Genomic DNA, 54,956 nt, shown 5'->3' on the forward strand with positions numbered 1-54,956 from the left:
GCAGCTGGCGCACCAGGCGGATCCACGCCTCGGCCACCGCCGGCGCCTTGCGATCCCCCGCGCGCAGGGTGCCCGCCGCCACCGCCTCGCGCACCCCCACCCACGCCGGGCCCATGTCCTCGAACCCCGCCGCTCCCGAGCGCGGGTGCTGCAGGTAGCGGATCAGCTCGCCCAGCAGCCACGCCTGCAAAGCGTCGCCCACCCCGCGGTGGCTCAGCGTCATCTGCGCCTCGTGCACCACCTCGGCCCAGGACAGGTGGTGCAGGGCCACCTTGCCGCGCAGCTTGCGCCGGTCCACCTCCACGGGGTGCTCGCCCGCACCGGGGGAGATCTCGTTGGAGATCGTCACCACCGCCTCGAAGCCCTGCTCGCGCGCGACGTCGAGGTAGTTCTCCACCTGCGCCCGGCGCAACACCGCATCGCCGGTCTTGACCTCCACCAGAGCGGTCCAGACCCTTCCGGCGCGGGCGATGCGGATCACCCCGTCGGGGACCACGGTGGCCTCGGCGAGCTTGAAGGGGGTCTCCAGGTAGGTCTCCACCACCCCGGCGGGAGCGTCGAAGTGCGCGGTCAAGGACCTGGCGAAGGCCCGCACCCCCATGACCGTGGCCAGCAGCGCAGAGGTGGCGCGCTTCTCCTGCTCCTCCCCGCTGCCCACCCCCGAGATGGAGAACACCCGCGCGGGCTGCCAGGACTCCTCCAGGCGCAAGCGCAGCGCCGGCGCGGCCGGCACTACCGTCCGCGCCGGCGCTCGCGTGATGCTCGCCTTGCGGGTGCGCACCCCCGCGGCCCTGCCCGCGGGAGCCCCAGCGGTGGTGGCCGTGCCCGCGGGAGCCCCAGCGGTGGTGGCCGTGCCCGCGGGAGCCCCAGCAGTGGTGGCCGTGCCCGCGGGGGCAGTAGCAGCCGTGCCCGTGGGGGCCGCAGCAGCCGTGGTCGAGGTCCCGGCCGTCGCGGCCGTAGCCGCGTTCGCAGCCGTCGTGGCAGTCGTGGTGGCTGCGTCCCCGGTGGTGGCAGCGGTGCTGGCCCCCGCGTCCCCGGGCGAGGAGGCGAGCGCCGCAGCACCGGGCTCGACAGCAGGCTCGGTGCCGGGCTCGACACCGGGGTCGTCGCTGGAGCCGACATCGGAGGCGACACCACCGTCCGCGCCCTCGAGCACACCCGCGACACCGGGCACGCTCGCACCGGGCGTCGCTGCCGCCGGTGCGCTCGACGGCTCGGTGTCCGCTGCAGCGCCTGCCCCGATCTCCTGCTGGATGTCCTGCTGGATGTCCTGCTGGATGTCCTGCTCGGTGTCGACGACCTCGACGAGGTCCTCACCACCGTCCGCGGCATCCGCAGCATCCGCGGCCGCGACGCCGGCCCCTGACGACTCGGGGAGGACACCGGCCTGATCCACCGGTTCCTGCTCTATAGGTGCCTGCTCACGGGGTGCTCTCGCGGTGGCTGCGTGGCTGCTGTCCTCGGCGGACAGGGCCGCGGCCGCGGAACTGGCATCGAGGGCACCCTGAGCGGCGAGACTCTCGCTACCGGCAGCCTCACCGGTCACCTCCTTGGCAGCCTCGTCGTCGGCCCCGTCGTCGGCACCGTCGTCGGCACCCTCATCGGCACCCTCATCGGCGACGTCGACGCCGAAGTCGCGCGCCAGCCCGGCCAGGCCGTCCTCCCAGCCCTGCCCGACGCACCGCACCTTCCACTCACCTGCGCGCCGGTACAGCTCCCCCAGCACGAACACCGTCTGCGCCCCGGCCTCACCCGCCTCCAAGCGCGCCAGCACCTCACCACCGGCGCTGAGCACCAGGCGCAGCCCCGGCACCTGCCCGATGCCGCCGCGGCCCACGCTGGCGGCCAGCACCACGAAGCACGCCCGCTCGCCCAGCTCCTCCAGGTCCACCGCCAGGCGCTCTTCAGCACCGGTGGCGGTGGCTGTGCGCCCCAGGTGGCGCACCGCCCCCTCCGGGGAGGTTCTCTGGTTGTAAAAGACGAAGTGCTCATCGCTGAGCACCCGCCGCTGCTCGTCCAGCACCAGCGCGCACGCATCGACGTCCGCCAGAGCCGCGCCATCCGCCAGGCCGTCGTGGCCCTGCCCGCCCTCGTCCCAGCTGAGCACCACGCGCACCCGCCCGGCCGCCGGCGGCAACGCCCGGTTCGCGCCCCGAGACAACGTCATCTCCCCCACCGTTGCAGTCTCACCCACCGTGACCGTTTGTGCAGCGAACCAGCACAAGAGGCCCCGGCGACCCCTCACCCGGTCCCGCGAGCGCCGGGCGGGCGCCCGGGCCCGTGAGCGCTCCGCGCACCGAGCCCAGGCACCGGCACGCCCTGGGCACCCGGCCCCTGAGCGCTGGGCCCATGAGCGCCGGGCCGGCCAGCGCCCGGGTGGGGCTACGCCCCAGGCTGCGGGGACGTCCAGCGCCCAGGGCGCCGCTGGCGGGGCCGTCGGTGGCGGGGCCGTCGGTGGCGGGGCCGTCGGTGGCGGGGCCGTCGGTGGCGGGGCCGTCGGTGGCGGGCGGCAGGATGCCGACCGTGCCCGCACGCGACCTCACCCCCGCCGGCCCTGGTGACCTGCCCGCCGGCTACGCCGAGCTGCTCGAGGCGCTGAAGGAGCGCGTGCGCACCTCGCGGGTGCGCGCGGCGCGCGCGGCCAACACCGAGCTGCTGCGCCTGTACCACTCCATCGGCCGCGACATCCTCGTGCGTCAGCAGCGCGACGGGTGGGGCGGCAAGGTCATCGACCGGCTCGCCCAGGACCTGCGCGCCGCCTTCCCCGACCAGCGCGGCTTCTCCCGGCGCAACCTGCACTACATGCGCGCGGTGGCCACCGCCTGGCCCGACGAGGCCGACTTTGTGCAGCAGCCTGCTGCACAAATGCCCTGGACCCACCTGACCGTGCTGCTGGACCGCCTCGAGGAGCCCGCCACCCGGCAGTGGTACGCCGCCAGGGCCCTTCAGCACGGCTGGTCGCGCAACGTCCTGGAGCATCACATCGCCACCCGCCTGCACCAGCGCACCGGCGCCGCCCCGTCGAACTTCGCCGCCCACCTGCCCCCGATCGACTCAGACCTGGCCCAGCAGCTGACCCGCGACCCGTACGTCTTCGACCACCTCGACGCCACCGACCGCGCCAGCGAGAAGCGCCTGGAGCAGGCCCTGATGGACCGCCTGCAAGCCACCCTGAGCGCCTTCGGGCACGGCATGGCCTTCGTCGGCCGGCAGGTGCACTTCACCGTCGGCGGCGATGAGCTGATCGTCGACCTGCTCTTCTTCCACGTCGAGCAGCTGCGCTACGTCGTCGTGGAGCTCAAGATCGGCCGCTTCCAGCCCGGCTACCTGGGCCAGCTGAGCACCTACGTGGCCATGGTCGACGACAAGCTGCGCCGCCCCCAGCACTTGCCCACCGTGGGCATCCTGCTGGTCGCCGGGCGCAACGAGGCCATCGTGCGCTACGCCCTGGCAGGAGCTGCCGCCCCCGTGGCGGTGGCCACCTACGACACCCTGAGCCCCGAGCAGCGCGCGGGCCTGCCCGACCCGGCGCTGCTGAGCGCCGAGCTGACCAGCGAGGTCAGCGCGGTGCTCACCGACACCCTCGACGAGCTGGCTGGGCAGCCGTCCGGGCAGCCCACCGACGCGGACACCGACGCGGACAGCGTCCCGGACACCGACGCGGACAGCGTCCCGGACGACGCCTGAGCCGCCCACCCGGACCGCCATCGCCCTGGCACCACCGCCCCCAGCTCAGCACCGAGCTGAACGATCGACACCGGCGCGGCAAGTAGGGTCGCGAGCAGCCGCTGCTAACGCCGTCGCCCACTCCGGACGGCAAGGTGCCCCAAATCAACGTGAGCGGGACCGTCTCGGAAGGCATCGACCGGCCGCTGATGAGACGCCCATTTCGGGCACGAGTTGTGAGACGGCGTGTCCCAGCCGTCGGGCGTGTCCTGGCTGGCATCTGACAAGCGGCCGCTTCTGCAATGCCCATTCATCGCTACGCAGCGTCACACCAACCTTGATGATCGTCTGATGCGTGTTGACCGCCCGCACTGCTGAGCGAGCGGACATAGCCGTACGGGCCGGTTGGGTCACGATGGTCGGGTGTGGGAGACCTGGCGCGAGGAGATGCGGACCTGGGATGAGCCGCAGTGGCAGCAGTGGTACCACGAGCACGAAGAGCGAAGCCGTGCCATCCACGAGCAGGAACGATGGGAGAGCGAAGATCGAAGGCAGCGGATCACGCAGCTCTGGGGGCCGTCGGGCGACCCGAAGCAGGACTTCGAGCGACTGTCGGAACTGCATCGCCGGGATCGGCTGGAGCACCCCAGTGAGATGCGGCGGGCGCATGAGCAGCGAGAGTCGATCCGCCGGCAGGAGGTGTCCTCCTACCCGACGTTGCCGCTGCGCCACCACGCCGACCTTCGGCACTCCGACAGGCGGTCGCGCGAACAGGAGCCGGTGACGGTCGGCTTCGGTCCGGCTGGCGAGGCCCTGGCGGTGTGGGCGCACGGCGGCGACGGCGCCGTCGAGGTAAGTCACCACGCTCCTGACGGGACTTCAAGGGCGATCACGCCAGTGCCTCCGCAGCCTGACCGGCACAAGGTGCAACCGCTACCCGATGGCCAAGTCCTCCTGGTCTCGGCTCGCTGCCGAGAAGGCGAGGACAACGCCGCCGTCTACGACGACATCGGCCGGCTGGTCTGCACCGCCCACATCGGGGACGCCATCGAGCACCTCCTCAGCACCGCCGACGGTGAGGTGTGGACGGCCTACTTCGACGAAGGCGTCTTCACCGGCTCGGGGCTGAGCACCCACGGCCTGGTCCGCTTCGGCACCGACCTGTCACCGCGGTGGCGATACCCCCACCAGAACGAGACCGATCTCCCGCTCATCGGCGACTGCTACGCCCTCAATGTCTGCGGCGAGAAGGCTTGGGCCTACGCCTACGACGCCTTCCATCTCGTCAGCGCCGAGGGGCAGCACGCCCACGACCACGGTCCGGCCCCGTTCAGCGGCGCACGGGCACTGCTCGTCGACGGGGACCGTGCAGCGCTCATCGGCGGCTACACCGTCGAAAGCGACGTCATCACCCCCCTGTGCATCACCCCCGACGGCCCGCGCCTGACAGGCCCTCCGCAGCGGCTGACGATGCCCGACGGCCAGCCGCCCTCTCGTGCGCGCTACACCGGCCGCGGTTGCGAGCTCCACGTCGCCGTCGGCGCCACCTGGTACCGCCTCGACCTCGACGCCATCACGCCTCCCTGACCGCCCGCACACACCACTCGCGAAGCCCAGTCTCCGCCTGAGGAACAGTCACTTCTGCGGCTGCTCACTCACGGGGCGACTCCTGCGGTCACCACCTGCTCAGGCGGGCAGCAGGGCGGCTCCCCGCTCGGCGGCCAGCTGGCGCAGCCGGTCGACCAGCCAGCGCCCGCTGGGGGTGTCCACCGCGTGGGCCTCGTCGGTCAGGAACCGCACGCTCAAGGCGCGCAGCTTGCCGCGCGCGGTGAACGTCTCGATGAGCACCGCCGACTCGCGCCCGTACCAGGCGTACTGGTGCTCCCCGCGGTCCAGGCGCGGGCTCCCCTCCTGCTGGCTCAGGCACGTGAAACCCCACCCGGTCAGCGCCGCGTGCAGACCCCGCGTGCTCAACGGCGCCCACCGCGCCAGGTCCCCGGCCTCCTCCTCAGCCTCGGCCTCCTGCTGCGAGGGCCACCAGGCACCCTCCGGCCGCGCTTGACCTGGCGAGTCAGCAGGGCTGGGCGTGGTCGGTGGTGCGATACCCAGCACCATCTCGTCCGCGCCCAGCAGCTCGACCCCGATCGGCGGGGCGTCCTGCGCGCCGGCCGGGCGCGCCAGCTCCACCTCCCCCTCCCCCGTTTCCGCCTGCCCCGGATCCCCCGGGGTGAAGGGCGGGTACGGGTGCGCCGGCGTGAGGCGCCCCGGCGCGGGCAGGAAGGAGGGATACGGGCTCACGTCCTGCTCCAGCAGCTGCGCGGGCAGCTGCGGGCGCAGGAAGTCCACCAACCGCTCGTCCTGGCGCCCGCGCCCGGCCCAGTTGCCCGGGTCGATGACCCGCTGCGCTCCTCCGGGCAGTCCCATCCCGATCGGGTCGCCGCTGCTGAGCACCAGCGCGGGGCGGTGGTGGTCCCCGTCACGGCGCCCGCCGCGGCGCTTGAGGACCTGCCAGGACGCCCCGGCGTCCAGGCGCTGCACGACGGCGCTGGCGTAGGCCTCGACCGCCTCGGCGGCGTAGATGACCTGGTGGTCGCTCGGGTCGTGCTCCTTGTGCGGGGCGATCCACTGGTACTCGCGCACCGTGTCCGGGATGCCGGGGCAGCCGGCGTCCAGGAAGCGCACGAACCACGCCCACAACGGCACCAGGCTCGCCCACGTGCCATCCAGCCGCTCGGACGGGCCACCGGTGCTGTGCACCCAGGTGGCCAACTCGCCCAGCAGCGCCGGGTGCCGCCCGGTGCGCCGGTGCAGGTAGCGCTCGGCGTCTGGCGCCGAGAAGTCGCTAGGCTCGACCCAGCCCATCCCCGCCTCCCTCCACCCCTCAACCCTTCGACCCGCAGCACCGGCACCAAGACCGGCACAAGAATCGGCACCGCCGTACGAACACCCGACGCTGCCAGCAGCGCCGGCACCACCGCTACCAGCAGCCGCAGCACACCGGAACCCCCTCGCCGCGGCACTCACCCGCCGGCGGGTGCGGACCACCCGCACAGCCCTACCCGGACACCTCCACGGCACAACCCCGCGACGAGGACCCCACCGCGATGAGGCCCTGCTGCACGATCCAGTCACACCGCGACCTGCCAGTGGATCGCGCCGCAGACCCGGCCCTTCTGCGCACACCGCGCTCCTGCCGGTGCCAGGTCGCGAGGGGCGAGCAGGACCACCCCTCACACTGGCCCGGTGCGCCCCCAGACGCTGCAGCCGGCCCCTGCCCGCTCCACCCGAGACGCCACCTGGCTGAGCAGCGTCGTGCCGCCGGAGCCCTTCCTCCACGGCTGCTGCTTCCCGACCTTCGCCGCCACCGCGCGGCTGCTGCACCCGGCCACCGACACCGACGGCGACCCCGTCACCTGGGCGCAGGTCGCCGCCCGCACCGGCCGCCGGCTGCACCCGCACAGCACGTGGGAGGACGTCTCCGCCACCGTGCACACCCGCCGCACCACCCGCAGCGACTGGCCCGGCGGCGAGCCCGAGCTCGGTGAGCTGGGCGAGGCCGGCTGGGACGCGCTGCTGAGCCACCTGACGCGCTGGTCCGGCTCCAGCGCCTCGTGCACGATCGCCCTGGACGAGGGCCTGCCGTGGGTCAGCGGAGCCGGTCTCGACGTGTACGGCGATCCCCACCACGTCGAGCCGGCGCAGGGCCCCGCCTTCCCCGCCGACGTGGTCAGCACCGCACCCCGGGTGCAGGTGCTGCGCACGTGCCTGCTGCTGGCCGGCCCGCTGGCCGCGGTGCGCGCGCTGGGGCGCACCCGGCGCTACCGAGAGCAGCGCTGGTTCGAGCGCCACGGGCCCACCGCGCTGTGGCCGGCCGACCGCTCCTGGCTGGTGCTGAGCGACCTGGACGCCGACTGCACCGTGGTGGCAGGGCCGCGCACCCTCGTCGACGCCGTGGCGGCCGATGGCCGGCTCGAGACCCGACCCGAGGCGTCATGACCAGCTGCGGGCGACCACTGAGTCATGGCGGTGATCTCCACCGGTGATCGGTCGCGGCTCTCAGGGCACGTAGCTGCCCAAGAGCGAACCGAGAACGATCACCACGGCCCAGAAGGCGGCCACCAGCCTCACCGGCTGCGGCAGGCCCCACACCCGCTGCACCTGTGCGGGCTCACGCGAGCGCGCCGCGCCCCGCGGCTGCTGCGGGTGCTGCGGGTCCTGCGGGTCCTGCGGGTCCTGCGGGTCCTGCGGGTCCTGCCCCTCCTGCCCGTTCTGCAGGTGCTGCTCCTGCAGGACCGAGCGGCCCCGCACCTGCATCCACACCGAGCGCTCAGCGCCGAACACGCGCACCCTGCTGCCATCGGCCAAGCGCAGCACCGGCCACGACCCGCCCTGCTGCACACCCGTGATCAGCTCGCGCGGGACCAGGTGGCAGGAGAGGAAGTTCTGCACCCGCACCGTGCGCACGCCCACGCCCACGTGGGGCACCGCGAAGACCAGCACCCCCAGCACGCTGGCCGCGGCGAAACCGCAGGTGGCCACCAGCCCCTGCCAGCGCGTGGCCCAGGGCGGCTGGCCGGGGTAGACGAAGCCCATCGAGTCGTTCAAGGCCCACACCAGGCTCAGCAGCACCCAGATCAGCCAGCCGCACACCTGGTTGGTGCGGTTGCGCAGCACCTGCTCGCCCGCACCGGTCCGGTGAGCGCCCACACCCACCTCCTCCCCCCGGCACCGGTCCCCGCCCCGGCACCGGTCCCCGCCCTGACACCGGTGCCCATCCTCGCACCGGTGATCATCCCAGCCCTCGATCGACAGGTGCCCCGCCGCAGCTGAGCACCTCCCGCACCTCCGGCACCTCTCGCACCTGCCCGGACTTCCCGGGCCTGCCGCACCGCTCGATCCGCTGCGCTCACGGCGCGGACACCGCGCTCTGGCCGGTGGCCACGCCGGCGCTCTGACCGGAGAAGCCGAGGGCCAACCCGGTGCCAGCGGGTAGGACGAGGCCGTGGACACCGCAGCGCAGACCTCAGCACGCATCCGGGCCGACTCCGCCCGGTGGGCCCAGGACGTGCGCACCACTGTGCTGCACCGGCTCAGCGATCCCGGGCGCCAGCTGCCCGTCACCGGCGGGCGGGTGTACGTGCTGCGCTCCTGGACCGGCCTGCACGAAGGGCACCCGGTGCTGCACGTGGTCCACCGCCACCCCTGGTGGGACTTCACCACCGGTCTGCGCCGCCACCTCGATGAGGTCGAGCACTACCCGTTGAACCTGCCCGACCCCGGTCTCGACCCCGGTCTCGACCCCGGTCTCGACCCCGCCGTCGACCTCGCCGAGCACCTCGTGGCCGGTGACTCGAGGAGTCCCTGGGCGCGGTGCTGCAGTCGATGGCCCCGGACATGGCCCCGGACATGGCCCCCGACCGAGACGGGGTGTGGTGGTGGGGTGATCCACCCCTGCCCGCCGATCAGAGGCGGCCAGGACCGGCACCGCGAGCCGGCCACCGGCGGCGCCGCTGACCCCGCACGCACCCGCGCAGGCCTCCGCTCACGGCATCGACGCCGCACGGGCGCGCCGATCAGCACACGTGAGCCGATCAGCACACGCCAGCCGTCAGCACACGCCAGCCGTCAGCACACGCCAGCCGTCAGCACACGCACCTCGTCAGCCCCTCGCGCGCGGCTGCCCCGCTCGCCGAGGACACCTCGGGCAGGATCAGGCCGTGACAGCTCCGGTGAGCTACGTGCGCTACCAGCTCAGCGCACCCGACGACCGCGGGCGCCACCTCGGCGTCTTCGCCGCCGTCAACGCCCTGCGCAAGCACGGACGCCTCACCCCCGAGCAGGAGGCCTTCGTCGAGCGCGCCAACGCCGCCTACCCCGACCCCACCAGCACCGACCCCACCGTCTACGACCGTGACCGCCACCCGCTGGCCGCGGCCTGGTTCAAGGACAGCGCCACCCACCTGCTCACCGGCATCACCGGCTACCTGGACCTGCTCGACGCCCACGGCCTGCCCTGGCAGCGCCTGCGCACCGCCGAGCCCGGCCGGGTGGTCTACGAGGACGAGCACCAGGTCGTCGTCACACCCCACAGCACCCGCAGCACCCACGGCGCCGGCAGCACCCGCAGCACCGGCGGCACGGGCGGCAGCGTGTGAACCTGCCGGCGCCCCCCGTCGCCCCTGAGGCTGCGGCCGCACGCGGTGCCAACCACACGTTCACCCCTGACCCCCGAACCCCGCTCCCCGCTCCCCGCTCCCCGCTCCCTGACGTCACGGGGTCGCCGGGCAGCGGGCAACAGCGGGCGACCGGGAAAGCCACTGGCCGCCGAAACCTGCGTTCGGTACAAGGAGGACACGACCAGCTGCCCGACCGCGGCCTCGCGGGGCGCCAAGATCAGCGGCAGGCAGTGCCCCATCGAGGTGCGCCATGGACAGGCGGTGCACCATCGCCAGGCGGTTCGCAACCGCGCCGACGACGAGAGGACGACCGCCATGCGACCCGCCACAGCAGTCTTGATGGTCGGCCTGCCCGGCGCCGGCAAGACCACCCGCGCCCGCCACCTCGAGCAGCACCTGCCCGCCCTGCGCCTGAGCCCGGACGAGTGGATGACCCCCCTCTACGGCGACCTGTTCAGCGACCTCGTCGGCGACCCCCAGGCCGCCGGCAAGCGCGACGTGCTCGAAGGCCGGCTGCTGTGGACCGCGCTGCGCGCCGCCGAGCAGGGCCTGAACGTGATCATCGACTTCGGGCTGTGGGCGCGCGAGGAACGCCACGCCCTGCACCAGCTCTTCACCGCCGTCGGGGCCCGGTGCCGCACCGAGTACCTGGCCGTGGACCCGCACACCCAGCTGGCGCGCGTGCGAGCGCGCGCCGCGCGCACCCCCGGGCAGGCCTTCGCCCTCAGCGCCCAGGACCTGGCGCGCTGGCGGGAAGACTTCGAGGAACCCACCGCCGAGGAGCTGGCCGGCGCGCTGCCGCCTGCAGCCCCACCGCCGCACCGGTCGTGGGCGGCGTGGGCCGCGGCCCGCTGGCCCTCCTTGTGCGACACCCACGCCGACTCGATCGGCTGACGAAGACCCGCATTCACGGCCGCGGGATCAGGCGCTCACCCCGACACCCCGACACCCCGGCACCCCGACACCCCGACCAGCGATGACTTCTGCCAGCGCTACGACTTCACGCTCACATCGAATCGGGGGTGATGGCGCTGCTGGCCATGCAGTCGCAGTGCTACCACCCATGCGACGGGACAAGGCCTTGACGCGGTTCATGTCCTGCACGTGTCAGGTGAGTGAGGCCAGCATCGCCAGAGCTTCAGCAGAGGGCGTGTCCGGCTCGGCGTGGTACATCACGACCACCAGGGAAGCAGTACCGATGACGGCGAACTTCTCCCGGTGCAGCACCACCTCCCCGACCACGGGGTGACGCACGACTGCCGTGGGGGACCCGCCGGCCTTGACGTCGTGACGCGCCCACAGCTGGCGGAAGCGCTCGCTCTTCACCGACAGCTCCCCCACGAGGGCCTGGAAGCGCGCATCGTCCTGCTCGGCGCCGATGTCGGCGCGCAACTGCGCCACGACGCTGACGGTGTTCTGCGCCCAGTCCGGGTGGTAGCTGCGCGCCTCGGGGTCGGTGAACAAGGACACCAGCCGGTTGGCACCGACCACCAGAGCCGGCTCCAGCGCGCTCGCCAGTCGGTTGACCGCCAGCACGTCGCGGTAGCGGTCCATGACGAAGGCGGGCACGTTGACGCTCTCGAGCAGCATCCGCACCCCCTCGGGCACCCGCTCGGGGCGGTGCTGGGGGGAGCCGACGCGTCGGCGCGGCCGGGCGCGGGAGAGCTCCAAGGCGTGGGCGGTGGCCTCGACGTCCAGCTGCAGCGCCCGGGCCAGGGCGTCGACGACCTGCTCGGAGGGGTGCTGGTCGCGTCCCTGCTCCAACCGCAGGTAGTACTCGTTGCTGATGCCGGCCAGCAGGGCCACCTCCTCGCGCCGCAGCCCGCGCACCCGCCGCCGGCTGCTGGTCGGCAGCCCGACGTCCTCGGGCCGCACCAGCTGGCGGCGGGCGCGCAGGAAGTCGGCCAGGGGCGTGCGTGGTTCCACGACGTCGACGCTAGCGGGGGCCACCGGCGCCGCACAGGCCCGACGAGGATCCAGCGCGCGCTCAGCCTGTCCCCGCCACTACCGGTGTCCGCAGGGTCTTCTCCGGTTCCAGGCTTGCGCTGAGCATCGTCTGCAGCTTCGCCCGCGCCGTTCTGACGGCCGAGCGGATCGAGCGAACCACACACACCAAGCAGACTCGAGAGGTTGAACGACAATGGCTCAGCGCACCTGGTTCATCACCGGCTCCACCAGCGGCTTCGGCCGGCTGATGACCGAGCAGCTGCTGCAGCGCGGAGACCGGGTGGCCGCCACCGCCCGTGACACCTCCTCCCTGGGCGATCTGGCCACCCGCTACGGCCGGCAGCTGTGGACTGCGACGCTCGACGTCACCGACACCCCCGCCATCCGCACGGTCGTCGCCAAGGCCTTCGCCGAGCTCGGGACGATCGACGTCATCGTCAACAACGCCGGCTACGGCCTCTTCGGCGCCGCCGAGGAGCTCACCGACGAGCAGATCGAGCACCAGATCGCCACCAACCTGCTCGGCCCCGTCCAGATCCTGCGTGCCGCGGTGCCGCACCTGCGCGCCCAGGGCGGGGGGCGCATCATCCAGTTGTCCACCTACGGCGGGCAGGCCACCAACCCCGGCGCCTCGCTCTACCACGCCAGCAAGTGGGGCGTGGAGGGCTTCATGGAGGCCAACGCCAAGGACCTGGCTCCCTTCGGCATCGGCGTGACCATCGTCGAGCCCGGCAGCGCCGCCACCGGCTTCCGAACTGGGGGCTCGCGCCTGCCGCAGCCCTTGGCCGCCTACGACGGCACCCCGGCGGCGATGTCGCGCGGCATCCAGAACCCGAACCTGCCCTCGGTCAGCGATCCCGCCAAGGTCGCCGCAGCCATCATCGCCACCGTCGAGCAGACTCCGGCGCCGTTGCGGCTGGTCACCGGCAGCGACTCCCAGCGCTACCTGCGCGAGGCGCTGCGCGAACGGCTGGCCGACATCGAGGCGCAGCAGGCCAGCGCCGCCGCCACCGACCTGACCGCACCCGCCGCCACCGGGGTGTGAGGTGCAGGAGCCGATCACTCGCCCGGTCATGGATGCGGTCGACGATGCAGTCGACGGCCCGGTCAGCGATCCCACCAGCAGCTTGAGCACCAGCCCGAGCAGCAGTCGGGGGACTCGAGGCGCTGCTGTGGTCACCGGCGGCACTCAAGGCATCGGGCTGGCCATCGCCCAGCGCCTGGCCCGGGACGGCTGGCCGGTGGCGGTCCTGGGACGCAGCGAGCGCACGGGAGCGGCGGCCGCCCAGGCGCTGGGACCCCGGCACCGCTTCGTGCGCTGCGACGTGGCCGACGAGGAACGCATCGCCGCTGCCATGGCCGAGGTGGAGGCGCAACTGGGAGCGGTGGGCGTGCTGGTCAACAACGCCGGCCTCGGGCGGGCGGCCGGGGTGGAGTCGTTGAGCAGCGCCGACTGGGATGCGCTCATGGCGGTCGACCTCAAGGCCGCCTGGTTGTGCACCAGAGCCCTCACGCACGGGATGCGCCGCCTGGGCGGCGGCGCGGTGGTCAACATCGCCTCCCTCCACGCGCACCTGACCCGCCCGGGGCTGTTCCCCTACGCCGCGGCCAAGGCCGGGGTGCTCGGCCTGACCCGCTCGATGGCCCTGGAGCTGGCCGGCGACGCCATCCGTGTCAACGCCGTCTGCCCCGGCTACGTCCGCACCCCGCCGATGGTGGCGCAGTACCAGGCCATGCCCGATCCCGGCGCGGCGTGGGGGCACCTGCAGCGGATCCACCCCCTCGGCAGGATCGGGGAGCCGGAGGAGATCGCCTCCGTGGTCGCCTTCCTCGCCTCCGCCGAGGCCGGCTTCGTCACCGGAGCCAGCTGGGACGTCGATGGAGGTCTCGGTGCCCGATTCGCCTCCTGAAGCACCTGCGCCGCCGCGTCGGAGCGTCTACTTCGTCGTCGAGTACGAGTGGGAGCCGGCGGCGGTGGAGGTGGTCCGCCGGGTCTACCCCCGGCACCGGGCCGACACCGATCGGCTCGGTGCCGCGGGTCAGCTGTGGATGATCGGAACCCTGTCGCACTCGGACGTTGCTGTGGACGTCGACACCGCCGAGAACACCCGCACCGCTGAGGATGCGCATCCGCCCGCTCGAGCGATCGCCGTCTTCCGGGACCGGCTGGCAGCTGAGCGCTTCCGCGTGGAGGACCCGCTGTTCACCCGGCACTGTGCGACCTCGTCACCCGTCCAGCGCTGGTCCGCTCTGGAGCACTGAAGCCTGCAGCGCTGCGACGAGCCGGCCGGGCCGTGCGCGCAGCGGCTCACGGGGCCGGTGCGGACGCGGAAGGCGGCAGGGCCACCTCACGGGTGGGCCACTCCCCCTCCCTGCGTCTGCTCCTGCCCGGCCGCGGTCGCCGACGCCTCACCCCCTGCTCGGCGCGACGACGAGACCTCACCCTCGGGAGGTGGCCGCCCGGTGCTGTTCGGCACGCGAGGGGTCCCGGCGAACCGCGGCCAGGGCGCGGTGGACCTGCGCCAGCTCGCCGGTATCCGCTCCGTCGTGCAGGACCGAAGGCACCAGCGAGTGCAGGAAGCGCAACGACTGCTCCTCCGCGGCCAGCACGTCGGGGCACCGCGCGAAGATGAGCTCGGCAGCGGGTGAGCCGACCAGTCGCGCCGCAGCGACGACTTCCCGCAAGGGAGCGTCCTGGCCCACGGCCGCCACGAGCAGAGCCCGCCGGGTCGCAGCCGGCAGGCGCGCGATCATCGCGGAGTACACCTCCCGCAGCGTCGACTGCTGCGGTGGTGTCCGCACGGGCGACCTCACGAAGCGCTCACCGCACCGGCGGCCATGTGCTCCAGCACCTGTTCGGTGCTGAGGACGGTGTCGGTCAGGAAGCGGTAGTTGACCTGGGCGGCGGCGTTGCCGTCGCCGAACTGCGGGTGCCGCGGGGCGGCGACCGCGTCGTGGGCGACAGCGACCTCGAAGCCGTTCTCGAGCAGTTCACGCAGGTGCGACTCCACGCACAGGTTGGCCAGCATCCCGGCCAGGACCACCGTGGTGACGCCCCGCTTGCGCAGCTGCAGCACGAGGTCGTTGGAGGACGGCCCGAAGATCTTGTGGGGACTGGTGACCACGGTGCGCCCGTCCTCGATCACCGGGGCGAGGGCCTCCAGCCAATCGGCTCCGGAGCCGCTGAAACCGTCGAGGGAGAGCGCGGAGGTGCGGTGGAACATCTTCGCGTCGTGCATCATCGTCTCGATGGGGCCGCCGAAGCGCCAAGCGAAGTCGGTGTCGAAGTTGTAGTGCGGCGAGATGAAGATCCCGTACCCGCCGCCCGAGGCGGCATCCAGCAGCCGCTTCAGGTTGGCGACGGTGTCGTTCTCCCGCAACGCGTCGACCAGCAGGGGCCAGGCGGGGTTGCCCGCGCGCAGGACGTCGTTCTGCGGATCGGTGACGACGACGGCGGTGTCGTGGGCGCGGATTTCCATGGTTGCACTTCCTCGGCGGTGGTCGCGGGCTGATGCGGAGCGCTGCCCATCGTGGCCGTGCCGGCCGGGGTCGGCATCGGTGCAATGACTGCCGAGCACCTGCGACCGATGCGGTGCCGACACCCGAGCGGAGGCCGGGGAGCAGGGGCTTCAGGCCGGTCGGGCCTCGTCGCCGAGCGCGGCGACCAGCTGGGAACGCCGGGCGATCTGCAGCTTGGCGAACACGCGGGACAGGTGGGAGCCGACCGTCCGGTGGGAGACGTACACCTGGTCGGCGATCTCCCTGTTCGACAAGCCCTGCGCGGCCAGGCGGGCGACGAGCAGTTCTTGAGCGGTCAGGGAACGCACCGCCACGTCCTGCTCCGCTGCGACCGGCGTGGGCTCGGCACCGGCTGCCCGCAGCTCCTGACGGACGCGCTCCGCCAGGGGCAGGGCGCCGAGCGAGTCGAAGGCCTCGAGAGCGGGGGTCAGGTGCTCGCGGGCCTCGGTGATCCGTCGCTCGCGGCGCAGCCACTCGCCGTAGTGCAGCCGGGTGCGGGCCAGGTCGAAGGCGGCGCCGCTGCGCACGCCGTGCGCGAGCGCCGCCTCGAAGTGCGCCTGCGCCCGGTCTGCTCGGGCCAGCAGCGCGCGGGAGCGCTCCAGGAGCATCGCCAGGTGCGGGGACCCGTTCGCCTCCACGGCCGCCGCTGCTGTGCGCGACCAGTCGGCCACGAGGTCGGGGCGACCGCTGCGGGCGGCCGGCTCGGCCAGGTCACCGCCGGCCCACAGGGCGACGGCGGCGTTGACCGCGGCGCCCTGCAGGTCCGCGAGCGCGTCCGCGTGACGTCCTTCGGTCAGCGCCAGGACCCCTGCCGCCCACGCCGCGCTGGCGTGCACGCGGGTGAAGGGCGCCGCTGCGGGCAGGGTCCGGGCCTGCTGCAGGGCCTGCGTGGCCCGCTCGCGCTCACCGCGCCAGGCGCGGGCGCGGGCGACGACGGTGGCGGCCATGGCCGCCACCACGGGCAGGTCCAGCTCCAGGCTCAGGTGCAGCGCCTGCTCGGCGTCGGCGAGGCCTCCGGGGAGGTCTCCGCGCCCCAGCCGGGGAGTGGATCGCCCGCACAGGGCGGTGACCTCGTCACTGGTGCGGGTGGAGGCGTGGGCGACCTCGACGGCGGTGCTCCAGCAGCCCTGCGCGGCGGCGAGGTCACCGGCGTCCTCCACCGAGAACGCGAGGCAGTTCAGCAGCACGCCGTCCGTCTGCTGCGCCTGGGCGCGGAAGCGCTCGAACGTCGCCGGGTCGAGGGGGGCGCCGGGGTCGACCAGTGCGAGCGCTACCCGTTGCAGGGGCCTGTCGGTGTCCTGCTCGCGCAGGGCCGCGCGTACCACGGCCCGCACGTCCTCCGGTTCCTGCAGCACGGAGCACTTCGTCGCCGCCCACGCGAGCACCTCGGTGCGCTCGTCGGGCCCGGGCATCGCGGCGGCCAGGTCGACGAGGTCGACGGCTCCGCGCCCCTGGTGGTCGGCGGTCATGCTCAGCAGCCAATCGGTGCGGGCCGCGCGCCGCAGCGTGCGGTGCTGCGTCGGGGCGGTGACGGCGCGGGCCTCGGTGAGCAGCACCGCGGCGTCCGCGGAAGCACCGGCCTGGCGGGCGGCCTCCGCGGCCGAGGCCAGCAGGCCGGCCCGGCGGTCGAGCTCCGCCGTCAAGGCGGCCGCTCGCCGCCACGCCGTCGCGGCCTCGGCCGCGGCTCCCCGGCCGAGCGCCCGCTGCGCGACGCCGTCCAGCTCTTCCGCGGCGTCCTCGTCCCAGCCCATCGCCGCCGCCGCGCGGTGCTGCGCCGCCCGGGCGGGGTCGCGCGTCACCGCGGCCAGTGCACCGTGCACCCGGGCACGAGCGCTCGATCCGGCGGAGTCGTAGAGGGCGGAGCTGATCAGGGGGTGGCGGAAGGTGAACCGGTCGCCGCTGAGCTGCAGCAGTCGGGAACGCTGCGCGGGCAGCAGGTCCGCATCGCTCAGGCCGAGGGAGCGCACGGCCTGCAGGACCTCCTGCTGCGGCGCGCCTTCGGCGGTGGCGGCCACGAGCAGAGCCTGCCGGGTGGCCGTGGGCAGCAGGAGCGCCTCGCCGAGGAAGGCTTCTTCCAGTCGCCGGGGCAGCGCTGCGGGCGCCTCGCCACTGCTCTGCCCGCCCGAGCGGGAGTGCTGCGCGGCCAGCTCGGTGAGCGCGAGGGGGTTTCCGGAGGACTCCTGCAGGATGCGGGTCCGGACCTTCGCGGGCAGGTCGGCGCCGGTGGCGCGCACGAGGGTCTCGGCATCGCGCTCGTGCAACGGCGTCAGGGACAGCACGTGCGGGAAGGAGCGCTCCCAGGAGGAGCGCTCCTCGTCGCCGACCCTGGTGGTGGCCAGGACGAGGACGCGGCTCTCCGCCACCCGGCGCGGCAGGAAGGCCACCGTCTCCGCGCTGGAGGGGTCCAGCCACTGCAGGTCCTCCACGAGCACCAGCACCGGCGTCTGCTGCGCCACCTCCTCCAGCAGCCCGAGGGTCGCCAGGCCCAGCACCAGGCGGTCGGCGGGAACGCCGTCGGCCAGGCCGAAGACCACCTCCAGCGCTGCGCGCTGGCGTGCGGGCAGTACGTCCAGGCGGTCCAGGAGGGGGTGCAGCAGCTCGTGCAGCCCGGCGAACCCGACGTCGCCCTCCCCGCGGAAGCCCCGGCACCGCAGCACGTGGAAGCCGGCCGCCTCCGCCGCGTCGGCGCCCGCGTCGACCAGCGCCGTCTTGCCGATGCCGGCTTCGCCCCGGACCAGGAGCCCACCGCCGTGCCCGGCTCGGGCTGCGGTGGTCAAGGTGCGCAGCTGCGCCAGTTCGACGTCGCGACCCACGAGCGCGACCGGCCCGTCGGGGCGGTGGACGTGCGCCATCCCGAGGACCTCGCTTCCCGTGGTGTGCCGCGGTGCGTCTCGACGACCTGCTCCCGGCAGCCGGGATCCTAGCGAGCATCCCGGCGGGCGGGATCCGCACCGCGGGTGCGGGCACGTCAGCCGAGCAGCCCGGCCGCCTCCAGCGCCCCGTGCAGCCGGGCCCGGCTGGTGATGCCCAGCTTGGGGAACGCGCGGTACAGGTGCGCGCCCACTGTGCGGTGCGACAGGTACAGCTGGTCGGCGATCTCCTTGTTGCTCATCCCGGCGGCCGCCAGCCGGGCGACCTGCAGCTCCTGGGCGGTCAGCGGGCTCGACAGGCCCGTGGGTGCCGTCCCGGCGCGCCCCGTCCCTCCTGCGGCCCGCAGCTCCTGGGCGGCGAGGTCGGCCAGCGCCCGGGCCCCCACCCGCTCGAAGCCGTTGAGCGCGGCGGCCAGCGACGTGCGGGCGTCGACGGGACGCCTGGTGCGGCGCAGCCACTGCCCGTGCAGCAGCTGGGTGCGTGCGAGCTCCAGCGGGGACCCGGCCCTGGCGCCGACCTCCAGGGCGGCCAGGAAGTGCTCCTCGCCGGCCTGCGCCCCGGCCAGCAGCGCCCTGCTGCGGTGCGCCAGCGAGGCCAGGTGATCTGAGCCCAGCAGCACCGCGGCCGCGTCGACCCGCTCCAGCAGGGGCCGGGCCTTGGCCGGGTCCCCGGCCCCGGCAGCCGCCTCGGCGAGGTCGGCCACCGCCCAGGCGGCGAACAGGGGGAAGGCCGCGACCTCGAGCAGGTCGGCGAGCGCGTCGCCGTAGCGGTGCTCCTGCAGCGCGATCAGCCCAGCGGCCCACGAGACGCCGGCGGGCACCTGCGGCACGGCGTCGCCGACGCCGGCCTCTCGCGCGCGGGCCAGCGCCTCGCGCGCATCGTCCACCCGGCCGCTCAGCGCGAGGGCTCTGCAGGCGGCGGCGGCCGCGCCGGCGGCCACCATGGGCAGTCCAAGCGCCAGGCCGGAGCGGTAGGCGGTCTCGGCGTCCGCCAGCCCCTCGCTCAGCTGGCCGAGGACCACCCGTACCGAGGCGAGGGCGTTGAGCGCCTGGCACTCGTCCCCGGCAGAGCCCTGGCGGTGGAACGCCTCGGCGGCGCGCAGCCAGGCGGTGCGAGCGCTGGTCAGCTCCTGCAGCCGTTCGGCGGCCTGCCCGAGGGCCAGCAGCATCTGCGGGGACTCGGCGAAGGTGACCAGCAGCTGCGGCAGCTGAGCGCGCACCTGCGGGTGGGCCAGCGGGTCGATGACCGCGAGGGCGATCTGCTGCACGGGGTGGGGGAAGCCGGCGTCCACCGCCGCGAGCCGGTCGTGCACCGCGCGCCGTTCGCCGGGGGTGCTGACCTGGTTGACGACGTGGAAGGCGGCGCTGGTGAGCAGGCGGATGCGTTGCTCGGGCTCGGCGCTGCCGCTGGGGCCGGCGAGCTGGCCTTCGAGCAGCACCACCTCCTGCAGGTAGTCCCCGGTGCGCACGGAGGCGTCGCCGGTGGCGATGGAGAGCATCGAGCGCAGGTGGGCGATCTGGTAGCGCTCCTGGGGTGCATCGACCAGGCCGGCGGCGGCCTGCAGGGCTGCACCGGCCTGCACGGCCGCGCCGGCTTGGCGTGCGTACTGCGCCGCGGCGATCAGGCGGGCGGCGCGGCGGGAGGTGTCGGGGGTCAGTTCCGCGGCCCGGCGCAGGGCCGCGGCCGCCTCGACGCGCGCGCCGCGCTCGGCCGCCCTCGTGCCGGCGCGCTCGATCTCGGCGGCGACCGCTTCGTCGTGCCCGAGGGTGGCGGCGGCGCGGTGCCAGGCCGCCCGCGCCGGATCGCGGACCGCCGAGGCCAGGGCGCGGTGGGCTGCGAGGCGATCGGCGGACGAGGAGGCTCCGTGGACGGCCGAGCGCAGCAGGGGGTGGCGGAAGCGCACCCGTTCGTCGACGACGGTGAGCAGTCCGGCACGTTCGGCCGGGTCCAGCTGGTGCCGGGGCAGGCCGAGGGAATCGGCCGCGCTCAGCAGTTCGGCGAGCTGCAGGTCCTCACCGGCCGCGGCCAGCTGCAGCATGCGCTGCCCGCTGGCGGGCAGCCGGTCGACGGCGTCGAGGAAGGCGGCCTCCAGCCGCCGGGTCGTGGGCAGCGGAGCGCTGGAGAGCGCCACCTCACCGGCTCCGCCGGCCAGCGCCGCGGTGAACTCGCGCAGCGCCAGGGGGTTGCCGCGCGCTTCGCGAAGCACCCGCTGCCGGGCCTGCTCGCTGAGGGTCCCGCTCCCGGGAGCGCCACCGTCCAGGGAGCAGTCCTCGGGGGAGCGGTCTTCGAGGGAGCGCAGCAGCTGCCGCGCCTCGCCGTCGTCCAGGGGCTGCAGGTGCACCAGCTCGGCTGCTGCGCGCAGGGTGGGTACCCACGGCGCCTCAGCGGTGCTGCCGGTGCGCACCGCGGCGAGCAGCAGCAGGCGGGTGGTGCTCAGGCGACGGGCCAGGAAGGCGATGACCTCGCCCGTGGAGGTGTCCAGCCACTGCACGTCCTCGACGAGCAGCAGGAGGGGGCGGGTGGAAGCGACCTCCTCGAGCAGCCCGAGGACGGCGAGCCTGATGAGCAGCCGGTCCGGAGGGGGGCCGTCGTCGAGGCCGAAGGCCGTCAGCAGTGCCCGGCGCTGGCGGTCGGGCAGTGCCTGCGCCCGGTCCAGCACGGGGTGCAGGAGCTCGTGCAGGGCGGTGAACCCGGCCGCCGCCCCGCCTTCGGTGCCTTCGCAGCGCAGGACGTGGAAGCCGGCCGCGCGGGCGCGCTGGGCGGCGGCTGCGAGGAGGGTCGTCTTGCCGATGCCGGCTTCGCCCTCGACGAGGACGACGCGCCCAGCGCCGTCGCCGTCGCCGACCGCGGTCAGCAGGTGCTGCAGCTGGGCCAGCTCGCGGTCGCGGCCGATCACTGCACGTGCTCCCTTCGCCGAGCCCGCCGGTGGGGCTCCACTGCGGCAGGGTAGTGCGGGGACCGGCGCGAGGAGGGCGCTCCTCGCAGATCGAGGGTCCCGCGGCCACTGCCGCTGCGCAGCCGGTCGAGGACGCCGGCCGCGCCGGCACGCTCGGTGCAGCGACCGACCGGGTCGGCGGCCTGAGGAGCACCGACGCCCGAGGAGGACCCGCTGCCCGTGGTGGCCGCCGGGGCTTCTCCCCCGTGCCGGAACTGCTGGCGGTCTGCCGGTGGCTGAGGTCGTCGTGGTCGGCCCTGCAACCGGCCGTGGACGGCGGGCTGCGGCGCTGCGCCGGCGGGTGGGGTTGGCCGTGGCCGCGGTCGGTGACGCCGAGAGGATCGCCGAGCAGGTGGAGCTCACCGAGCGGGCCGCCGCGGCGCTGGACTCCAGCACCTGCGTCTGGTGGTGCACCGGGCGCGAGCGCTGCCGGCGCGGGCCCCGTCACCGCCGAACGGCACCACCGGGCCGTCCTGGCCGCCGGACGCACCAGCGGAACCCGGCTGGAACTGGCTCGCGCCCACCTCTCACCTCCGCGCAGCGGGTGAGCCGGCGTGGACGGGCGGCGGGGCGGGTGACGGTGGAAGCGTGTGCGCGCCCCGGCGGCAGGACCGCCGCCGCACCGGGCCGCGCACCGTCGACCCCGGGCGCCATCGACGACACCGAGGGTGGAGCGCGACGGCGGCCTGCGCGTCGAGAGCCCTGACGCGAAGTGCAGTGGTCCTGCTGATGGCCGGAACCCTGCGCCCCGGCGAGCATCCGGTCATGACGACCTCCCCGCTGCCCCTCGACGGTTCCTCCCCCGCGGAGGGAGCCCGACTGCTGCGCCCCCTCGGCACCTTGGAGCGCCTCTACCACCTGTGGTCCAGCCGTCATCCGATGCACCACTGCCTCACCGTCCAGCTGGAGGCACCCGCGAGCCGCTCCCGGTGGCAGCACGCGATCACCGCGCTGCGCCGTCGCCACCCGCTGCTCGACGCGCGGGTGGTCGAGGCCGAGGACGGTCCGTGGTTCGCGGCCGCCCCGCACCACGAGGAGCCCGCCGGGGACGCCGGCGGAGTGACGACCGGGGTGCTGGGCACCACGACGGCGCACGAGTGGACCGAGGTCGTCGCCGCCGAACTGGCCGCACCGCTGATCGGTGGACGGCTGTTCCGCGCCACCGTCCTGCCGGGTGGCGACACCGCCGTGCTCGTCTTCGGGCACGAGGCGCTGGACGGGCGGGCCGCGGCGAGCGTGGCCGCTGACCTGCCGGCAGCGCTGGCCGGGCGGGAACTGCCGCCGCTGCGGCTGCCCGCCGCGCGCGAGGAACTCCTCGCCACCGACCCGGGGGTGCGGGCCGTGCTGGAAGCCGGTCCGGCCGCGCCGCCCGCGGTGGATCCGCGGCTGCGGGTGCCGGCGCAGATCCGCCCCTTCGACGGCGCAGCGCCGGTGGTGTCGGCCCTGCGGCTGGAGCAGGACCTGACCGGGCGGCTGCGCACCCGCGCGCGCGCCGAGCGCTGCACCGTGCACGCCGCGCTGGTCACCGCGCTCGCCCGCGTGGTGGCGGCCGAGCGCGGCCTGGAGGCCGTGCGGGTCCTGTCTCCCATCGACGTGCGCGCATCCCTGCCCGCCAGCGCAGCCCAGCAGCCCGCCACCGCAGCCGAGGGTCTGCTCCTGCACGTCGGCCGCACGCTGGCGCAGCCGGGCGGCGAGTTCTGGGCCGCTGCCCGGGAGCAGGTCGCCGCGCTGGCTCCGCACCGCGACGCGCTCGCGGCGGCCCGCGCCGCCGCCGCGCAGGAGGCGTTCGTCGGTGCCCGCGCCGGCGCCGAGGACGCTGAACGGCTGATGGCCGGCGGGGCGCTGGGGTTGGACGTGCTGGTGAGCAACCTCGGCGCGCTGCCCACCATCCCGGGGGTGCGGGGGCTGTGGGGGCCGTCGATGCTCAACCAGGTCCTCGGCGAGCAGGTGGTGGGCGCGCTGACGCTCGCGGGCCGCCTGCACCTGACCTGCGTCAGCCACGCCCCGGTCCCCGGCTTGCTGGAACGCACCGGGCAGGTGCTCGAGGCGGCGCTGGCGTGAGCAGGCTCGCGGTGGGACCGAGGGTGCGGGACCCGCGGTGCGGGACCGACGGACTCGAGGGGGGTCGTCGTGCTGGTGCCCGGGTGGTGCGGCGGTTCCCGGTGTGCGGCGGGCGGTGCACCACCGGCCGGTCCCGCGCGGGAGCGGTGCTGACCGCTGCACCGCTCGAGCCGGGAGGACCCTTGCCGTGACCGGACTCTTGAAGCGCCTCCCGGGCGCCTCCGGGCGCCCATGGTGGCGCCGACGCCTGGCGCCGGACCCGCACGACTTCCGTGCACCACCGCTTCCGTGCGCCAGCTCTGCCGGGCACGTCCTGAGCGCGCCGTGGACACCGGCTCAGCCGGCGTGCTTCACCGGGTACGCGATGTGGGCCTGCCTCACCGAGCCGTGGTCGCTGGCCTTCCCGGGTGTGCGCACCGAGGAGGTCGGCCCGTGGGTCGAGGACGGCGAGACGTGGCAGTCGATTCGAAGCCTGCTCGCGCTGCGCCGAGTGCCGAGGCATCGGCTCCACGCCGCAGCAGCCCTCGGCCCTCGAGCGACCGGTCGAGCCGTGCGACCCGCCGGCCCCGACGACGGACGCGCTGAGCTCCACCTCCTCGCAGCGGCTCCGGGCGGTGGTGGCTCGAACAGTTCCCACAGCTCATCGGTGATCGCTGACGCGGTCGGCGTCGGGGTCCCCGGCTCCTCACCGCGTCATCTGCGCAAGAACCCCTTGGCCTCCGACAGTGCCGCATCGAGTGCCTCTGAGACCCCCTCGAACTCATCTCGTTGAGCGCAGCGGTGGAGCGCCAGTTCCCAGGCGGACAACACGATGGAACACGGCAGTCGTGCAGAGGGGTCAGTGGGCGTCAACCCCTGCCGAAGGGCGAGCGCGTGGGCCAACTGGTCGATCCACTCGTCCATCCTCTGCAGGTGCCTGCGGCGCAGCTCCGGGTTCTCGACGTTGAGCCGCATGACCGTCCGCATCAACGGAACATCCCGCAGGACCGCTTCGACGGCCACGTCCATCGCGGCACGCAGGGCCTGCAGCGGTGTCTCACGAGCCGGTCTGTCGAGCAGCCGGACGGCGGCATCTCGCCCCAGGTTCTCGATCGGCTGCAGGACCGCGTCCTCCTTGGACGCGAAGTACCTGAAGAAGGTCCGCCCAGAAACCCCGACGGAGGCGGCGATCGCCTCCACCGTGGTACCGGAGTACCCCACCTCCTGGAACGAGCGCATGGCGGCCGCCGACAGCTCGCTGCGGATGGCGTCCTTGGTCCTCTCGCGCACGCCCTTCGGCGTGGCCGAACGTCCAGGTGACTGCTCCATGGCCCGAGGGTACCTCCCATGTCATCCACTACCGTTGTGTCATCGCGTGACAGTCGACGGCGAGCAGTCGCAGCGGAGCCGTGTGGCCCGTGCGACCCGGGGAGCCGCAGTCGCCGGCAGCGCGGGTGTGCCGCCGCTCGCTGACGTGCGGTCGTGGGCGAGTCGCTCCCGCTGCCGAGCTGCTCACTCGGGCGCCCGGGTCGGCCCGACTCCTCACGCGATCGAGGTGGCACGGGTGTCGGCGATCACCGTCGACCGAGCGTCTCCGGGATGTGCGGCACCGACCTCGCCAGGACGGTCACGACACGAGCACGCTCACCCCGACGGGGTCGGCCTGCGAAGAACCACGTCTTCCCCGGTCCCCCGCCGACGTGTACAGTCACGCACCGCCCGCCTGTCACAGGCTGACAGCTCGTCAGTCGCTGAAGCTCGGAGGAGCTACTCCCATGACCGACAAGATCACCATCGGCGAGTTCACCGTCACCGTCCTGACGGACGGCGCGTCCCACCTGCCTCCCTCGGCCTACCCGGGTGCCGACTTCTCCCAGTACCCCGACATCCTCGACGTCACAGGCACCCACAGGATCCGACTGGGGGCCCACCTGGTGCAGGGTCCGGGTGGGACGTTCCTCGTGGACGCCGGCGCCGGGGAACTGTCGATGCCCTTCCCCGCCGAGCTCGCCGAAGCCAACGGCCTGACCGACCCGCCGCTCACCATGGCCAGCGCCGGCGCGCTCCCCGCGGCCCTGGCCGCGGAGGGAGTCGAGCCCGAGGAGATCACCAAGATCTTCATCACTCACCTCCACCTGGACCACGTCGGGTGGATCATGAAGGACGGGCGGCCGTTCTTCCCCAACGCCACCGTGTACTACGGGGCCGAGGACTGGGCACTGCTCGTCGACGAGGCGCCCGTGGACGACCCCACCCGAGTCCTGATGGAGGCCGCCGAGAAGGCGGGCATCCTTCAGACCTACCCCGCCGGCGAGAGCCAGCTCCTCCCCGGCGTCCAGGCCGTCCACGCGCCTGGCCACACCCCCGGCCACGTCACCGTGAAACTCAGCTCCCAGGGTAAAACGCTGTGGTTCGTGGGCGACATGATCGAACTGCCCGCCCAGTTGAACGACAAGAACATCCACTTCATGACCGACGTCGATCGGGACCTGGCCGGCAGCGCACGTGATCGGATCCTCGAGCAGGCCAAGGAGGAGGGCATCGTCATCGCAGCGTCACACCTGAGCAACCCCTCCTTCGCCCTCATCACCGACGACGACACGTGGGCGGACGCCACTCACCACTGAGCTCGGATGCCGTCCGGCGGCTCCCTCCCCCACGCTGCCCCCGGGAAGGTGTCTCCCCCCTCGCTCGGAGGTCCTCCTCGCGTCACGGACCTCGCCGGTCCGGGCCTGTCACGAGGTGCGTGGTCAGCACGACCAGTTCTCAGCCGGCGGCTCGGAGTGCGGGGCCGGACGTGGTGACAGGTGAGAGGGGACGCCCCGATCGACCAGCGCCCGGGCGAGGTCGCCCGCGAGCTCGTCGGAGCCGCTGGGCATCAGGACGACCAGTTCGCGCTCCAGCACCGGCTGCACCGGCACCACCGTCCCCGTGAACGTATCGCCCAGCGCGCTCACCGGCACCAGGGCGGTGCCCAGACCGGCGCACGCCAGCTGCGCGGCGGTCGCCGCGCTGCGGGTGCGCACGACGATCTCGAAGCGCACACCCGCGGCCGCCGCGAGGCCGTCCAACCAGGCGGCCAGCCCGTTGCCGGCGCTGAACCCGACGACGGGGTGCGCGGCCACGTCCGCGAGCGTCCGCCCCGCACCCGGTTCGGCGAGCGGGGAGCCGGGAGGCAGCACCAGGACCACCTCCTCACGCCCGACGAGGCGGGTGCTGCCCACCCAGTTCGTCGGCCGGGGCGTCAGCCCCAGGTCGGCGCCGTCGGAGTGCAGGTGCTCGGCGAGGGCGTCCGCGCTGGAGAACTCGGCCAGTTCCAGCTGGACCCGGGGGTGCTCGGCGCGCCAGTCGGCGAGGACGGGAGCGAGCAGCGGGGCTGTCGTGCTCTCCACGCACGCCACCCGCAACCGGCCGGTCGTGCCGGCGGCGACCGCCCGCCCCACCCGGGTGACGGCCGCGGCTGCGGCCAGCGCGGCCCGCGCGTCGCGCTCCACGGCGCGTCCGGCACTGGTGGCGGACACCCCGCGCGGCAGGCGGTGCAGCAGCGGTGTCCGCAGTTCCCGCTCGAGGGAGGCCAGCTGGTGCGAGAGAGCGGGTTGAGAGGTGTGCAAGCGGCGGGCGGCCTCGGTGAGGGAACCGTGCTCGAGGACGGCGACGAAGCACTCCAGGGCGCGCAGGGTCGGCACGGGGACACCATAGGCGAGGGGTGCGGGTCTTCGATGGCAGGACCAGGAAACCCGCATGGCACCCCGGGACGAGCGGGGCGGCGACCTCGGTTGCAGACGGCAGCAGGACACCGACCGCACCACCGATCGCTGGAGGAGAGACCCGTGAGCACCACCGTCGTCGCCGAGATCCGCCCGTTGCCCGGCCGGGAGCCGGAGGTCGAGCGGGCGCTGCGCGCTGCCGTCGCCCGCGTCGTCGCCGAGGACCGTGGCTGCGAGCGCTACGAGCTGAACGTGGATCCCGCCGACCGGTCCTTCGTCATGGTGGAGCGCTGGAGCGACGAGGCCGCTCTGGCCGAGCACGCCGCCGGCCCCGCCTTCGCCGAACTCGGCGCGGCGCTGGAGGGCCTGTTGGCGCAGCCGATCGGCGTGCGTGCGCTGACCCCGCTGGGCTGAGGGCCGGGACGGTCGTCCTGCCGATGCCCGGGCGGCTGGGGGTCCGTAGCGTCCGGGAGGTCGACCGCACAGCGATGGAGGAGAAGATGAGCAGACCGGGCATCCAGCGGCTGCGGCCCACGCTCAGCGACCCCGACGAGACCTTCGTGGTCCTCGACGGCGAGGTGGAACTCGTCGCCGACGGCGAGCAGCACGCCGCGCGGGCCGGGTCGACGGTGTTCCTGCCCAAGTACACCGTCCACGGGTTCGTGGTCGCCAGCTCGACCGCGCGGTTCCTCACGCTCCACAACCCCGGCGGCTTCGACCGGTTCACCCGCCGAGCGGGCTCACCCGCCGTCGCCGGCGCGGTCGTCGGCGACGACCTCGAGGTGCCGACCGGGGTCGTGCCAGCGGCACCGGAGGAGCTCACGCGGATCGCCGCGAGCTACGGCATCGAGGTCCTCGGGCCGCCGCCGGTGCCGCGCGCAGCCTGAGCACGGCGGCGGGGCAGTCATTGTCCTGATGCCTCCGGCGGGCCGGCGGCGGCAAGGTCGGGCGTGCACCCCGGGGCGACCGGGGTGCACCGACCACCGGACGATCCCGAGGAGCACCGATGCCCGAGCAGCCCCCTACCGTCGTGCTGGTGCACGGCGCCTTCGCCGAGTCCGCCAGCTGGGCCCGCGTCGGCGAGCTGCTGCAGGCGCGTTCGCTGCAGGTGCTGGCCGCGGCGAACCCGCTGCGCAGCCTCGCCGGGGACGCGCGCTACGTCCGCGACGTCGTGGCCTCCGTGGGCGGCCCGGTGCTGCTCGTCGGCCACTCCTACGGCGGCGCGGTCATCACCGCGGCGGCGGAGGACGAGGAGGCCGTCGTGGGCCTGGTCTACGTCGCGGGCTTCGCCCCGCAGCCGGGCGAGTCGGCGCTGCAGCTGTCCGGCCGCTTCCCGGGCAGCACCCTCGGCGACACCCTGCAGACCTACCCCGTCGCCTCCGGCGGCGACGAGTTCCGCATCGCGCCGGACGCCTTCCACCAGCAGTTCGCCGCCGACGTCCCCGCCGGGCAGGCCACCGTCATGGCGCTCACCCAGCGGCCGGTGACGCAGGCGGCGCTCGCTGAGCCGCTGGCGGTGCGGAGCGCCCCGTGGAACGCGCTGCCCTCGTGGTTCGTCTTCGGCGACGCGGACCGCAACATCCCCGTGGCGGCGCACCGCTTCATGGCCGAGCGCGCCGGCGCGGCCGTCGTCCGCGAGGTCGCCGGCGCCTCCCACGCGCTGGCCGTCTCCCAGCCGGAGGTGGTCGCGGCGGTGATCGCCGAGGCCGTCGCCACCGCCGGCCAGGTGCCCGTCCCCGCCTGAGACCCGCCAGCCCGGCTCACAACCCCCGAACCGAACTGCCACCCCGACCCAGGAGGACCCCGTGCCCGAGATCGAGATCGTGCTGGAACCCGCCGCGCAAGCGTTCGTCGAGGCGAACTCCACGCCGCCGTTCCTCTTCCAGCTCACCCCCCAGCAGGGCCGTGAGATCGCCACCCAGCTGCAGTCGAACTACCCGGACCTGCTGCCGGTGGACCAGGAGGACCTGGAGGTCCCCGGCGGCCCCACCGGGTCCGTCCCGATCCGCATCACCCGCCCCGCCGGGGCCACCGGGGCACTGCCGGTGATCATCTACACCCACGGCCTGGGCTGGGTCTACGGCGGCAAGGACACCCACGACCGCCTCGTGCGCGAGATCGCCGTCGGCACCGGCGCGGCCGTCGTCTTCACCGACTACTCCCTGGCTCCGGAGGCGAAGTACCCCACTGCCATCGAGCAGGTCTTCACCGTCGCGCAGTGGGTGGCCAAGAACGGCGCCGAGCACGGTCTGGACACCACCCGCATCGCCGCCGCCGGCGACTCCGTCGGCGGCAACATGACCGCCGTGCTCGCCCTCATGGCCAAGGAGCGCGGCGGGGTCCCGCTGCTGGCGCAGGTGATGTTCTACCCCGTCACCGACGCCGACTTCGACACCCCCAGCTCCCACGAGTTCGCCGAGGGGTACTTCCTGTACCGCGAGGGCATGCAGTGGTTCTGGGACCAGTACACCACCGACCCCGCCCAGCGCGCCGAGCCCTACGCCTCCCCGCTCAAGGCCACGATCGAGCAGCTCGCGGGCCTGCCCCCCGCCCTGGTCATCGTCGGGCAGGCCGACGTGCTGCGCGACGAGGGCGAGGCGTACGCGAACAAGCTGCGCCGCGCCGGCGTCCCCGTCACCGCGACGCGCTACCAGGGGATCATCCACGACTTCGTAGGTCTGAACCCGCTGCGGGCCACCAACGCCGCCGAGGGCGCGATCGACCAGGCCGTCGACTTCCTGCGCCGGGCGCTGGGCACCGCCACGCCCCCCGCGGCGCCCCCCGCGGCGCCCCCCGCCGCGTCCTGACGACCGCGGTCCGAGCACCGCTCCACCACCGCACCACCGGGTCGGCGCGCGCCGGAGGGGGGACGCGCCGACCCGGTGGTGACCCACCGCGACGCAAGCCCAGGAAGCCCCAGGAAGGACCGCGAGGATCGTGACCGCCACAGACCCGATCGTGCCCGCACCCGTGCCCGCACCCGCTGCACCCGCCGACCCGGTGGCCGCCACCCGCGTGCGCCTGACCCCCAACCTCTTCGGCACCTCCTTCGGCCTCACGGGCCTGGCGGCGGCGTGGACCGCTGCAGCGGCGGCGACCGACCTGCCGACCTGGCCCGCGACCGCGCTGTGGGTGGCCGCGGCCCTGGCCCACGTCGTGATCGCCGTCGCCTACCTCGCCGACGCGCTCGCGCACCACCGGCTCGCCTCCGACGTCGCCGACCCCGTCCTCGGGCCGTTCACCGCGCTGGGGTTCGTGCCCGTGATGCTTCTGGGGGCGTGGGTGTTCGGCTACCAGCGCACCTTCGGGCAGGTCGTCGTCGCGGTCGGCGTCGTCGGCACCGTGCTGCTCGGCGCGCACCTGACCGGGGGCTGGATCAGCTCCCCCGGGCCGCTGCAGCGCTGGCACCCGGGCTACTTCCTGCCCAGCGTCGCCGGCGGTCTGATCGCCGCGCAGTCGCTGGCGAAGGTCGGCTGGCACGAGGCCGGGCTCGTCGCGTTCGGCTACGGCGCGATCTCCTGGCTGGTGCTCGGCTCGATCCTGCTCGTGCGGCTGATGACGCAGCCGGCGCTGCCTGCGCCGCTGCTGCCGACCATGGCCATCGAGGTGGCCCCACCCGTCGTCGCCAGCAACGCCTGGTTCGCCCTCAACGGCGGCCGCTCCGACCTCGTCGTGGTCCTGCTCGCCGGGTACGGGGTCTTCATGGCGCTGGTGCAGCTGCGGCTGGTGCCGCTGTACCTGCGCTCCAGCTTCGGGCCGGGTTTCTGGTCCTTCAGCTTCTCCTACGCGGCGCTGGCCACCACCGCCGTCACCTGGCTGCACCTGACCGCACCCGCCGGCGCCACCGGCTGGATCGTCGCCGTGCTGGTCGTGCTGACCCTGGGCTACGCGGCGCTGATCGCCCGCACCGCCCTCGCCCTGACCCGGGGCCGGTACTTCGCCCGGGTCCCCCTCCCCAGCTGAGGACCGCGTCGCCCGAACCCACCCTCGCAGCGCCTGCGCGCGCTGGAGCAGCGCTGAGCCCCGACGGCGTCCTCACCCAGGACTTCAACCTCGTGCAGCGACCAGCCGGTGCTGAACCCCCTGCCGGCGTGGTCATCCGAACGATGGGCTCCGGGCCGCCCGTGGCCCAGGCTCGTGGCGCACCCGAAAGCCCACCTAGAACCCTCACCCGGCAACCCGGACCACAGGAGCCCGACGATGACCACCACCTCTGAACGTCCCACCACCGAGGACCACGCCGGGCCCACCGGCGCGGCCGCCGCCCCCAACCGGTTCGTGCAGGTGGGCGGCGACACCTTCGCCCACCGCCGCTTCGGGACACCGTCCGCGACGCTGCCGCCGCTGCTGCTGCTGCAGCACTTCCGCGGCAACCTCGACTTCTGGGACCCGATCCTGCTCGACGTCCTGGCCGCCGACCGCGAGGTCATCACGGTCGACCAGCGCGGGGTGGGCGCCTCCACCGGCGCCACCCGCGACGACGTGACCGCCACCGCCACCGACACCGCCGCCTTCGCGACCGCGCTCGGGCTGGAGCACGTGGACGTCCTGGGGTTCTCCCTGGGCGGGCACGTCGCGCAGGAGCTCGCGCTGCGGCACCCGCGCCTGGTGCGCCGGCTCGTGCTGGGCGGCACCGCTCCGCAGGGCGCGCCGAACCTGCACCCGTGGAGCGACGACGTCCACGCCCTGGCCACCGCGGACGTCACCACCTCGGAGGACTTCATCGCCCTGTTCTTCAGCGGGTCCACCGAGAGCACCCGCGCCGGCTGGGAGCACCTGGCCCGCACCTCCGCCCGCTGGCAGGACCGCGACGAGCCGACCGACCTGGCCACCCGCGACGCCCAGTACACCGCGCTGATGACGTGGGGGATCCCGGAGTCCTCGAAGCTGGAGCGGCTGTCCGCGATCCGCCAGCCCACCCTCGTCGCCAACGGCGACGACGACACGATGATGGACAGCCGCAACAGCCTGCTGCTGGCCGAGCGCATCCCGGGGGCGCAACTGCGCCTGTACCCCGATGCCGGCCACGGCTTCCTCGACCAGTACCCGCGACTGTTCGGCGAGCACGTGCGCGCCTTCCTCGGCCGCTGAAACCTGCACACGCAGGACCCCGACGACCGCGACAACCCCTGGAGGAACGATGAGCCACCTGCTCGAGAAGGTGCTGAAGGCCTACGGCGGCGTGGACCGCTGGCGGGAGGTGGAGACCATCTCGGCCCACCGCGTGTTCGGCGGCGGCCTGTGGGACCTCAAGCAGGTGCCGGGCATCGTCGACGAGGGCGAGATCACCGTGCGGGTGCAGCGCGAGGAGGCCGTCCTGAGCCCCTTCACCGCCCCCGACCGGCACGTCACGTTCACCGGTTCGCGGGTGGCCGTGGAGACCGACGCCGGGGAGGTCGTGGAGGCCCTCGAGAACCCCGTGGCCTCCTTCGCCGGGCACGGCGTCGAGACGCCCTGGACGCACTTGCAGCTGGGGTTCTTCTGCGGGCACGCCATGTGGACGTACCTGACCGAGCCGTACGTCTTCACCCGCCCCGGCGTCGAGGTGGAGGAGATCGGCCCCTGGTCCGAGCGGGGGCAGACCTGGCAGCGCCTGCAGGTGCGCTTCCCCGAGGAGATCGTCACCATGAGCCGCGAGCAGGTCGTGCACGTCGACGACGACGGCCTGGTGCGGCGCCGGGACTACCAGGTGGACGTCATGGGCGGCTCCCCCGCCGCGCACTACCTCTCGGGGCACCGGGAGGTCGGTGGCATCGTCGTGCCCACCTCCCGGCGCATCTTCGTGCGCGGTGAGGACGGCCACGCCCTGCCCGAACCGCTGCTGGTCTCCATCGAGCTGACGGACGTCACCGTCGCCTGAGGTCGGCGCTGCCGAGGAGCCACCCGGAGCACGGCACCTGCCCGCGGCCTCGCCGCGGGCAGGTGCCGTCGTGCGCTCAGGCGGGCGCGCCCGCGGGGACGGCGGCACCCAGCCGGGCGGCCAGCACGGTCACGTCGTCGTCGCTGGTCTCGCCGGCGACGCGCTCCAGCAACCTGTCCACCAGCGCCTGCGGCGGCAGGTGCGCCTGGCCGGCCAGGTCGGCGCGCAGCCGCTCCAGCCCGCCGCCGACGTCCTGCGAGCGCGTCTCCAGCAGCCCGTCGGTGACCAGCAGCAGCGTCGAACCGGCCGGCACCTCCTGCTCGTGGTCGCGGCGCGCGGCCCGCGGGTCCACGCCCACCGGCAGTTCCGGAGCGCTCACCAGCGGCAGCACCCGCCCGTCGGGCAGCAGCACCAGCGGCGCGGGGTGGCCGGCGTTGGACCAGCGCAGCCGGTAGCCGCCGGAGGGCGCCGGCGCCAGCCGCAGCACCACCCCGGTGGCGCCGGCGGGCAGGTCGAGGCGCTCCACCGCGCGGTCCAGCCGGGTCAGCGCCTGCGCCGGGAGGTCCTCGAGGGCGTGGCTGGCCAGCACGCCCCGCAGCAGCGCGGCCGCGGCGGCGACCGCCGGGCCGTGGCCGGTGACGTCACCGACGACGAGCACCGTGGAGCCGTCGTCGGCGGCGAACGCGTCGTACCAGTCGCCGCCGACGTCCCCGCCGGCCCCGCCCTGCGGGCCCGGGCCGGCGGCCTGGCGCCGGCCGGCCAGCTGCACGTGCGGCGTCGAGGTCAGCTCCCCGGGCACGACCGCCTGCAGGGAGCGCAGCAGCGAGCGCCCCCGGGCGGCGGACAGGCAGCGCTCCAGCGTCTGCGCGCACCCGGCCGCGAACTCCTCCAGCGTCCGGCGCAGCTGCGCCGGCAGTTCCCGCTCGGCGTCCCAGCCGATCAGGAGGAAACCGGTGACCTGCCCGGAGACCGTCAGCGGCACGTCCGCCAGGGCGCGCAGCCCCGCCGCGCGGACCACGCCCTGCACGATCGCGCACCCGGTGCTGAAGGTGCCGAGGTCCTCGTGGAAGTCGCCGCGCCCGCGCCGGGCCGGGTCCAGCGAGGGCGACTCCTGCGCGAGCGAGGCCGTGCGCCAGCCGTGGGCGTCGACGTCGAGGCCGCCGCCGCGCACCGACCAGTGCCGCACCACCCGCGGGCGCGGACCGCGCAGCACGACGCTGACGAGCGCGGGTTCCAGCTCGTCGACGAGCTGCCGCGCGGCCGCGGCGGCCACCTCGTCGACGCTGACGGCGGTCACGACCGCCTCGGCGAAGCGGGCGAGCAGCGGCGGGCGGAAGACTGCCGGGGCGGCCGGGGCGGCCGGAGCAGCCGGGACGGCGACGACCCCGGTGCCGGGGACGGCGCTGCCAGGGACGGCGCTGCCAGGGACGACGCTGCCAGGGACGACGCTGCCAGGGACCGCGCCGCCGGGGACCGCGGGCGCTCCCGACGGTTCGGGCGCGGGTGCGGGTGCGGGTGCGCCGGGGCGCTCCACCGCCACGGCCGGGGCCTCGATGGCGTCGCGCAGCTGCGTGCGGTGGGTGATGCCCAGCTTGGGGAACACCTTGTACAGGTGCGCGGCGACGGTGCGGTGGGAGAGGTAGATCTTGTCGGCGATCTCCTTGTTGGTCATGCCGCTGGCGGCCAGCCGGGCGATCTGCAGCTCCTGCGGGGTCAGCAGCAGGGCGGGGTCCTCGCGGCCGGTGCGCGCCGCGCCGGCGGGCACGACCCCGGCGGCGCGCAGCTCCGCGCCCGCGCGCTCGGCCAGGATGCGCGCACCGGCCGACTCGAACGCCGCCAGCGCGGCGGCCAGCGGCTCGCGGGCGTCGACGATGCGCCGCTGCCGGCGCAGCCACTCCCCGTGCAGCAGCTGCGTGCGGGCCAGCTCCAGGCGCGAGGGGCCCGACGCGCCGACCCTGGCGGCCGCCTCGAAGGCCGTCTGCACTCCGTCGACGTCACCGGCCTCGGCGCTCAGCAGCGCGCGGGAGCGGTGCACCAGCGCCTGCAGGTGCGGGGCGTGCAGCAGCTGCGCGCTGCGCTCCACCGCGGCCACCGCGGCGGTGACCTCCTCGGCCCGCCCGGCGCGCACCGCGGCCTCCACGAGGTCGCCCAGGGCCAGGGCGGCGGTGGGCGGGTGCACGTCCACGCCCCGCAGCTGCGCCCAGGCGTCGACGGGGCGCTGCTCGGCGAGGGCGACGAGGCCGGCCGCCCAGCGGCGCGAGGCGACGGTGATGGCGAACGGCTCGGGACCGGTGGCCTCCGCGGAGCGCGCGCAGGCGGCCAGGGCCTGCCCGTGCTCCCCGCGCCAGGCGTGGGCGCGGGCCAGCGCGGCCTCGCCGTAGCCGGCCATCAGCATCTGGTCGCTCTCCACGGCGATCCGCAGGCTCAGCTGCAGGTCCGCGACGGCCTCCTCGAGGTGGCCGGTGACCACGCGCAGGCACCCGCGCCCCAGCAGGGCGTGCGCCTCGTCGGAGAGGGCACCGGCCTCGTGGGAGCCGCGCACGGCGCAGTCCCACACCTCGTGCGCGCCCTCGAGGTCGTGGACGGCCTCGGCCACGTGCGCGACGTGGGCGACGGCGTCCGGCTGGTGCTGCGCGGCACCCGCGGCCAGGCTCGGGAAGCGCCCGCGGACCCGGTGGGCGTGCCGGTGCGGGTCCAGCGCGGCCAGCGCCACGTCCCGCAGCGGGTGGCCCGGGAGGACGTCGAGGGCGGTGAGCGCCTGCTCGACGGGGCGGCGCTCGCGCTCGTCCAGCCCGAAGCCGGAGGCCTGCACCGCGGCGCGGAAGAGCAGGGACACCCGCTCGGCGGGCGCGCCCGCGCCGTCGGGGCCGCCGAGCCGGTCGGCGAGCTCGACCAGGCCGCGCACCAGGTCCACCGGCCCGCGGTTGTCGCTGCCGTGCACGACGGCCAGCGCGCTGGCCGTGGTGGCGAGCCGGGTGACCACGACGGGGTCCTCGGCCAGCGGCGCGGCCGCCCGCACCGTGCGGGCCGCGTCGGCGGCCAGCCCGGCGCGCCGGGCGACCTCGGCGGCGGCGGCCAGCCGGCGCACGCGGGCGGGAAGCCGCGGGCTCAGCGCCGCCGCGCGCTCCAGCGCCGCGAACGCCTCCTCGGGCGCCCCCCGCTGCACGGCGCGGTGCGCGCTGGCCTCCAGGGAGGCCGCGACCTCCTCGTCGGCGACGTGGGTGCCGGCGGCGCGGTGCCAGGCGGCCCGACCGGCGTCGGTGGCCACGGCGGCCAGCGCCCGGTGCGCCGCGGCCCGCTCGGGCAGCGTGGCGCCACCGTAGACGGCCGAGCGCACGAGGGGGTGGCGGAAGCGGACGAGGTCGCCGCGCACGGTGACGAGGTCGGCGCGCTCGGCGGCGTCGAGGTCGTCGAGCGCCTGCTCGGGGACCCCGCTGGCCGCGGCCAGCCGGGGCAGCGGGATCTCCCCGCCCTCGGCCGCGGCCAGCAGCAGCAGCCGGCGGGTCCCCGCCGGCAGCCGGTCCACCTCGGCCAGGAAGGCGCGCTCCAGGCGCTGGGTCGTCGGCAGGCCCTGCCCGGGCGGCGGCACGGAGGCGATGCCGGCCAGGGCGGCGCCCAGTTCGCGCAGCGCCAGGGGGTTGCCCCCGGCCTCGTGCAGCACGCGGGCGCGGGCGGCGGGGCGCAGCCCGCCGGCCGTGGCGTCCAGCAGCGCGGCCGCGTCGGCCGGCTGCAGCGGGAGCAGCTCCAGGCGCTCCCAGGGCGCCGCCCGCCACGGGACGGGCCGGGCGCTGCTGGTGCGCGCGGTGGCGAGCAGCAGCACGGGGGTGGTCGTCAGCCGGCGCGCCACGAAGGCGACGACGTCGGCGCTGGCCGCGTCGAGCCACTGCAGGTCCTCGACGAGCACGAGCAGCGGGCACAGCGCGGCCGCCTCCTCCAGCAGCCCGAGGGCGGCCAGCCCGACGAGCAGGCGGTCCGGTGCGGGTCCGTCCTCCTGGCCGAAGGCGGTCAGCAGCGCCGAGCGCTGCCGCACCGGCAACGCCTGCGCGTCCCGCAGCAGGGGGTGCAGCAGCTCGTGCAGCCCGGCGAAGCCGCTGCCGGCGCCGGCCTCCACGCCCGTGCAGCGCAGCACCCGCAGCGGGCCGGGACCCGCGGCGGCCTCCAGTTGCGCCACGAGGGTGCTCTTGCCGATGCCGGCCTCGCCCTCGACGACGACGGCCACGCCGCCCGCCCGGGAGTCCACCAGCCGCCGGCGCAGGTGCCGCAGCTCGGCATCGCGCCCGAGCACGTCCCCGGCGCCCACGCGCACCCGGCCCGGGGTCGCGCCGGCCGGGGTCGCGCCGGCCGGGGTCGCGCCGGCCGGGGTCGCGCCGGCCGGGGTCGCGCCGGCCGGGGTCGCGCCGGCCGGGCCCGCGCCGGCGGGTGGTGCGCCGGCGGGTGGTGCGCCGTGCAGTGCCCCCGTGGTCGGGGGCGGGGACGCGGCGAGCGCGGTCGCGGCCACCCGCACGCCCTGCCGCACGCCCTGCCGCACGCCCTGCCGCACGAGCGCGGCAGCGGTCCGGGGGCGATCATCGACGGCGCTCATGGGTTCCTCCCGGGGTCGACCGCTCGTGGTGCACCTCGCCCGCCCTCACCGGCCGGAGACCCCCGCCGCTGCGGAGGGCTCGCCCTGCGGGGCCGGTGCCCCCGCCGCGAACGCCGAGGTGGCGGAGAGGAAGAGCGTGTAGGGGTTGCCGCGGTTGCCGTGGCGGGCGTCGACGCGGGCGACGAGCTCGTCGGCGCTGTCGCTGGCGGCCAGCGCCTGCTCGTAGTCGACGAGGTACTGGCGCGTCTCGTCGAGCACGCGGGCCGCGTCGTCGTCGGGGGCGCCCGGATCGCGGTGGCCGGCGAGCACCCGGCGCGCGCCCAGCCGCTCGACGGCGTCCAGCGCGGTCAGCCACTCGCGCCGCCCGGCGGCGTCGGAACCCACCAGCCAGGGGTGGATGCCGTCGTAGGCGACGTCGCCGGAGAGCACGACGTCGGCGTCGGGCACGTGCACGACGGTCGTGGGGCTGGTGTCGCTGCGGCCGACGTCGAGGACGTGCAGCGGGCGGCCCTCGACCTCCAGCGGCCCGGTCAGCGGCACCGGCTGCGCCAGCCGCGCTGGCAGCTGCCCGGGGAAGAGCCCGTTCCAGACGGCCATCCCCTCCGCGCCCAGCTGGCCGGCGGCCTCGGGCGCCACCTGCGGCAGGCAGACGAGGTCGGCGCCGGGGCTGGCGGCCAGCAGCCCCGCTAGGCCGAGGAAGTGGTCGCCGTGGCCGTGGGTGACGTAGACGCGCGTCAGCCGCGCGCCGCTGGCCAGCACCCAGTCGGCCAGCTCCCGCGACTCGGCATCGGTGACCAGGCCGTCGACGAGGACGGCCTCGCGCCGCCCGGCCACGAGGGTGCTCGTGGTGGCCGGCCAGGTCGCGAGCCGCGCCGGGTCCCAGCCGGGCGCGGGGTTCGCGACCCTCTTGTACGGGGCAACGTGGACGCTGACCCGCAACCCGCCGGCGGGGGTGGTGGAGGTGGTGGTCACGGCAGCGGACGCTAGGCGCCGCGGGCGCTCGCGGAATCCGTCGAACGACTCAGGTGCCCCCCGGCCCCGCCGCCGGCGTGCCGCCGCCCCGTGGCCGCCGTCCGCGCCGGGACAGCGCCGGGCGGGGGCGCAGTCATCGTGCTGATGCCCGCGCGGGCCGCGGGCGGGCACGCTCGGCGTGCCCGCCCGAGCGCGTCGGGCGAGCTGAGGAGCACGGATGCCCGAGCAGGACCCGGTGCAGGCGAGACCCCTCGAGGTCCCGGCGCACGCAACGGTGAGCGGACCGGCCACCGGCACCGGCACCGGCGCCGGCGCCCTGGTGGCGCTGGTGGCCGGACAGCTGGCCGCGCTGCCGGCGCCGACCCGCCGGGCGCTGCTGCTGGCCGCCGCGGGAGCCTCCTCGCCCGCGCCGGAGCTGCTGGCCGCCGCCCGGCGGCTGGGCCTGTCCACGGACGACCTGCGACCGGCCGCGGCCGGCGGGCTGGTGCGGGTCGAGCACGGCCGGGTGCGCTTCCGGCACGCCCTGGTGGTCACCGCCCTCGAGCGCGAGGCCGCCGCCGCGGAGTTGGTGGCGGTGCACACCGCGCTGGCGGACGCCTGCACCGACGCGGCGCGCGCCGCCTGGCACCGCGCCGCGGCCCTGGCCGGTCGCGGCGACGGGCCCGACGACGCCGTGGCCGACGCGCTGGAGGCGGTCGCGCTGCGCGAGGCGCGGCGCGGTGCCCGGGCCGAGGCGGTCACGGCGCTGCGCCGGGCCGCGGCGCTGTCCGGGCACGACGGCTCCCGGGCGCGCCGGCTGGCGCGGGCCGCGGAGCACGCCCGCGAGGGCGGGCTGACCGGGCAGGCGGTGCAGGCGCTGCGCGAGGGGTTCCGGGTGGCCGTGGACCCGGCCGTGGTGCGCGAGCTGACGATCACCGAGTGGGTGCTGGCGTACTCCACGGGCGTCACGGCCGGGCACTCGGTCGACGACATGGTGGACGCGGGCCTGGCGGTGGGCGCCGGGGACGACCCGGACGCGGACGACCGGCACGCGGACGGGCTGCGGGTGCTGCTGGCGGCGGCGACGCGGGTGTGGGCGTTCCCGGTGCGGGCGGGCGCGGCCGAGCGGGTGCGCGCGGCGCTGGACGCGGGCGCGGCGGGCGAGGGGCCGCTGGAGCGGGTGCTGCGCTCGGTCGGCCGGGTGCTGCTGGAGCCGGCCGCCGTACCCGCCCGCGAGCGCGCCGCCCTGGCGGACGTCGTGCCCGCGCTGGCCGCCGTGCACCCGGTGGTGCTGCCGGCGGCCGCCTTCGCCGCCGAGGCGGCGCAGGACCTGCGCACGGCCGCTGCCGCCTGGGACACCGGGGTGCGCGCCTTCCACGAGGGCGGGTCGGTGGGCGAGGAGTGCCTGGCGCTGGCAGGCCGGGCCGGCTCGCTCATCGGCGCGGGCCGGCCGGCCGACGGCCTCGCGGACGCGCAGGTGGGCATCCGGACCGCCACCGCCCTGGAGCTGCCGCTGCTGGCCGGGCTGGCCGCAGCCGGCGCTGCCCGCGCGCACGCCTGGCTGGGCTCGCGGGACGAGGGCGAGGAGGTGGTGCGGTGGGCCCGCGAGCTCGTGCGGGACGAGCCGCCGTGCCGGCTGGGCCGGGCGCGCGGCGCGTGGGCGGTGGGGCTGCTGGCGCTGGCCGACGACCGCCCCGCCGAGGCGCTGGCGCCGCTGCACCGGGTCGCGGTGCACGCCACGACGGCGCACTGGGCGCTCGCGGACCTCGTCGAGGCCGCCGTCGCCGCCGGCGACACCACCGGGGTGGCGGCGCGGGTGGCGCCCACCGCCCGCGCCGCCGAGGTCCTCGGCTCCGACCACCTGCGCTGCCTGGTGCACCGGGCGCGGGCGCTGCTGGTGACGGACCCCGTCAGCGCCGAGCGCCACCACCGGGCGGCGGTGGCGGCGGGCCGCGCGAGCGGGGCCCCGCTGGAGCTGGGCCGCGCGCTGCTCGCGCACGCCCGGTGGCTGGCCGGGCGCGGGCGGGGCGGCGAGGCGGCGCAGCGGGCCGGCGCGGCCGCCGAGCTGTTCCGGGCGGCGGGCGCGCTGCCGTGGGCCGAGCGCGCGCAGGCGCTGGCCTAGCGCCCCGGGCCGTGCCGCAGCGCGGCCAGCGCGGGCAGCACGGTCGCCACCAGCAGCAGCACCAGCGCCGCCGCGGCGGTGGCCGCCGCGGCGGGCAGCCCCGTCGCGGGCGCGGTGCCCGGTGCCGCGGCCGCCACCGTCCAGGTCGCCACCGCCGCGGTCACCAGCACGCCGAGCAGGCCGAGCAGGGTGGCGGTGACGACGTGGACCAGCGCCTCCCAGACCGCGGCGAGCAGCACGGTGGCGCGGGGAGCGCCGGCGGCCAGCAGCAGGGCGACCTCCCCCTCGCGCAGGCGCCCGGCCGTGAAGACCGTCGCGGCGGCGCCGACGGCGGCCAGCAGCAGCGGCCCGCCCAGCAGCAGGACCGCCGCCCGGGCCGAGAGCGCGGGAGCGGCCACGCCCAGGGCCGACAGGGCGGCCCGCACGGTGCCGCCGGCCGCGTACAGGCCGCCGGTGAGGGCGACCGCGAGCACGAGGGGGGCGGTGACGGCGCCGCTGCGCCCGGAGCCGTGCAGGACCGCGGCGCGGGCCAGGTGCCAGGAGACCGACAGGCGTGCGGGCACCAGCGCCGTCCACGCGCGCAGCACCGGGACGACGACGAGCGGGCCGAGGGCGAGCAGGACGCCCGCGCTCAGCGGCGCCAGCAGCAGCAGCCCCGTCTGCGCGGCCGCCAGCTCCTCGGCGCTGCGGCGCCCGCCCAGGCTCGCGGTGACGGAGGCGGCCGCCAGCGCCAGCACGAGCGCGAGCACCCAGCGCAGCGGCCCGGGGCGCGGCTGCGGCGGGTCGGGCGTGCGCGCCAGCTCCACGGGGTCGGCGCGGGCGGCGAGGGCAGCGCTGCGCCGGCCGCCGAGCAGGACGACGAGCAGGACGGCGGCCACCACCCAGCCGCTGCCGCCGGCCTGCAGCCGCACACCCTCCAGCCCGCTGGTGCCGGCCAGCAGCCAGCGGCCGGCGGCGGGCACCAGCGGGCGGGACAGCAGCACCCCGAGCACGGCGCCGGCCGCGCCCACGAGCAGCAGCTGGGCGAGGACGATCGCGCGCACCGCGCCCGGGCCCAGCCCGACGAGCTGCCACAGGGCGTGCGAGCGCCGCTGCAGCCCGACCACCAGGCCCGCCACGGAGCCCAGCACGGCCACCGCCGCCACGAGCGTGAAGGCCAGGACGGTACCGCTGAGCGCGTACAGGGCCAGCGCCGGCGTGCCGCCGACGCGGCCGGCGGTGACGAGCAGGGCCGCCACCGGTGTCCCGACGGCGGCGGCGGTGGCGGCCACGGCCCCGGCACCGGCCCAGGTGCGGGGGTCGGCGACGACGTCGGCGACGACGAGGCGGGTGAGCGGGCCCAGCCGTCCGCGCCCGCTCACCCGCGCACCGCGGCGGTGGCCACGGCCTCCAGCAGGTCCGCGGCGCTGGCCCCGCGCAGCTCGGCGTGCAACAGCCCGTCGCGCAGCACGAGGACCCGGTCGGCCAGCGCCGCGGCCTGCAGGTCGTGGGTGACCAGGACGACCGAGCGCGCACCGGAGGCGGCCGCGCGCAGCAGCGCCAGCACCTGCGCGCCGGAGGTGGTGTCCAGGGCGCCGGTGGGCTCGTCGGCGAAGACGAGGTCGCGCTCGACGGCCAGCGCGCGGGCGACGGCCACCCGCTGCTGCTGCCCGCCGGACAGGGCCGCCGGCTTGGCGCGGGCCCGGCCGGACAACCCCACGTGGGCCAGCGCCCGCTCGACGTCCTCCTCGCGCACGGCGCGGCGGGCCAGCCGGGCGGGCAGCGCGACGTTGTCCCAGGCGGTGAGGGAGGAGATGAGGTTGTAGGCCTGGAAGACGAAGCCGACCCGCTCGCGGCGCACCCTCGCCAGGGCACCGCGGGAGAGAGCGGTGAGGTCGGTGCCGGCGATGCGCACCGAACCCGACGTCGGGCGTTCCAGACCGGACAGGCAGTGCAGCAGCGTCGACTTGCCGGACCCGCTGGGGCCGACGACCGCCACCAGCTCCCCGGCGGCGACCTCCAGGGAGATGCCGCGCAGCACCGGTGCGGGCCGCCCGTCGGCGCCCCGGTAGGTCTTCACGAGGTCGCGGGCGCTCAGCAGCGGCGAGGTCGTGGCGGGAGCGCCGGGACGCGGCCCGCTCACCGGTGGGGTGCGGGGTGGGGGTGGTGTCCCCGGGGTGCTCATGGTCGTGGACGCTACGGGCGCGCCCGCGGGCCCGGCATCGGTAGAACCACTGGGCCCGGGCAGCGGGCCGGTCCGCACCGCGGCGCGCTGGTCGTCCTGCCGATGACGGTCCTCCTGCCCCGTCGCGACGATGGCGGGGGCGGGAGCGCCGGGCGGGCCGAAGCCGCTGTGCTGCACCGCTCCGTCGGGTAGGCGCCGGCACCGGTGCGCGCCGCCCTGTGGATCTCCGCCGAGACGTGCCGGGAGGCGCCCGGGACGCGCAACCCCTCGCTGCACAACCTGCTGCGGGCGGGTTTCGTCCCGCTGTACGAGCGGCCCAACCGGGTGTGGCTCCCTCGCTGATCTCCTCCGCCGGTCCAGGAGGGGCCGCGCAGCACCCGGCGGGTCGGGGAGTGGTCATCGTGCTGATGCCCGCGTCCGGCGGCGGCTCCTAGGTTCGCGGTGGCGACGCCCCCCTCTGCCGGTGGGGACCGCCCACCCCCTGCCGGAAGGAGACCGCCGTGCCCGCACGCTCCGCCACCGCCCGCCTGCTGCTGGCCGCCTCGATCACCGTGACCGTGCTGGCTTCCTCCAGCGCGCCGACCCCGCTGTACGCCACGTACGAGCGGCAGTGGGGCTTCTCGCCGCTGACGACGACCGTCGTGTTCGGCGTGTACGCCCTGGCCGTGCTGACCTCGCTGCTGGTGCTGGGCCGGTTGTCCGACCACGTCGGACGCCGCCCGGTGCTGCTGGCGGCCCTGGGCGTGCAGGTCGTCGCGATGATCGTGCTGGCCACCGCCCCCGGCGTCGCGGAGCTGCTCGCGGCCCGGGTGCTGCAGGGCCTCTCGACGGGCGCGGCGGTGGGGGCGGCCGGGGCGCTGGCACTGGACCTGGACCGGCGCCGGGGGGCGGTGGCGAACTCGGTGGCGCCACCGGTCGGCACCGCCACCGGCGCGGTGCTGTCGGCGCTGGTCGTGGAGTTCCTGCCCTGGCCCACGCACCTGGTGTACGTGGTGCTGCTGGTGGTGTACGTGCTGCAGGCCGCAGCGGTCGCGCTGGCACCGGAGACGGCCCGCCCCGGTGAGGGCGCTCGGGCGGCGGCGCTGGCCTCGCTGGCGCCGAGGATCGCGCTGCCGCCCCGTTCCCGGGCACCGTTCGCGGTGGCGGCGCCGGTGGTGTTCGCGGTGTGGGCGCTGGCGGGGTTCTACGGTTCGCTGGCCCCGGCGCTCGTGCGGACCGTGCTCGGCTGGGACTCCCCGATCGCGGGGTCCTCCGCGCTGTTCGTGCAGACGGCCGTGGCCGCGGTCGTCGTGGTGCTGCTGCGCCCGGTGGCGGCGCGCACCAGCGTCGTCGTCGCGGTGCTCGCCCTCGCGGCGGGGATGGGCCTGACCCTGCTCGCACTGCCGCTGGCGTCGGCGGCGGTCCTCTTCACCGGCACCGCCGTCGCGGGCGCGGGCTTCGGCGCGGGGTTCCAGGGCGGGATCCGCCTGGTGCTGCCGCAGGCCGAACCCCACGAGCGCGCCGGGGTGCTGTCCGCGGTGTACGTGGCCGCCTACCTCGGGCTGGGGTTGCCGGCGGTGCTCGCCGGGGTCCTCACCGTCCACGGAGGCGGGTTGCTGACCACGACCCGCGAGTACGCCGTCGCCGTCGTCGTCCTCGCGGCGCTGGCCGCGCTGTCCCTGGCGCGCCGGCCGGCGCGCCCCTGAGATCCCGACGAACAGGAGTTCCCGTGACCACGACCGACGAACCGACCCGCCAACCGACCCGCCAACCGGCCGCCGCGCCGGCCGCCACCGCCGGCACCTTCCGCATCGGCGGCGACATGGCGGTGCACCGCCTCGGCTACGGCACGATGCAGCTGCCCGGCCCGGGCGTGTGGGGCCCCTCCCGCGACCGCGAGGGCGCCCTGCGGGTGCTGCGCCGCGCCGCCGACCTCGGCGTCACGCTCTTCGACACCGCCGACTCCTACGGGCCCGGTGTCGCCGAGGAGCTCCTGCGCGACGCGCTGCACCCCTACGACGGCCTCGTCGTGGCCACGAAGGTGGGCTTCACCCGACCCGGCCCGGGACGCTGGTCGACCGATGGCCGGCCGGCTCACCTGCGCGCCGCCGTCGAGGCCAGCCTGCGGCGCCTGGGGGTGGAGCGCATCGACCTGCTGCAGCTGCACCGCATCGACCCCCGCGTGGCGCTGGCGGACCAGGTCGGCACGCTGGCGGACCTGCGGCAGGAGGGGAAGGTCCGCCACCTGGGGTTGAGCGAGGTCGGCGTCGCCGAGCTGGACGCCGCCGCCGCGATCGCGCCGATCGCCACGGTGCAGAACCTGTACAACCTCGCCGAGCGCTCCGCCGAGCAGCTGCTGCGGGTGGCCGAGCGGCGCGGGATCGGCTTCATCCCCTGGTTCCCGCTGGCCACCGGGCAGCTCAGCGACCCGGGCGGCCCGCTGGCCCGGCTCGCGAGCGCGCTGGGGCTCGCGCCCTCGCAGGTGGCGCTGGCCTGGTTGCTGCACCGCTCCCCCGTCGTGCTGCCGATCCCCGGCACCTCCTCGGTGGCGCACCTGAAGGAGAACCTCGCCGCAGCGGCCGTCGACCTCGATCCCGCCGTCCTGGCGCGGCTCGACCGCCTCGCGTGACCCGGCGCTCGATCCAGCTCCCCACCCGACGCTCGCCCCGACACCCATCCCGGCACTCGCCCCGGCACTTCAGGAGAACCCCGTGACCACCGCCAGCACCACCCCCGGCGCCACCGCTGACCTCGCTGCCGGTGCTGCACCCCGGACCGCGCGTTCCGCGCAGTCCGCCGCCCCCGGCGCCCCGCTGGTCCTGCTCGAGCGGCAGGTGCCGGCACCGGGACGGGGTCAGGTGCGCCTGAGCATCGAGGCCAGCGGGGTGTGCCACACCGACTCCAAGGTCCTCACCGGAGCCTTCGGCACCGGCCCCTTCCCGCTGGTGCCCGGCCACGAGATCGCCGGCCGCATCGAGGCCGTCGGCGAGGACGTGCGCCCCTGGCAGGTCGGTGACCGCGTGGCGGTCGGCTGGTACGGCGGGCACTGCGGTTGGTGCGACCCGTGCCGGCGGGGTGCGTTCCTGCACTGCGAGAACACCCAGATCCCCGGTGTCGCCTACCCCGGCGGCTACGCCGAGGCGATCCTGGTGCCCGCCAACGCCCTGGCCCGCATCCCCGACGGGCTCACCGCCGTGGAGGCCGCGCCCCTGGCCTGCGCCGGGGTGACGACGTTCAACGCGCTGCGCCGCAGCGGTCTGCGGGCCGGTGACACCGTCGCCGTCATCGGCCTGGGCGGGCTGGGCCACCTCGGCGTGCAGTTCGCCGCCGCGATGGGCCTGCGGGTGGTGGTCGTCGCCCGCGGCGAGGCCAAGCGGCAGCTGGCGCTGGACCTGGGTGCCCACGAGTACGTCGACTCCACCGCCGAGGACGTGCCCGCCGCGCTGCGCCGGCTGGGTGCACCGCGGGCGGCGCTGGCCACCGCGGCCAGTTCCGCCGCGATGGTCGCCGCCCTGGACGGCCTGGGCGATCGGGGGGAACTGCTCGTCATCGGTGTCGAGCCGGAACCGATGCCGGTCAGCCCGCTGCAGCTGATCACCCCGGCGAAGAGCGTGTCCGGGCACCCGTCCGGCACCGCGACCGACGTCGAGGACACCCTGGCCTTCGCCGCGCTCACCGGGGTGCGGGCGATGGTCGAGCAGGTCCCGCTGGAGCAGGCGCCCGCGGCCTACGAGCGGATGATGTCCAACCAGGCGCGCTTCCGCATCGTCCTCGTCCCCTGACACCGCCCCCCAGCACCGCCCCGGGCGCCTTCCCCGGCACGTCCCGTCACCGCGTCCCGCAGCCCGCTCGGGCCGCGCTCGGGGCCACCGAGCCGGCACCGCGCGGCCTGCCGGGACACCGGGCACCCGCCTCTCCCCCGCCACTCCTCGAGCCCTGGAGCGACCATGACCAGCACGACCGTCCTGCCTGACCCCTACGCGGCCATCGCGCGGGTCCCCTCCTTCCACCTGACCAGCACCGACGTCGCCGACGGCGCACCCCTGGCGCTGCCGCAGCTGTCGGGCATCTTCGGCGCCGGCGGCACCGACACCAGCCCGCAGCTGTCGTGGAGCGGGTTCCCGGCCGGCACCCGCAGCTTCGCCGTCACCGTCTACGACCCGTCGGCCCCCACCGGCAGCGGGTTCTGGCACTGGGCCCTGGCGGACCTGCCCGTCACGACCACCTCGCTGCCCACCGGGGCCGGTGACGGCACCGGTGCCCGGCTGCCCGCCGGGGCGCTGCAGCTGAAGAACGACGCCCGCCTGGCGCGCTACCTGGGAGCGGCCCCGCCGCCCGGGCACGGCCCGCACCGCTACTTCACCGCCGTGCACGCCCTGGACGTCGAGCACGTCGGCGTCGACCCCGAGGCGACGCCGGCGCTGCTCATGTTCACCCTGTCCGGGCACACCCTGGCCCGCGCGGTCATCGCGCCCTGGTACGAGGCGCCGGCTGTGCCGTGATCGGAGGTGCGAGCGGAAGTGCGACCGGAGGTGCGGGCGGAGGCATGAGCGGAGTCGATGGGTCTGCCAGGGAAGCTCCATCGCAGAGCGGGACGCGGGCGGCGCAGCGGGACGTTGAGCCGGTCGTGACCAGCGAACAACTCCCCGAGCAGTTCCCCGGACAGCTCTCCGGGACCTCCGTCCTCGTCCTGGGCACCGGCGGCATCGCCGTCGCCACCGCCCGCCGCAGCGCCCGCGCCGGCGCCCGCGTCGTGGTGGCGGGGCGCTCCCCGGACAAGGTCGCGGCGGCCGCGCAGGCGGCCGGCGCCACCGGCGAGCAGGTCGACCTGGCCGACGAGGCCTCCATCACCGCGCTGGCCGGGCGCCTGGGCGTCGTGGACCACGTCGTGAACCTCGCCGCGGCACCGGCCAACGTCGCGCTGGACCGCCTCGACCACGCCTCGCTCGTGCGCGCCTTCGACGCCAAGGTGTTCGGGCCGGCCCTGCTGGCCGGGCGGCTGCGCATCACCACCTCGCTCACGCTGTTCTCCGGTTTCATCGCCTGGCGCCCGGCCGCGGAACGGGTGGCGATGGCCACCGCCAACGGCGCTGTCGCCTTCCTCGCCCAGGCGCTGGCGGTGGAACTGGCCCCCGTGCGGGTCAACGCCATCTCCCCGGGCGTGGTGGACTCCGGCTCCTGGGACGGCCTCGGCGAGCGCAAGGAGGCCTTCCTGCGCAGCGCCGCCGCTGCGAACCCCGCACGGCGCACCGGGACCCCCGAGGACCTGGCCGCAGCGGTGCTGTTCGCCATGACCAACCCGTTCCTGACCGCCGCGACGCTGCACGTCGACGGCGGCGCCCGCTTCGCCTGACCCGCCCGGCAGCACCCCGGCAGCGCCCGGCACCACCCAGCACCATCCCGGCAGTATCCCGACCGGTCCCGCACCGCGGGACCCCGCACCCCGAAGAGGACGACCATGAGCACCCCGACCACCGTGAACGCCGTCGCCGCCTTCGACGGCCTGCCGATCTCCGACCCCGCCTCGCTGCAGGACGTGCGCATCGAGGTCCCCGAACTGCGCCCGCACGACGTCCTCGTGCGCGTGCAGGCCGTCTCGGTGAACCCCGTCGACGTCAAGGTCCGCGCGGGCCTGCGCAGGCAGCAGGCCCCCAAGGTCCTCGGCTACGACGCCGCCGGCACCGTGGAAGCCGTCGGCGCCGCCGTGACGACGCTGTCCGTGGGCGACGACGTCTGGTACGCCGGGGACATCACCCGTTCCGGCTCCAACACCGAGCTGCAGGCGGTCGACGAGCGCATCGTCTCGCGCAAGCCGGCCACCCTGGGTTTCGCCGAGGCCGCCGCGCTGCCGCTGACCTCCCTCACCGCCTGGGAGGCGCTGTTCGACCGGCTGCGCCTGGGCGCCTCCTCCACCGGCACCCTGGCCGTCCTGGGCGGCGCGGGGGGCGTGGGCTCGGTCATGGTGCAGCTCGCCAAGCAGCTCACCGGGCTGCGCGTCCTGGCCAGCGCCGGCAAGGCGGCCTCGCGCACCTGGGTCGAGCAGCTGGGCGCCGACGCCGTCATCGACCACCACGACCTGGTGACCTCCGTGAAGGCCGTGGCCCCCGAGGGCGTGGAGTTCCTCTTCTCGCCGAACTCGACGGGCAACGTCGAGGCGTTCGCGCAGGTCGTCAAGCCCTTCGGGCAGATCGTCGCCATCGACGACCCGGTGGGGCTGGACCTGCTGCCGCTGAAGAGCAGGTCCATCGCCTGGCACTGGGAGCTGATGTTCACCCGCTCGCTGTTCACCACCCCCGACATCGCCGAGCAGCAGCGCCTGCTGGGCGAGGTGGCGGCCCTGGTCGACGCCGGCCGGGTGCGCACGACGCTGACCACGGCCATTGGCGACTTCAGCGCCGCGGGCCTGCGCAAGGCGCACCGGCTCGTGGAGACCGGCCGCACCGTCGGCAAGGTCGTCGTGCACCGCTGACAGCCACCGGCTGCCGCCGCCGGTGGGTGCCTCGTCGCGAGGTCGGCCGACCCACCGGCGGCGCAGGGCGCGCGAGCCGACACCGGGTCCGCACGCGCACCACCAGCCTTCCCGGAGGTCGGACGCCGGAGGCCGGACGCTTGAGGCCGGAGCCGATGCAGTCATCGTGGCGATGACGCGGTCGTGGACGCACCGTGATGATGACGGCGGCGACGCCGTCCCCACCTGCGACGCAGCGACCCACCAGGGAGCGACTCGTACGATTCACCCCCCCACGACACCGCCGCGGTCATCACCGACCCGCAGAACGACGTCCTGCGCCCGGGCAACCCCGCCTGGGCCCTGCTGGGCGACGCGCTGCACGAGCACGGGACGGTGGCGAACCTGCAGCTGCTCCTCGAAGGAGCCTCGGCCGCCGCCCAGGTCAACTACCGCTTCCTGACCGACACCGTCCTGAGCACCGAACAGGTGCTGCAGGATTCGCGGGCCGGCGTGAGCGCCGTCTCCTGAGCACGTCGGCGTGCGGGTGCGCCCACCGATCGGCATCGCCTCGTCGAGGGGCCCGAGCCGCGACCTCCGGGAGGCGGGTCGGGCCCCTCTTCCGAGAGGTGTCCGGTGTCGGCGGCCGGGAGCGCGGCGCCTGCTCAGCGCAGGAAGCTCAGCACCTGGTCGCCGAACTCGGCCGCGTGCTGGAAGAGGAAGGCGTGGCCGGCGTCGCTGTACAGCAGCGCCCGGGCGTTCGGCAGCCTCGTCGACATCGCGTAGGTCGCGTAGGCGTTGATCATCACGTCGTGCGAGCCGTTGGCCACCAGCACGGGCAGTTGCAGTTCCGGCAGCCGGGACCAGAAGCCTTCGGTGAAGGCGAGGATGGCGTTCAGCTGTCCTTGCACCCCCTCAGCCGAGACGACCGCCCCCGACGCGGTCAGCCGGTGCTCCAGGCGGCGCAGCGATGCCAGCCCGGCAGCCCGGCCCTCCGGCGTCTGGGGGAAGAAGAGGTAGAGGAAGTCCTCGTCGTCGTTGGCGCCGCGGCCAGCGACCTGCCAGACCTTCGCCTCGGGAGCGGGTTGACCCGGCACTCCCTGGGAGGTACTGCCGGCGACGATGAGGTGGTGGAAGCGCTGCGGCTGGGCAAGGACCGCGGCCTGAGCGACCATCCCGCCCAGCGACCAGCCGAGGACGTCGACGGCGGCCAGGCCCAGCGCGTCCAGCAGGTCCAGCAGCCCTCGGCCCATCTCCTCGATCGAGCGCGCGGGCGGGCCGGAGGTGAGGCTCAGCCCGCGGTTGTCGAAGACGATGACGTCGCGCTCGTCGCTGAGGACCTGCAAGAACGCGGGGTCCCAGTGGTCCATGGTGCCGCGGAAGCGCAAGCACAGCACGAGGGGCGTGCCGCCTCGGGGACCGAAGCGGCGGTAGGCGTAGCGGTAGCCGCCGTGCTCGGTGAACTCGGTCGGCGCCTCGTCGGATCGGTAGGGACCCGGCGCTTGCTCGATGGAGGTTGCCGATCCTGCGAGGCTCATGACGCTTCTCCCGTGAGATCGCTGCCGGGCGCCCGGCAGGTGCGGGGCGCCCGGCGTGGATGAGGTGGGCACGGCGGTGCGTGGCCGGCCGCGTCGAGGACGCTACGGTTCTGCTGGGCCCGGGACATCAGCACGATGACCAGTCTCGAGCGCGTTCCTCGCCACCGCGGGCGCTGGTGGCGTCGAGCCAGGTGCCTGGTGCGCCGATGCGCTGGAACACCGGGTCACCCGGGTGCACGGTGACCAGGACGATGTCCTGGCTCAGCGCCTGCTCGAAGGTGCGGGCGCGGGCACGGGCGCGCTGAGCCGCTGGGCGGTCGATGCCGGTGGTGAAGTGGATGCCGGCGTCGCACAGTCGCCCCTGGTGCTCCAGCAGGTCGCCCCGGTAGATCAGCCGCTGCCCCTGCGCGCTCGACGTGATGAGGTGGCTGGCGGGGGTGTGGCCCGCGACCGGCACGGCGCCGATGCCGGGCAGCACCTCCACACCTGCACCGGCGTCGGCGACCCCCGCTGCGCCGTCTACACCGTGTGCGCCGTCTACACCGTGTGCGCCAGGTGCGCCGTCAGCGGCATCACCGCCGGGGCGAGCGGACGGGCCAGCGCAGGGCCCAGCGCAGAGGTGCGGGATTCCCGCGGCGTGGGCGGCTTGCACGATCTGGCGGGTGGGGTCGTCGGCTGCACCGCCGGCCGGTGGGTGGTCGCAGCGGCGCGGACGTCGAGGACGCTCGGCGAGCGAGGACCTGCGGCGTCAGTGGCCGAGCACGGAGAGGTCCAGCTCCGCTGCGTCCTGGCGGGCCACCGACAAGGACAGCTCCCGCCAGCGCTCGTCCTCCTGCGCGCGGCGGCGGGCGACGGTGGCGGCGATCTCGACGGCGTCGGCGCCCACGAGCAGGCGCAGCGGCGGCTGCTCCATCGCGGCGACCCGCAGGATCAGCTGGGCGACGCGGGCGGGGTCGCTGGCCGAGCCGCCGGAGGCGAGCGTGTCGTTGAGCCTGCGCATCTGCGCCATGAGGGGTTCGTAGACCTGCTGCGTCGGGTGCTCGCTCATGGAAGAACCGGCCCAGTCGGTCTGCATCCCGCCCGGCTCGAGGACCGTGACCTTGATCCCGAGGTCCGCAGTCTCCAGGGCGAGGACCTCGGAGAACCCGCCGACGGCCCACTTGGCCGCCTGGTAGGCGCTCAGACCGGGGGCAGCACCGCGCCCGCCGATGGAGGAGACCTGGACCACGTGCCCGCCGCCCTGAGCGCGCAGCACGGGCAGCGCAGCGCGGGTGAGGGTGACGACCCCGAGCAGGTTCGTCTCCAGCTGGGCCCGGAAGTCCTCCAGCGGGGTGTCCTCGATGCTGCCGAGGTTGGCGTAGCCGGCGTTGTTGACAACCACGTCGAGGCGCCCGAAGGCCTCGACGGCCGTCTCCACGGCGCGCTGGGCGGCGGCCGCGTCGGTGACGTCGAGGGCGGCGGCGAGCACCCGGCCCCCGGGGGCGTCGGGGGAACCCCCGGGACCACCGGGATGGGCGGCGACGAGGTCGTCGAGGGTCTCGGGGCGCCGGGCGGTGGCCAGGACGCGGTGACCGGCCGCGGCAGCGGCTTCGGCGACCGCGCGGCCGAGGCCGCGGGAGGCGCCGGTGACGAGGAAGACCTGGGACACGATGAGCTCCACTCTCTGAACTAACCGTTTGGTTGACAGCCGGAACTGTACGACTCGGTGCGCCCTGCGTCAACCAAACGGTTAGTCGGTATGCTTGTCGGGTGGCGGGAGACGCGGAGGCGACGAGGAGACGGCTGCTGCACGCCGCGATGGAGGAGTTCTCCGCTCGTGGGCTGGCCGGCGCGCGCGTGGACCGCATCGCCGCGGCCGCCGGGTCGAACAAGGCGCAGATCTACCATTACTTCGGCAGCAAGGACGCGCTGTTCGCCGCTGTCTTCGACGGCATCGTCGAGCGGACCACCTCCACGGTGCCGATGGACGTGGAGGACCTGCCCGGTTACGCGGGCCGGCTGTTCGACTCCTACGTCGAGCACCCGGAGGTGCAGCGCATAGCCGCCTGGCACCGACTGGAGCAGTCCGGTGGGGACGACACCGCCCTCGCAGCCTCGCGACTGCGTTCGATCGAGGAGTCCAACCGCGCCAAGGTCGAGGCCATCGCCAGCGCACAAGCCGACGGTCGACTACCCACGCACTGGTCGCCGCAGGAACTGCTCGGCCTGGTCCTGCAGATCGCCGCCGTGTGGCACTCCTCGGTGCCGGAGTTCGACGACCTGGTCACCGGCAGCACCCACGAGCACCGGCGGCAGGTGGTCGTCGACGCCGTGCGCCGCCTGCTCAACCGCTGATCAGCACTGCGCTGCAGCACGCGCACTCGCCCGCGAGCGGTCAAGTCCCCGACACCCCGGACCCCCAGCACGGACGAAGCCGCGCCCGTCAACACGCCCGAACACCCGCCGACACCCGGCGCGAACAACGACTGCCGGTTACGAGCAGTGGCGGGCACCCGCCATGGCACGCACGGCACGCACGGTTCTGACTTCACAGCCGAGGTGCGCCAGTCTCGTGCGGACATGCTGCTCGAGTGCACAGCCAGGATGCACCGCGAGGATGAACTGAGCGGCGCTGGGCGCTCACCGGCCACGACGTGCACCCGGTCACCGGCAGCAGCACCACCGGCAGCAGCACCGCTCGTGCAGCACGGCGCCCGCGGTCGCCACACGCCGCTGAGGCAGCCCACCCGCATCACCACGAGGCACAGAGCCAGCGGCACTGATATCCCCGCCTGGCGGCCGCTGGTGCAAAAGCGCCGCACACCCCGAGCCCGACGACCGCTCACGGCGCGGCGGGGTGCGACTGCGCCGCGCGCAGAGCAGCCAGTCCGAGTCTGCTCTCAGCGCGGACAGTGTTCACCGACACCTCCAAGACCTCAGCGATCCGCTCGTGGGACATGTGCTCCAGGTGGTGCAGCGCGATCACGGCGCGCTGCCGGATCGTCAGCGACCGCAACACCTCTTCGACGGTCGACCCGCCAGCGGAGTCCTGCAGGTCCTCGCCGGTCCCAGCGCTGCGCGAACGCCATGCTCTACGCAGCTTCTTGCGATCGAGCACCCGGCGCCAGGTCGAGGTGGACGCAACAACGAGCATGCGGTCGACGTGGACGACGGGGTCATCAACGCTCTGGATGCGACGCCACCTCAGCAGCGCGAGGGCCAGCACGTCTTCCACGACATCGGGCACCGCCGCAGGGTCCAGCAGCAGGACGCCGGCCAGGCGCTGCAGCGCAGGCCCGTGCACCGCCACGAACTGATCGAAATCGAGACTCACCGCATCCCTGCCCTCAGCCCGCCAGCACGGGCACCGCGCACGTGCTCACCGCTCACGTGCTCACCGCTCCCACGAGGCGCCAGGCACCGACGGTGACGCCACGAGGTGGTCCAAACGCGCCGACGCCACCGATCGGCGCACCGCGCCATGCTCCATAGCTGTGGAGTTCTCAGCACTCTTCGCCTCCCTGGTCCGTGCCGGCATCGTGCCCGGCACCGCTGCAGCGAGGCCTCGGTGCAATGACTGCACTTGAGGGCGAACCGTGGCCGCGCCTCCTCGCCAGCACCATCGCGGACTTCGAGCCCGGCGATGCGGCGGACCACCGTGACAGCTCCAGCCATGACGTGTGCCACTACCGCCGTCATCGCTGCGGTCGCCGCGGCTCATGGCCGGCACGTCCTGGTACACCCAGTGCGGTGTACCGCCGGCTCGGTGCATGACCGCAACTGCAGGCATGCACGCGCGCTCAAGCTGGCTGAACCAGGCACCCAGGCACCCAGGCATCCTGGTCCGGGCTGGCGCCTCCACCTCCTCACGACGGTGGCAGCAACCCGCGGGTCAGGTCCACCACCCGCGCAGGACCCCCGAACGGGGACCGCGTGATCACCGACTCCCCCGGGTGCAGCCGCGCATCCCCGCGGTACCACCCCACCAGGTCCACCTCCGCCGCCGCGTCCCCGCCATCGGCCAGCACCGGCAACCGCGCCAGCTCATCCACCTCCTCGTCGCCCAGCGCCGCCGGCTCCTCCAGCGTCCCCCAGCCGTCCCACAGCAGCAGCTCATCACCGAAGCGGTGCGCCACCTCGTACAGCACCTCATCGCGCACGAAGCCCGCCCCGCACCACGGCGAGCCGGGCACCACCCCGTACCTGGAGGCATCCCTCTCACCGGCGCGCCAGCCCAGCCACGCCTGCGCGGCCGTCTCGAACGGCGCTCCTGCCCCGGTGGGCAGGTCCAGCACATCGAAAGGGGCGCCCGGGGCGGTGCTCAGCTCCAGGTCCGCGCGCCGCCAGCGCCCGCGCGACCAGAACTCCACCACCACGTGGTCGTGCGCGAAGCCGGGGGTGAAGCAGTGCGCGAAACCCACCCGGCTGCGCGCGGGCACCGCGCGCTGGCGCAGCGCACCGACCACCAGCAG

Annotated in this window: 46 protein-coding genes; 27 read left to right on the forward strand and 19 right to left on the reverse strand. The window is 75.3% G+C overall.

What is annotated here, in order from left to right; translation table 11 throughout:
* Window positions 1-2,167, reverse strand: a 2,167-nt coding sequence (locus ACRYR7_RS05180; protein WP_432571004.1) for a TerD family protein, incomplete at its 3' end; no start/stop codon positions are given.
* Window positions 2,168-2,523: 356 nt separating this feature from the next.
* Between ACRYR7_RS05180 and ACRYR7_RS05185 the strand changes: the two genes are divergently transcribed.
* Both ACRYR7_RS05185 and ACRYR7_RS05190 read left to right on the forward strand, forming a co-directional pair.
* Entirely contained in the window at window positions 2,524-3,687 is a 1,164-nt protein-coding gene (locus tag ACRYR7_RS05185) for a PDDEXK nuclease domain-containing protein (RefSeq protein ID WP_432571005.1), read from the forward strand.
* Window positions 3,688-4,089: 402 nt separating this feature from the next.
* Window positions 4,090-5,253 carry a hypothetical protein gene (locus ACRYR7_RS05190; RefSeq protein WP_432571006.1) on the forward strand — a complete coding sequence of 388 codons (1,164 nt, stop codon included), beginning with the start codon at window positions 4,090-4,092 and terminating at the stop codon, window positions 5,251-5,253.
* Window positions 5,254-5,352: 99 nt separating this feature from the next.
* Here ACRYR7_RS05190 and ACRYR7_RS05195 read toward each other — a convergent pair whose 3' ends face one another.
* A complete protein-coding gene (locus tag ACRYR7_RS05195; protein WP_432571007.1) occupies window positions 5,353-6,528 on the reverse strand; it encodes a hypothetical protein in 1,176 nt (391 codons plus the stop codon).
* Between the two features lie 381 nt (window positions 6,529-6,909).
* Between ACRYR7_RS05195 and ACRYR7_RS05200 the strand changes: the two genes are divergently transcribed.
* Entirely contained in the window at window positions 6,910-7,662 is a 753-nt protein-coding gene (locus ACRYR7_RS05200; protein WP_432571008.1) for a hypothetical protein, read from the forward strand.
* A gap of 60 nt (window positions 7,663-7,722) precedes the next feature.
* On the opposite strand, the gene ACRYR7_RS05205 is transcribed toward ACRYR7_RS05200, so the two are convergent.
* A complete protein-coding gene (locus tag ACRYR7_RS05205) occupies window positions 7,723-8,373 on the reverse strand; it encodes a hypothetical protein (RefSeq protein WP_432571009.1) in 651 nt (216 codons plus the stop codon).
* A 1,010-nt stretch (window positions 8,374-9,383) separates the two neighbouring features.
* Between ACRYR7_RS05205 and ACRYR7_RS05210 the strand changes: the two genes are divergently transcribed.
* A complete protein-coding gene (locus ACRYR7_RS05210) occupies window positions 9,384-9,821 on the forward strand; it encodes a hypothetical protein (RefSeq protein WP_432571010.1) in 438 nt (145 codons plus the stop codon).
* Between the two features lie 336 nt (window positions 9,822-10,157).
* Entirely contained in the window at window positions 10,158-10,736 is a 579-nt protein-coding gene (locus tag ACRYR7_RS05215) for an AAA family ATPase (RefSeq protein ID WP_432571011.1), read from the forward strand.
* 213 nt (window positions 10,737-10,949) lie between these two features.
* On the opposite strand, the gene ACRYR7_RS05220 is transcribed toward ACRYR7_RS05215, so the two are convergent.
* A complete protein-coding gene (locus ACRYR7_RS05220) occupies window positions 10,950-11,768 on the reverse strand; it encodes a helix-turn-helix transcriptional regulator (RefSeq protein WP_432571012.1) in 819 nt (272 codons plus the stop codon).
* A 214-nt stretch (window positions 11,769-11,982) separates the two neighbouring features.
* On the opposite strand from ACRYR7_RS05220, the gene ACRYR7_RS05225 reads away from it, so the two are divergent.
* The 3 genes from ACRYR7_RS05225 (at window position 11,983) to ACRYR7_RS05235 (ending at window position 14,051) form a co-directional block, all read left to right on the forward strand.
* On the forward strand, window positions 11,983-12,834 hold the full coding sequence (locus ACRYR7_RS05225; RefSeq protein ID WP_432571013.1) for an SDR family oxidoreductase: 852 nt from the start codon (window positions 11,983-11,985) through the stop codon (window positions 12,832-12,834).
* A gap of 127 nt (window positions 12,835-12,961) precedes the next feature.
* Complete coding sequence (locus ACRYR7_RS05230; RefSeq protein ID WP_432571014.1) at window positions 12,962-13,699, forward strand: SDR family NAD(P)-dependent oxidoreductase; 738 nt, start codon at window positions 12,962-12,964, stop codon at window positions 13,697-13,699.
* A complete protein-coding gene (locus tag ACRYR7_RS05235) occupies window positions 13,680-14,051 on the forward strand; it encodes a hypothetical protein (protein ID WP_432571015.1) in 372 nt (123 codons plus the stop codon). The genes ACRYR7_RS05230 and ACRYR7_RS05235 overlap by 20 nt, the downstream gene beginning before the upstream one ends.
* Window positions 14,052-14,228: 177 nt before the next feature.
* Here ACRYR7_RS05235 and ACRYR7_RS05240 read toward each other — a convergent pair whose 3' ends face one another.
* The 4 genes from ACRYR7_RS05240 to ACRYR7_RS05255 all read right to left on the reverse strand — a co-directional run bounded on the left by ACRYR7_RS05240 (window position 14,229) and on the right by ACRYR7_RS05255 (window position 21,075).
* Complete coding sequence (locus ACRYR7_RS05240) at window positions 14,229-14,543, reverse strand: hypothetical protein (RefSeq protein WP_432571016.1); 315 nt, start codon at window positions 14,541-14,543, stop codon at window positions 14,229-14,231.
* A 56-nt stretch (window positions 14,544-14,599) separates the two neighbouring features.
* A complete protein-coding gene (locus ACRYR7_RS05245) occupies window positions 14,600-15,268 on the reverse strand; it encodes an isochorismatase family protein (RefSeq protein ID WP_432571017.1) in 669 nt (222 codons plus the stop codon).
* A 150-nt stretch (window positions 15,269-15,418) separates the two neighbouring features.
* The gene (locus ACRYR7_RS05250) at window positions 15,419-18,160 is read right to left on the reverse strand and encodes an ATP-binding protein (RefSeq protein ID WP_432571018.1); all 2,742 of its coding nucleotides are present in this window, start codon (window positions 18,158-18,160) and stop codon (window positions 15,419-15,421) included.
* A 116-nt stretch (window positions 18,161-18,276) separates the two neighbouring features.
* Window positions 18,277-21,075, reverse strand: a complete 2,799-nt coding sequence (locus ACRYR7_RS05255) for an ATP-binding protein (protein WP_432571019.1) — start codon at window positions 21,073-21,075, stop codon at window positions 18,277-18,279.
* Between the two features lie 804 nt (window positions 21,076-21,879).
* Between ACRYR7_RS05255 and ACRYR7_RS05260 the strand changes: the two genes are divergently transcribed.
* Entirely contained in the window at window positions 21,880-23,175 is a 1,296-nt protein-coding gene (locus ACRYR7_RS05260) for a hypothetical protein (RefSeq protein WP_432571020.1), read from the forward strand.
* Window positions 23,176-23,868: 693 nt separating this feature from the next.
* Here the strand turns inward: ACRYR7_RS05260 and ACRYR7_RS05265 are convergent.
* Entirely contained in the window at window positions 23,869-24,483 is a 615-nt protein-coding gene (locus ACRYR7_RS05265; RefSeq protein ID WP_432571021.1) for a TetR/AcrR family transcriptional regulator, read from the reverse strand.
* A 446-nt stretch (window positions 24,484-24,929) separates the two neighbouring features.
* Here ACRYR7_RS05265 and ACRYR7_RS05270 point away from each other — a divergent pair, with 446 nt between their 5' ends.
* Window positions 24,930-25,781 carry an MBL fold metallo-hydrolase gene (locus ACRYR7_RS05270; RefSeq protein ID WP_432571022.1) on the forward strand — a complete coding sequence of 284 codons (852 nt, stop codon included), beginning with the start codon at window positions 24,930-24,932 and terminating at the stop codon, window positions 25,779-25,781.
* A gap of 123 nt (window positions 25,782-25,904) precedes the next feature.
* Here ACRYR7_RS05270 and ACRYR7_RS05275 read toward each other — a convergent pair whose 3' ends face one another.
* On the reverse strand, window positions 25,905-26,840 hold the full coding sequence (locus tag ACRYR7_RS05275; protein WP_432571023.1) for a LysR family transcriptional regulator: 936 nt from the start codon (window positions 26,838-26,840) through the stop codon (window positions 25,905-25,907).
* Window positions 26,841-26,984: 144 nt separating this feature from the next.
* Here ACRYR7_RS05275 and ACRYR7_RS05280 point away from each other — a divergent pair, with 144 nt between their 5' ends.
* The 7 genes from ACRYR7_RS05280 to ACRYR7_RS05310 all read left to right on the forward strand — a co-directional run bounded on the left by ACRYR7_RS05280 (window position 26,985) and on the right by ACRYR7_RS05310 (window position 32,721).
* Complete coding sequence (locus ACRYR7_RS05280) at window positions 26,985-27,275, forward strand: putative quinol monooxygenase (protein ID WP_432571024.1); 291 nt, start codon at window positions 26,985-26,987, stop codon at window positions 27,273-27,275.
* An 86-nt stretch (window positions 27,276-27,361) separates the two neighbouring features.
* Window positions 27,362-27,748, forward strand: a complete 387-nt coding sequence (locus ACRYR7_RS05285; RefSeq protein WP_432571025.1) for a cupin domain-containing protein — start codon at window positions 27,362-27,364, stop codon at window positions 27,746-27,748.
* A gap of 119 nt (window positions 27,749-27,867) precedes the next feature.
* On the forward strand, window positions 27,868-28,605 hold the full coding sequence (locus tag ACRYR7_RS05290; RefSeq protein ID WP_432571026.1) for an alpha/beta fold hydrolase: 738 nt from the start codon (window positions 27,868-27,870) through the stop codon (window positions 28,603-28,605).
* A 61-nt stretch (window positions 28,606-28,666) separates the two neighbouring features.
* Entirely contained in the window at window positions 28,667-29,668 is a 1,002-nt protein-coding gene (locus ACRYR7_RS05295; RefSeq protein WP_432571027.1) for an alpha/beta hydrolase, read from the forward strand.
* A 130-nt stretch (window positions 29,669-29,798) separates the two neighbouring features.
* Window positions 29,799-30,824, forward strand: a complete 1,026-nt coding sequence (locus tag ACRYR7_RS05300; protein WP_432571028.1) for an SLAC1 family transporter — start codon at window positions 29,799-29,801, stop codon at window positions 30,822-30,824.
* 237 nt (window positions 30,825-31,061) lie between these two features.
* Entirely contained in the window at window positions 31,062-31,952 is an 891-nt protein-coding gene (locus ACRYR7_RS05305; protein WP_432571029.1) for an alpha/beta fold hydrolase, read from the forward strand.
* Between the two features lie 49 nt (window positions 31,953-32,001).
* On the forward strand, window positions 32,002-32,721 hold the full coding sequence (locus ACRYR7_RS05310) for a hypothetical protein (protein ID WP_432571030.1): 720 nt from the start codon (window positions 32,002-32,004) through the stop codon (window positions 32,719-32,721).
* Window positions 32,722-32,797: 76 nt separating this feature from the next.
* Here ACRYR7_RS05310 and ACRYR7_RS05315 read toward each other — a convergent pair whose 3' ends face one another.
* Together ACRYR7_RS05315 and ACRYR7_RS05320 are read right to left on the reverse strand one after the other, a co-directional pair.
* Window positions 32,798-37,303, reverse strand: coding sequence for a SpoIIE family protein phosphatase (locus ACRYR7_RS05315; protein ID WP_432571031.1), 4,506 nt, complete (start codon window positions 37,301-37,303; stop codon window positions 32,798-32,800).
* A gap of 45 nt (window positions 37,304-37,348) precedes the next feature.
* Window positions 37,349-38,275: an MBL fold metallo-hydrolase gene (locus ACRYR7_RS05320; protein ID WP_432571032.1), complete on the reverse strand. Its 927-nt coding sequence runs from the start codon at window positions 38,273-38,275 to the stop codon at window positions 37,349-37,351.
* A 217-nt stretch (window positions 38,276-38,492) separates the two neighbouring features.
* Between ACRYR7_RS05320 and ACRYR7_RS05325 the strand changes: the two genes are divergently transcribed.
* Window positions 38,493-40,376, forward strand: a complete 1,884-nt coding sequence (locus ACRYR7_RS05325; protein WP_432571033.1) for a hypothetical protein — start codon at window positions 38,493-38,495, stop codon at window positions 40,374-40,376.
* Here ACRYR7_RS05325 and ACRYR7_RS05330 read toward each other — a convergent pair.
* Together ACRYR7_RS05330 and ACRYR7_RS05335 are read right to left on the reverse strand one after the other, a co-directional pair.
* Window positions 40,373-41,737: an FtsX-like permease family protein gene (locus ACRYR7_RS05330; protein ID WP_432571034.1), complete on the reverse strand. Its 1,365-nt coding sequence runs from the start codon at window positions 41,735-41,737 to the stop codon at window positions 40,373-40,375. The genes ACRYR7_RS05325 and ACRYR7_RS05330 overlap by 4 nt on opposite strands.
* Entirely contained in the window at window positions 41,734-42,498 is a 765-nt protein-coding gene (locus ACRYR7_RS05335) for an ABC transporter ATP-binding protein (RefSeq protein WP_432571035.1), read from the reverse strand. Before ACRYR7_RS05335 ends, ACRYR7_RS05330 begins: the two co-directional genes overlap by 4 nt.
* A 246-nt stretch (window positions 42,499-42,744) precedes the next feature.
* On the opposite strand from ACRYR7_RS05335, the gene ACRYR7_RS05340 reads away from it, so the two are divergent.
* From ACRYR7_RS05340 to ACRYR7_RS05375, 8 genes are all read left to right on the forward strand, one after another.
* Window positions 42,745-42,882 (forward strand): hypothetical protein, encoded by a 138-nt coding sequence (locus tag ACRYR7_RS05340; protein ID WP_432571036.1) that lies wholly within the window; start codon window positions 42,745-42,747, stop codon window positions 42,880-42,882.
* Between the two features lie 158 nt (window positions 42,883-43,040).
* Entirely contained in the window at window positions 43,041-44,225 is a 1,185-nt protein-coding gene (locus ACRYR7_RS05345; protein WP_432571037.1) for an MFS transporter, read from the forward strand.
* Between the two features lie 116 nt (window positions 44,226-44,341).
* The gene (locus ACRYR7_RS05350; RefSeq protein ID WP_432571049.1) at window positions 44,342-45,148 is read left to right on the forward strand and encodes an aldo/keto reductase; all 807 of its coding nucleotides are present in this window, start codon (window positions 44,342-44,344) and stop codon (window positions 45,146-45,148) included.
* Between the two features lie 82 nt (window positions 45,149-45,230).
* Complete coding sequence (locus tag ACRYR7_RS05355) at window positions 45,231-46,301, forward strand: alcohol dehydrogenase catalytic domain-containing protein (RefSeq protein WP_432571038.1); 1,071 nt, start codon at window positions 45,231-45,233, stop codon at window positions 46,299-46,301.
* A 165-nt stretch (window positions 46,302-46,466) separates the two neighbouring features.
* Window positions 46,467-47,021 (forward strand): YbhB/YbcL family Raf kinase inhibitor-like protein, encoded by a 555-nt coding sequence (locus ACRYR7_RS05360; RefSeq protein ID WP_432571039.1) that lies wholly within the window; start codon window positions 46,467-46,469, stop codon window positions 47,019-47,021.
* Between the two features lie 125 nt (window positions 47,022-47,146).
* Window positions 47,147-47,872, forward strand: coding sequence for an SDR family oxidoreductase (locus tag ACRYR7_RS05365; protein WP_432571040.1), 726 nt, complete (start codon window positions 47,147-47,149; stop codon window positions 47,870-47,872).
* A 105-nt stretch (window positions 47,873-47,977) separates the two neighbouring features.
* Entirely contained in the window at window positions 47,978-48,988 is a 1,011-nt protein-coding gene (locus ACRYR7_RS05370) for a zinc-binding alcohol dehydrogenase family protein (protein WP_432571041.1), read from the forward strand.
* Window positions 48,989-49,363: 375 nt separating this feature from the next.
* A complete protein-coding gene (locus ACRYR7_RS05375; protein ID WP_432571042.1) occupies window positions 49,364-49,498 on the forward strand; it encodes a hypothetical protein in 135 nt (44 codons plus the stop codon).
* A gap of 134 nt (window positions 49,499-49,632) precedes the next feature.
* Here the strand turns inward: ACRYR7_RS05375 and ACRYR7_RS05380 are convergent, their stop codons facing one another.
* The 3 genes from ACRYR7_RS05380 to ACRYR7_RS05390 form a co-directional block, all read right to left on the reverse strand.
* Window positions 49,633-50,505 carry an alpha/beta fold hydrolase gene (locus tag ACRYR7_RS05380; protein ID WP_432571043.1) on the reverse strand — a complete coding sequence of 291 codons (873 nt, stop codon included), beginning with the start codon at window positions 50,503-50,505 and terminating at the stop codon, window positions 49,633-49,635.
* Window positions 50,506-50,632: 127 nt separating this feature from the next.
* The gene (locus tag ACRYR7_RS05385) at window positions 50,633-50,989 is read right to left on the reverse strand and encodes a hypothetical protein (RefSeq protein ID WP_432571044.1); all 357 of its coding nucleotides are present in this window, start codon (window positions 50,987-50,989) and stop codon (window positions 50,633-50,635) included.
* 264 nt (window positions 50,990-51,253) lie between these two features.
* On the reverse strand, window positions 51,254-52,153 hold the full coding sequence (locus tag ACRYR7_RS05390) for an SDR family NAD(P)-dependent oxidoreductase (protein ID WP_432571045.1): 900 nt from the start codon (window positions 52,151-52,153) through the stop codon (window positions 51,254-51,256).
* Between the two features lie 101 nt (window positions 52,154-52,254).
* Between ACRYR7_RS05390 and ACRYR7_RS05395 the strand changes: the two genes are divergently transcribed.
* Entirely contained in the window at window positions 52,255-52,839 is a 585-nt protein-coding gene (locus ACRYR7_RS05395) for a TetR family transcriptional regulator (protein WP_432571046.1), read from the forward strand.
* Window positions 52,840-53,326: 487 nt separating this feature from the next.
* On the opposite strand, the gene ACRYR7_RS05400 is transcribed toward ACRYR7_RS05395, so the two are convergent.
* Both ACRYR7_RS05400 and ACRYR7_RS05405 read right to left on the reverse strand, forming a co-directional pair.
* Window positions 53,327-53,818, reverse strand: a complete 492-nt coding sequence (locus ACRYR7_RS05400) for a sigma factor-like helix-turn-helix DNA-binding protein (protein WP_432571047.1) — start codon at window positions 53,816-53,818, stop codon at window positions 53,327-53,329.
* Window positions 53,819-54,350: 532 nt separating this feature from the next.
* Window positions 54,351-54,956: transglutaminase domain-containing protein (locus tag ACRYR7_RS05405; protein ID WP_432571048.1), on the reverse strand; the 606-nt coding region annotated here is incomplete at its 5' end.

Source organism: Kineococcus gurbantunggutensis (assembly GCF_050871925.1).
Classification (GTDB): Bacteria; Actinomycetota; Actinomycetes; order Actinomycetales; family Kineococcaceae; genus Kineococcus.

Coding starts and splice junctions, on each gene's coding strand:
- ACRYR7_RS05195 (WP_432571007.1), bottom strand. CDS start 6,528: ATGGGCTGGGTCGAGCCTAGCGACTTCTCGGCGCCAGACGCCGAGCGC.
- ACRYR7_RS05215 (WP_432571011.1), top strand. CDS start 10,158: ATGCGACCCGCCACAGCAGTCTTGATGGTCGGCCTGCCCGGCGCCGGC.
- ACRYR7_RS05225 (WP_432571013.1), top strand. CDS start 11,983: ATGGCTCAGCGCACCTGGTTCATCACCGGCTCCACCAGCGGCTTCGGC.
- ACRYR7_RS05240 (WP_432571016.1), bottom strand. CDS start 14,543: ATGATCGCGCGCCTGCCGGCTGCGACCCGGCGGGCTCTGCTCGTGGCG.
- ACRYR7_RS05245 (WP_432571017.1), bottom strand. CDS start 15,268: ATGGAAATCCGCGCCCACGACACCGCCGTCGTCGTCACCGATCCGCAG.
- ACRYR7_RS05250 (WP_432571018.1), bottom strand. CDS start 18,160: ATGGCGCACGTCCACCGCCCCGACGGGCCGGTCGCGCTCGTGGGTCGC.
- ACRYR7_RS05260 (WP_432571020.1), top strand. CDS start 21,880: ATGACGACCTCCCCGCTGCCCCTCGACGGTTCCTCCCCCGCGGAGGGA.
- ACRYR7_RS05265 (WP_432571021.1), bottom strand. CDS start 24,483: ATGGAGCAGTCACCTGGACGTTCGGCCACGCCGAAGGGCGTGCGCGAG.
- ACRYR7_RS05270 (WP_432571022.1), top strand. CDS start 24,930: ATGACCGACAAGATCACCATCGGCGAGTTCACCGTCACCGTCCTGACG.
- ACRYR7_RS05285 (WP_432571025.1), top strand. CDS start 27,362: ATGAGCAGACCGGGCATCCAGCGGCTGCGGCCCACGCTCAGCGACCCC.
- ACRYR7_RS05290 (WP_432571026.1), top strand. CDS start 27,868: ATGCCCGAGCAGCCCCCTACCGTCGTGCTGGTGCACGGCGCCTTCGCC.
- ACRYR7_RS05305 (WP_432571029.1), top strand. CDS start 31,062: ATGACCACCACCTCTGAACGTCCCACCACCGAGGACCACGCCGGGCCC.
- ACRYR7_RS05310 (WP_432571030.1), top strand. CDS start 32,002: ATGAGCCACCTGCTCGAGAAGGTGCTGAAGGCCTACGGCGGCGTGGAC.
- ACRYR7_RS05315 (WP_432571031.1), bottom strand. CDS start 37,303: ATGAGCGCCGTCGATGATCGCCCCCGGACCGCTGCCGCGCTCGTGCGG.
- ACRYR7_RS05325 (WP_432571033.1), top strand. CDS start 38,493: ATGCCCGAGCAGGACCCGGTGCAGGCGAGACCCCTCGAGGTCCCGGCG.
- ACRYR7_RS05350 (WP_432571049.1), top strand. CDS start 44,342: ATGGCGGTGCACCGCCTCGGCTACGGCACGATGCAGCTGCCCGGCCCG.
- ACRYR7_RS05360 (WP_432571039.1), top strand. CDS start 46,467: ATGACCAGCACGACCGTCCTGCCTGACCCCTACGCGGCCATCGCGCGG.
- ACRYR7_RS05370 (WP_432571041.1), top strand. CDS start 47,978: ATGAGCACCCCGACCACCGTGAACGCCGTCGCCGCCTTCGACGGCCTG.
- ACRYR7_RS05380 (WP_432571043.1), bottom strand. CDS start 50,505: ATGAGCCTCGCAGGATCGGCAACCTCCATCGAGCAAGCGCCGGGTCCC.